General features: G+C 73.5%; 53 protein-coding genes, 1 pseudogene and 1 riboswitch (1 of these 55 cut by a window edge). Of the genes and pseudogenes, 19 read left to right on the top strand and 35 right to left on the bottom strand.

The features are described from left to right. Together ACIBTU_RS35700 and ACIBTU_RS35695 are read left to right on the top strand one after the other, a co-directional pair. Window positions 1-1,769: the 3' portion of an NADP-dependent isocitrate dehydrogenase gene (locus ACIBTU_RS35700; protein ID WP_399130857.1), read on the top strand. Its footprint begins 454 nt before the window's first position; the window shows 1,769 of its 2,223 coding nt (coding positions 455-2,223); its start codon lies beyond the left edge, outside the window; it ends in the stop codon at window positions 1,767-1,769. 110 nt (window positions 1,770-1,879) lie between these two features. Beyond that, window positions 1,880-3,841, top strand: coding sequence for a M13 family metallopeptidase (locus ACIBTU_RS35695; protein WP_399130856.1), 1,962 nt, complete (start codon window positions 1,880-1,882; stop codon window positions 3,839-3,841). 97 nt (window positions 3,842-3,938) lie between these two features. Here the strand turns inward: ACIBTU_RS35695 and ACIBTU_RS35690 are convergent, their stop codons facing one another. The 6 genes from ACIBTU_RS35690 to ACIBTU_RS35665 all read right to left on the bottom strand — a co-directional run bounded on the left by ACIBTU_RS35690 (window position 3,939) and on the right by ACIBTU_RS35665 (window position 10,046). After that, window positions 3,939-4,658 carry a dienelactone hydrolase family protein gene (locus ACIBTU_RS35690; protein WP_399130855.1) on the bottom strand — a complete coding sequence of 240 codons (720 nt, stop codon included), beginning with the start codon at window positions 4,656-4,658 and terminating at the stop codon, window positions 3,939-3,941. Between the two features lie 82 nt (window positions 4,659-4,740). Further along, complete coding sequence (locus tag ACIBTU_RS35685; RefSeq protein ID WP_399130854.1) at window positions 4,741-5,580, bottom strand: ABC transporter ATP-binding protein; 840 nt, start codon at window positions 5,578-5,580, stop codon at window positions 4,741-4,743. Next, window positions 5,577-6,602 (bottom strand): ABC transporter ATP-binding protein, encoded by a 1,026-nt coding sequence (locus ACIBTU_RS35680; RefSeq protein WP_399130853.1) that lies wholly within the window; start codon window positions 6,600-6,602, stop codon window positions 5,577-5,579. The genes ACIBTU_RS35685 and ACIBTU_RS35680 overlap by 4 nt, the downstream gene beginning before the upstream one ends. After that, window positions 6,599-7,465: an ABC transporter permease gene (locus tag ACIBTU_RS35675; RefSeq protein ID WP_399130852.1), complete on the bottom strand. Its 867-nt coding sequence runs from the start codon at window positions 7,463-7,465 to the stop codon at window positions 6,599-6,601. The genes ACIBTU_RS35680 and ACIBTU_RS35675 overlap by 4 nt, the downstream gene beginning before the upstream one ends. Then, a complete protein-coding gene (locus ACIBTU_RS35670) occupies window positions 7,462-8,415 on the bottom strand; it encodes an ABC transporter permease (protein WP_399130851.1) in 954 nt (317 codons plus the stop codon). The genes ACIBTU_RS35675 and ACIBTU_RS35670 overlap by 4 nt, the downstream gene beginning before the upstream one ends. Further along, on the bottom strand, window positions 8,412-10,046 hold the full coding sequence (locus tag ACIBTU_RS35665; protein ID WP_399130850.1) for an ABC transporter substrate-binding protein: 1,635 nt from the start codon (window positions 10,044-10,046) through the stop codon (window positions 8,412-8,414). The genes ACIBTU_RS35670 and ACIBTU_RS35665 overlap by 4 nt, the downstream gene beginning before the upstream one ends. Before the next feature lie 159 nt (window positions 10,047-10,205). Here ACIBTU_RS35665 and ACIBTU_RS35660 point away from each other — a divergent pair, with 159 nt between their 5' ends. Beyond that, entirely contained in the window at window positions 10,206-11,273 is a 1,068-nt protein-coding gene (locus ACIBTU_RS35660; protein ID WP_399130849.1) for a LacI family DNA-binding transcriptional regulator, read from the top strand. Window positions 11,274-11,523: 250 nt separating this feature from the next. Here the strand turns inward: ACIBTU_RS35660 and ACIBTU_RS35655 are convergent, their stop codons facing one another. The 6 genes from ACIBTU_RS35655 to rho all read right to left on the bottom strand — a co-directional run bounded on the left by ACIBTU_RS35655 (window position 11,524) and on the right by rho (window position 17,840). After that, the gene (locus ACIBTU_RS35655) at window positions 11,524-12,768 is read right to left on the bottom strand and encodes a hypothetical protein (protein WP_399130848.1); all 1,245 of its coding nucleotides are present in this window, start codon (window positions 12,766-12,768) and stop codon (window positions 11,524-11,526) included. A 46-nt stretch (window positions 12,769-12,814) separates the two neighbouring features. Beyond that, complete coding sequence (locus ACIBTU_RS35650) at window positions 12,815-14,011, bottom strand: CaiB/BaiF CoA transferase family protein (RefSeq protein ID WP_399130847.1); 1,197 nt, start codon at window positions 14,009-14,011, stop codon at window positions 12,815-12,817. Window positions 14,012-14,142: 131 nt separating this feature from the next. Next, window positions 14,143-15,276, bottom strand: coding sequence for a HoxN/HupN/NixA family nickel/cobalt transporter (locus ACIBTU_RS35645; protein WP_399130914.1), 1,134 nt, complete (start codon window positions 15,274-15,276; stop codon window positions 14,143-14,145). A 28-nt stretch (window positions 15,277-15,304) separates the two neighbouring features. Continuing rightward, window positions 15,305-15,527: riboswitch (cobalamin riboswitch) on the bottom strand. A gap of 67 nt (window positions 15,528-15,594) precedes the next feature. Beyond that, window positions 15,595-16,116, bottom strand: a complete 522-nt coding sequence (locus tag ACIBTU_RS35640; protein ID WP_399130846.1) for an inorganic diphosphatase — start codon at window positions 16,114-16,116, stop codon at window positions 15,595-15,597. 64 nt (window positions 16,117-16,180) lie between these two features. Continuing rightward, a complete protein-coding gene (locus tag ACIBTU_RS35635; protein WP_399130845.1) occupies window positions 16,181-16,672 on the bottom strand; it encodes a GNAT family N-acetyltransferase in 492 nt (163 codons plus the stop codon). 31 nt (window positions 16,673-16,703) lie between these two features. After that, the gene (gene rho, locus ACIBTU_RS35630) at window positions 16,704-17,840 is read right to left on the bottom strand and encodes a transcription termination factor Rho (protein ID WP_399130844.1); all 1,137 of its coding nucleotides are present in this window, start codon (window positions 17,838-17,840) and stop codon (window positions 16,704-16,706) included. A gap of 361 nt (window positions 17,841-18,201) precedes the next feature. Here rho and ACIBTU_RS35625 point away from each other — a divergent pair, with 361 nt between their 5' ends. Next, window positions 18,202-18,912 (top strand): class I SAM-dependent methyltransferase, encoded by a 711-nt coding sequence (locus tag ACIBTU_RS35625; RefSeq protein WP_399130843.1) that lies wholly within the window; start codon window positions 18,202-18,204, stop codon window positions 18,910-18,912. 7 nt (window positions 18,913-18,919) lie between these two features. On the opposite strand, the gene ACIBTU_RS35620 is transcribed toward ACIBTU_RS35625, so the two are convergent. Continuing rightward, window positions 18,920-19,576: an alpha/beta hydrolase gene (locus ACIBTU_RS35620; protein WP_399130842.1), complete on the bottom strand. Its 657-nt coding sequence runs from the start codon at window positions 19,574-19,576 to the stop codon at window positions 18,920-18,922. Between the two features lie 107 nt (window positions 19,577-19,683). Continuing rightward, on the bottom strand, window positions 19,684-20,670 hold the full coding sequence (locus tag ACIBTU_RS35615; RefSeq protein WP_399130841.1) for an oxidoreductase: 987 nt from the start codon (window positions 20,668-20,670) through the stop codon (window positions 19,684-19,686). 99 nt (window positions 20,671-20,769) lie between these two features. Between ACIBTU_RS35615 and ACIBTU_RS35610 the strand changes: the two genes are divergently transcribed. Both ACIBTU_RS35610 and ACIBTU_RS35605 read left to right on the top strand, forming a co-directional pair. Continuing rightward, window positions 20,770-21,393 (top strand): TetR family transcriptional regulator, encoded by a 624-nt coding sequence (locus tag ACIBTU_RS35610; protein ID WP_399130840.1) that lies wholly within the window; start codon window positions 20,770-20,772, stop codon window positions 21,391-21,393. Window positions 21,394-21,485: 92 nt separating this feature from the next. Beyond that, complete coding sequence (locus ACIBTU_RS35605; RefSeq protein WP_188340449.1) at window positions 21,486-22,283, top strand: VOC family protein; 798 nt, start codon at window positions 21,486-21,488, stop codon at window positions 22,281-22,283. Between the two features lie 19 nt (window positions 22,284-22,302). Here the strand turns inward: ACIBTU_RS35605 and def are convergent, their stop codons facing one another. Further along, window positions 22,303-22,953, bottom strand: coding sequence for a peptide deformylase (def, locus tag ACIBTU_RS35600; protein WP_399130839.1), 651 nt, complete (start codon window positions 22,951-22,953; stop codon window positions 22,303-22,305). Window positions 22,954-23,695: 742 nt separating this feature from the next. Between def and ACIBTU_RS35595 the strand changes: the two genes are divergently transcribed. Further along, window positions 23,696-24,376: a GNAT family N-acetyltransferase gene (locus ACIBTU_RS35595; protein WP_399130913.1), complete on the top strand. Its 681-nt coding sequence runs from the start codon at window positions 23,696-23,698 to the stop codon at window positions 24,374-24,376. A 4-nt stretch (window positions 24,377-24,380) separates the two neighbouring features. On the opposite strand, the gene ACIBTU_RS35590 is transcribed toward ACIBTU_RS35595, so the two are convergent. Next, entirely contained in the window at window positions 24,381-24,740 is a 360-nt protein-coding gene (locus ACIBTU_RS35590; protein ID WP_399130912.1) for a MarR family winged helix-turn-helix transcriptional regulator, read from the bottom strand. A gap of 206 nt (window positions 24,741-24,946) precedes the next feature. Between ACIBTU_RS35590 and ACIBTU_RS35585 the strand changes: the two genes are divergently transcribed. The 3 genes from ACIBTU_RS35585 to ACIBTU_RS35575 all read left to right on the top strand — a co-directional run bounded on the left by ACIBTU_RS35585 (window position 24,947) and on the right by ACIBTU_RS35575 (window position 27,988). Further along, on the top strand, window positions 24,947-25,222 hold the full coding sequence (locus tag ACIBTU_RS35585) for a hypothetical protein (RefSeq protein WP_399130838.1): 276 nt from the start codon (window positions 24,947-24,949) through the stop codon (window positions 25,220-25,222). Between the two features lie 97 nt (window positions 25,223-25,319). Next, window positions 25,320-27,335 (top strand): FAD-dependent oxidoreductase, encoded by a 2,016-nt coding sequence (locus ACIBTU_RS35580; protein ID WP_399130837.1) that lies wholly within the window; start codon window positions 25,320-25,322, stop codon window positions 27,333-27,335. Window positions 27,336-27,424: 89 nt separating this feature from the next. Further along, window positions 27,425-27,988: a PadR family transcriptional regulator gene (locus ACIBTU_RS35575; protein ID WP_399130836.1), complete on the top strand. Its 564-nt coding sequence runs from the start codon at window positions 27,425-27,427 to the stop codon at window positions 27,986-27,988. A gap of 75 nt (window positions 27,989-28,063) precedes the next feature. On the opposite strand, the gene ACIBTU_RS35570 is transcribed toward ACIBTU_RS35575, so the two are convergent. After that, window positions 28,064-28,579 (bottom strand): hypothetical protein, encoded by a 516-nt coding sequence (locus ACIBTU_RS35570; RefSeq protein ID WP_399130835.1) that lies wholly within the window; start codon window positions 28,577-28,579, stop codon window positions 28,064-28,066. Window positions 28,580-28,908: 329 nt separating this feature from the next. After that, entirely contained in the window at window positions 28,909-29,913 is a 1,005-nt protein-coding gene (locus ACIBTU_RS35565) for a fibronectin type III domain-containing protein (protein WP_399130834.1), read from the bottom strand. Window positions 29,914-30,166: 253 nt separating this feature from the next. Here ACIBTU_RS35565 and ACIBTU_RS35560 point away from each other — a divergent pair, with 253 nt between their 5' ends. Next, a complete protein-coding gene (locus ACIBTU_RS35560; protein WP_399130833.1) occupies window positions 30,167-30,937 on the top strand; it encodes a glycoside hydrolase family 75 protein in 771 nt (256 codons plus the stop codon). 10 nt (window positions 30,938-30,947) lie between these two features. Here the strand turns inward: ACIBTU_RS35560 and ACIBTU_RS35555 are convergent, their stop codons facing one another. Genes ACIBTU_RS35555 through dhaK form a run of 3 tightly spaced genes read right to left on the bottom strand, consistent with a single transcriptional unit; the run spans window position 30,948 to window position 33,019 of the window. Further along, entirely contained in the window at window positions 30,948-31,376 is a 429-nt protein-coding gene (locus ACIBTU_RS35555; RefSeq protein ID WP_399130832.1) for a PTS-dependent dihydroxyacetone kinase phosphotransferase subunit DhaM, read from the bottom strand. Then, window positions 31,373-31,981, bottom strand: a complete 609-nt coding sequence (gene dhaL, locus ACIBTU_RS35550; protein ID WP_399130831.1) for a dihydroxyacetone kinase subunit DhaL — start codon at window positions 31,979-31,981, stop codon at window positions 31,373-31,375. Before dhaL ends, ACIBTU_RS35555 begins: the two co-directional genes overlap by 4 nt. Before the next feature lie 45 nt (window positions 31,982-32,026). Further along, the gene (gene dhaK, locus ACIBTU_RS35545) at window positions 32,027-33,019 is read right to left on the bottom strand and encodes a dihydroxyacetone kinase subunit DhaK (protein ID WP_399130830.1); all 993 of its coding nucleotides are present in this window, start codon (window positions 33,017-33,019) and stop codon (window positions 32,027-32,029) included. Between the two features lie 265 nt (window positions 33,020-33,284). Between dhaK and ACIBTU_RS35540 the strand changes: the two genes are divergently transcribed. Continuing rightward, window positions 33,285-33,695 (top strand): SRPBCC domain-containing protein, encoded by a 411-nt coding sequence (locus tag ACIBTU_RS35540; protein ID WP_399130828.1) that lies wholly within the window; start codon window positions 33,285-33,287, stop codon window positions 33,693-33,695. 14 nt (window positions 33,696-33,709) lie between these two features. On the opposite strand, the gene ACIBTU_RS35535 is transcribed toward ACIBTU_RS35540, so the two are convergent. Together ACIBTU_RS35535 and ACIBTU_RS35530 are read right to left on the bottom strand one after the other, a co-directional pair. Continuing rightward, window positions 33,710-34,909 (bottom strand): MalY/PatB family protein, encoded by a 1,200-nt coding sequence (locus tag ACIBTU_RS35535; protein ID WP_399130827.1) that lies wholly within the window; start codon window positions 34,907-34,909, stop codon window positions 33,710-33,712. Between the two features lie 3 nt (window positions 34,910-34,912). Then, window positions 34,913-35,392 carry a GNAT family N-acetyltransferase gene (locus ACIBTU_RS35530; protein WP_399130826.1) on the bottom strand — a complete coding sequence of 160 codons (480 nt, stop codon included), beginning with the start codon at window positions 35,390-35,392 and terminating at the stop codon, window positions 34,913-34,915. A 127-nt stretch (window positions 35,393-35,519) separates the two neighbouring features. Here ACIBTU_RS35530 and ACIBTU_RS35525 point away from each other — a divergent pair, with 127 nt between their 5' ends. Continuing rightward, window positions 35,520-35,990 (top strand): hypothetical protein, encoded by a 471-nt coding sequence (locus ACIBTU_RS35525; protein ID WP_399130825.1) that lies wholly within the window; start codon window positions 35,520-35,522, stop codon window positions 35,988-35,990. Between the two features lie 30 nt (window positions 35,991-36,020). Here the strand turns inward: ACIBTU_RS35525 and ACIBTU_RS35520 are convergent, their stop codons facing one another. After that, window positions 36,021-37,610 (bottom strand): oxidoreductase, encoded by a 1,590-nt coding sequence (locus ACIBTU_RS35520; RefSeq protein ID WP_399130824.1) that lies wholly within the window; start codon window positions 37,608-37,610, stop codon window positions 36,021-36,023. 390 nt (window positions 37,611-38,000) lie between these two features. Here ACIBTU_RS35520 and ACIBTU_RS35515 point away from each other — a divergent pair, with 390 nt between their 5' ends. Beyond that, a complete protein-coding gene (locus tag ACIBTU_RS35515; protein ID WP_399130822.1) occupies window positions 38,001-39,377 on the top strand; it encodes an NAD-binding protein in 1,377 nt (458 codons plus the stop codon). A 36-nt stretch (window positions 39,378-39,413) separates the two neighbouring features. Here the strand turns inward: ACIBTU_RS35515 and menC are convergent, their stop codons facing one another. Together menC and ACIBTU_RS35505 are read right to left on the bottom strand one after the other, a co-directional pair. Further along, window positions 39,414-40,517, bottom strand: a complete 1,104-nt coding sequence (menC, locus tag ACIBTU_RS35510; protein ID WP_399130821.1) for an o-succinylbenzoate synthase — start codon at window positions 40,515-40,517, stop codon at window positions 39,414-39,416. 1 nt (window position 40,518) lies between these two features. After that, a complete protein-coding gene (locus ACIBTU_RS35505) occupies window positions 40,519-41,418 on the bottom strand; it encodes a chorismate synthase (RefSeq protein WP_399130820.1) in 900 nt (299 codons plus the stop codon). A 177-nt stretch (window positions 41,419-41,595) separates the two neighbouring features. Between ACIBTU_RS35505 and ACIBTU_RS35500 the strand changes: the two genes are divergently transcribed. Then, window positions 41,596-43,176, top strand: a complete 1,581-nt coding sequence (locus tag ACIBTU_RS35500; RefSeq protein WP_399130819.1) for a PucR family transcriptional regulator — start codon at window positions 41,596-41,598, stop codon at window positions 43,174-43,176. Between the two features lie 30 nt (window positions 43,177-43,206). On the opposite strand, the gene dapE is transcribed toward ACIBTU_RS35500, so the two are convergent. Both dapE and ACIBTU_RS35490 read right to left on the bottom strand, forming a co-directional pair. Further along, the gene (dapE, locus tag ACIBTU_RS35495) at window positions 43,207-44,289 is read right to left on the bottom strand and encodes a succinyl-diaminopimelate desuccinylase (protein WP_399130818.1); all 1,083 of its coding nucleotides are present in this window, start codon (window positions 44,287-44,289) and stop codon (window positions 43,207-43,209) included. After that, window positions 44,286-45,773 carry an APC family permease gene (locus ACIBTU_RS35490; RefSeq protein WP_399130817.1) on the bottom strand — a complete coding sequence of 496 codons (1,488 nt, stop codon included), beginning with the start codon at window positions 45,771-45,773 and terminating at the stop codon, window positions 44,286-44,288. Before ACIBTU_RS35490 ends, dapE begins: the two co-directional genes overlap by 4 nt. 227 nt (window positions 45,774-46,000) lie before the next feature. Here ACIBTU_RS35490 and ACIBTU_RS35485 point away from each other — a divergent pair, with 227 nt between their 5' ends. After that, the gene (locus tag ACIBTU_RS35485) at window positions 46,001-47,050 is read left to right on the top strand and encodes a substrate-binding domain-containing protein (RefSeq protein ID WP_399130816.1); all 1,050 of its coding nucleotides are present in this window, start codon (window positions 46,001-46,003) and stop codon (window positions 47,048-47,050) included. A gap of 336 nt (window positions 47,051-47,386) precedes the next feature. On the opposite strand, the gene ACIBTU_RS35480 is transcribed toward ACIBTU_RS35485, so the two are convergent. From ACIBTU_RS35480 to ACIBTU_RS35470, 3 genes are read right to left on the bottom strand one after another with little or no spacing between them, the layout of a single operon-like run. After that, window positions 47,387-48,097, bottom strand: a complete 711-nt coding sequence (locus tag ACIBTU_RS35480; protein ID WP_399130815.1) for a TSUP family transporter — start codon at window positions 48,095-48,097, stop codon at window positions 47,387-47,389. Continuing rightward, a complete protein-coding gene (locus ACIBTU_RS35475) occupies window positions 48,094-49,530 on the bottom strand; it encodes an amidohydrolase family protein (protein WP_399130814.1) in 1,437 nt (478 codons plus the stop codon). Before ACIBTU_RS35475 ends, ACIBTU_RS35480 begins: the two co-directional genes overlap by 4 nt. Continuing rightward, a complete protein-coding gene (locus ACIBTU_RS35470) occupies window positions 49,527-50,936 on the bottom strand; it encodes a uracil-xanthine permease family protein (RefSeq protein WP_399130813.1) in 1,410 nt (469 codons plus the stop codon). Before ACIBTU_RS35470 ends, ACIBTU_RS35475 begins: the two co-directional genes overlap by 4 nt. Before the next feature lie 253 nt (window positions 50,937-51,189). On the opposite strand from ACIBTU_RS35470, the gene ACIBTU_RS35465 reads away from it, so the two are divergent. Next, window positions 51,190-51,552: a hypothetical protein gene (locus ACIBTU_RS35465; protein ID WP_399130812.1), complete on the top strand. Its 363-nt coding sequence runs from the start codon at window positions 51,190-51,192 to the stop codon at window positions 51,550-51,552. Between the two features lie 24 nt (window positions 51,553-51,576). Here the strand turns inward: ACIBTU_RS35465 and ACIBTU_RS35460 are convergent, their stop codons facing one another. From ACIBTU_RS35460 to ACIBTU_RS35450, 3 genes are all read right to left on the bottom strand, one after another. Continuing rightward, on the bottom strand, window positions 51,577-52,212 hold the full coding sequence (locus tag ACIBTU_RS35460; protein WP_399130811.1) for a class F sortase: 636 nt from the start codon (window positions 52,210-52,212) through the stop codon (window positions 51,577-51,579). Window positions 52,213-52,230: 18 nt separating this feature from the next. Then, window positions 52,231-52,758: a hypothetical protein gene (locus tag ACIBTU_RS35455; RefSeq protein ID WP_399130809.1), complete on the bottom strand. Its 528-nt coding sequence runs from the start codon at window positions 52,756-52,758 to the stop codon at window positions 52,231-52,233. A gap of 123 nt (window positions 52,759-52,881) precedes the next feature. Then, a complete protein-coding gene (locus ACIBTU_RS35450) occupies window positions 52,882-53,982 on the bottom strand; it encodes a D-alanyl-D-alanine carboxypeptidase family protein (protein ID WP_399130808.1) in 1,101 nt (366 codons plus the stop codon). A 151-nt stretch (window positions 53,983-54,133) separates the two neighbouring features. On the opposite strand from ACIBTU_RS35450, the gene ACIBTU_RS35445 reads away from it, so the two are divergent. Then, window positions 54,134-54,601, top strand: a complete 468-nt coding sequence (locus tag ACIBTU_RS35445) for a cyclic nucleotide-binding domain-containing protein (protein WP_399130806.1) — start codon at window positions 54,134-54,136, stop codon at window positions 54,599-54,601. Window positions 54,602-54,788: 187 nt separating this feature from the next. Continuing rightward, window positions 54,789-55,469 carry a hypothetical protein gene (locus ACIBTU_RS35440; protein ID WP_399130805.1) on the top strand — a complete coding sequence of 227 codons (681 nt, stop codon included), beginning with the start codon at window positions 54,789-54,791 and terminating at the stop codon, window positions 55,467-55,469. A 38-nt stretch (window positions 55,470-55,507) separates the two neighbouring features. Here the strand turns inward: ACIBTU_RS35440 and ACIBTU_RS35435 are convergent. Next, window positions 55,508-55,639, bottom strand: a pseudogene (locus ACIBTU_RS35435) (electron transfer flavoprotein subunit alpha/FixB family protein); the annotation flags it as partial.

Raw genomic sequence — 55,639 nt, 5'->3', positions numbered from 1 at the left:
AGAACTACGCCAAGGCCCACCCGCACCGCATGGGCGCCTGGACCCCCGAGTCCAAGACCAACGTCGCGACCATGGGCGAGAACGACTTCCGCTCGACGGAGAAGTCCACCGTCATCGCCGAGGCCGGCTCCCTCAAGATCGAGCTGGTCGCCGACGACGGCACCGTCACGGTCCTGCGCGAGTCCGTACCAGTCCTCGCCGGTGAGGTCGTCGACGCCTCCGTGCTGCGCGTCGCCGCCCTGCGCGAGTTCCTCGCCGCCCAGATCGCCAAGGCCAAGGCCGAGGGCGTCCTGTTCTCCGTGCACCTCAAGGCCACGATGATGAAGGTCTCCGACCCGATCATCTTCGGCCACGTCGTGCGCGCCTTCTTCCCGAAGACGTTCGCGAAGTACGGCGAGGTCCTCGTCGCCGCCGGCCTGTCCCCGAACGACGGCCTCGGCACCATCCTCAAGGGCCTGGACTCCGTGCCGCACCTGGGCGAGGAGATCAAGGCCTCCTTCGAGGCCGAGATCGCCGAGGGCCCGGAGCTCGCCATGGTCGACTCCGACCGCGGCATCACCAACCTGCACGTGCCGTCCGACGTCATCGTCGACGCCTCGATGCCCGCCATGATCCGCACCTCGGGTCACATGTGGGGCCCCGACGGCCAGGAGGCCGACACCCTCGCCGTCCTCCCGGACAGCAGCTACGCCGGTGTCTACCAGGTCGTCATCGACGACTGCCGGGCCCACGGCGCCTACGACCCGTCGACCATGGGTTCCGTCGCCAACGTCGGCCTGATGGCGCAGAAGGCCGAGGAGTACGGCTCCCACGACAAGACCTTCGAGATCCAGACCGCCGGCACCGTCCGCCTGGTCGACACCGCGGGCAACGTGGTCCTGGAGCAGGAGGTCGCCGAGGGCGACATCTTCCGCGCCTGCCAGGCCAAGGACGCCCCGATCAAGGACTGGATCAAGCTCGCCGTCACGCGCGCCCGCGCCACCGGCGACCCGGCCGTCTTCTGGCTCGACGAGACCCGCGCCCACGACGCCCAGCTGATCAAGAAGGTCGAGCAGTACCTGCCGGAGTTCGACACCGAGGGCCTGGACATCCGCGTCCTCTCCCCGGAGGACGCCACCAAGCTCTCCGTCGAGCGCATCCGCCAGGGCCTGAACACCATCTCGGTCACCGGCAACGTGCTGCGCGACTACCTGACCGACCTCTTCCCCATCCTGGAGCTGGGCACCAGCGCCAAGATGCTGTCGGTCGTCCCGCTGATGAACGGCGGCGGCCTCTTCGAGACGGGCGCCGGCGGCTCCGCCCCGAAGCACGTCCAGCAGCTGGTCAAGGAGAACTACCTGCGCTGGGACTCCCTCGGTGAGTTCCTCGCGCTGGCCGTCTCCCTCGAGCACCTCGCCACCACCACGGGCAACGCCCGCGCCAAGGTCCTCGGCGAGACCCTCGACCGCGCCACCGGCACCTTCCTCAACGAGGACAAGTCGCCGACCCGTCGCCTCGGCGGCATCGACAACCGCGGCTCGCACTTCTACCTGGCCCTGTACTGGGCCCAGGAGCTCGCCGCGCAGACCGAGGACGCCGAGCTGGCGAAGGCCTTCGCCCCGCTCGCCGAGTCGCTCAAGGCCAACGAGCAGAAGATCGTCGACGAGCTCATCGCCGTCCAGGGCTCCCCGGCCGACATCGGCGGGTACTACCAGCCCTCGCCGGCCAAGGCCGCCCAGGTCATGCGCCCGTCGCAGACCCTGAACGAGGCCCTCGCCTCGCTCGCCTGATCCCTGCCGGACCTCCACCGCCCCGGTCGGCCCCGTGCCGCCGGGGCGGTGGCGCGTCCGCAGGGGCAGGGGACGCGCTTCCCCGCCCCTGACCTGGGTAGGCTGCGTCGATGAGCACTCTGGATGACGCACGTCCGGGCATGGACCCGGCGATCCGCCCGCAGGACGACCTCTTCGGTCATGTCAACGGCCACTGGCTGGCGACCGAGCCGATCCCCGACGACCGCTCCAGCTGGGGCCCCTTCGTGCAGCTCGTGGACGTCGCCGAGCAGCAGGTCAAGGAGATCATCCAGGAGATCGCCGAGGGCGGCCCGACCAGCCTCGACGACACCGAGGCACGCAAGATCGCCGACCTGTACGCGTCGTTCATGGACGAGGAGCGGGCCGACGCCCTCGGCCTCGACCCGGTCCGGCCGCTCCTCGACGAGGTGGCGCGGATCGGTGACGTCGCCCAGCTCGCCTCCTTCCTGGGCCGCTTCGAACGCACCGGCGGCTCCGGCCTGTTCGGCGCGTACATCGACACCGACGACCGCGACTCCGACCGCTACCTCTTCAACCTCCTGCAGGGCGGCCTCGGCCTGCCCGACGAGTCGTACTACCGCGACGAGAAGTTCGCCGAGACCCGCGAGAAGTACGAGGCGTACCTCACCGAACTGCTCACGCTCGCCGAGCACGCCGACCCGGCCGCCGCCGCGCGCACCGTCCTCGCCCTGGAGACCCGGCTCGCCGAGGGGCACTGGGAGCGCGCCGAGACGCGGGACGTGCAGAAGACGTACAACCTCACGACCTTCGACGAACTCACCGCGCTCGCCCCGGCGTTCGACTGGCGCGGCTACGTCACCGGGCTCGGCGGCAGCGACGACACGCTCGCCCAGTCCTGCGTGCGCCAGCCCTCGTACCTGGCCCACCTCTCGACCGTCCTCACCGAGGTCCCCGTCGAGCAGTGGCGCGACTGGCTGCTCGCGCGCGTGCTGCGCTCCAGCGCCCCGTACCTGTCCTCGCCGTTCGTCCGCGTCAACTTCGACTTCTACGGGCGCACCCTCAACGGCACCCCGGAGCTGCGGGCCCGCTGGAAGCGCGCCGTCGCGTTCGTCGAGGGCGCCATGGGCGAGGCCGTCGGCAAGGAGTACGTCGCCCGGCACTTCCCGCCGGCGTCCAAGGCCCTGATGGACGAGCTCGTCGCGAACCTGCTCGAGGCCTACCGGCAGTCCATCGGCGCCCTCGACTGGATGACGGACGAGACGAAGGAGCGGGCGTACGAGAAGCTCGCCACGTTCCGCCCGAAGATCGGCTACCCGGACCGCTTCCGCGACTACTCGGGCCTGACCGTCGTCCCCGGCGACCTGCTGGCCAACGCGCACGCGGCCGACGCCTTCGAGCACGACCGGCAGATGGCCAAGATCGGTGCCCCGGTCGACCGCGACGAGTGGTTCATGCTGCCGCAGACCGTCAACGCGTACTACAACCCGGGCACGAACGAGATCTGCTTCCCGGCCGGCATCCTGCAGAAGCCGTTCTTCTCGCCGGAGGCGGACGCGGCCGAGAACTACGGCGGCATCGGCGCCGTCATCGGCCACGAGATCGGCCACGGCTTCGACGACCAGGGCGCCCAGTACGACGGCCGGGGCAACCTCAACGACTGGTGGACCGCGGACGACAAGGCCGCGTTCGAGGGCAAGTCGAAGGCGCTCATCAAGCAGTACGACGGGTTCTCGCCGCGCAATCTGCCGGGCGAGTTCGTCAACGGTGCGCTGACCGTCGGCGAGAACATCGGCGACCTCGGCGGCCTCACCATCGGGCACACCGCCTACCTGATCGCCCTCGCCGGGGCGCCGGTTCCCGAGGCGGACGGACTGACCGGCTCCCAGCGGCTGTTCATGAACTGGTCGTTCTGCTGGCGCACCAAGCGGCGCAAGGAGCAGGAGCAGCAGTACCTGACGATCGACCCGCACTCGCCGCCGGAGTTCCGGGCGAACATCGTGCGGAACCTCGACGAGTTCCACGAGGCGTTCGGCACGGTCGCGGGGGACGGGCTGTGGCTCGACCCCGCGGATCGGGTGCGGATCTGGTGAGTTGTCGTTGAGCGGGGTCGGGGGGTTCAGGCCCCCCGGCCCCGCCGTCTCGGGGCTCCGCCCCGGACCCCGCTCCTCAATCGCCGGAGGGGCTCGGTCAACCGATCGTCGACTTCAGGAAGTCGAGTGTGGCCGTCCACGCCTGGCGCGACGACTGCGCGTCGTAGACCTCGGGGCGGCCGTCGTTGAAGAAGGCGTGGTCCGCCGGGTAGAGGCGGAAGTCGGGCACGATGCCGGACTGCTGCTCGATCGTCCGGCGCAGGCCGTCGAGCGTCGGCAGCGGGATCGTCTGGTCGTGCTCCCCGTAGTGGCCGAGGATCTGCGCCCTGAGCCCCGAGAAGTCGGGGACCTCGTGCTGGATGACCCCGTAGAACGGGACCGCCGCCGAGACCCGCGCGTCCCGTGCCGCCAGGTGCAGCACGAACCCGCCGCCCATGCAGAAGCCCACCACGCCGACCGTGCCGGACGTGACCTCGGGCCGCGCGAGGAGATGGCCCACCGCGCCCGAGAGCAGCTCCACGGCCCGCTGCTCCGGCAGCTCCCGCATCATGCGGAACGCCTCCTGCGCGTCGTGCGCCACGTTCCCGCCGTACAGGTCGGGCGCGAGCGCGACGAAGCCCTCGGCGGCCAGCCGGTCGGTGACGTCGGCGATGTGGTCGGTCAGGCCCCACCACTCCTGGATCACGATGACGCCCGGGCCGCTGCCCGAGGGCGGCAGCGCGAGGTAGCCGTGCGCGGGCGTGCCGTCGCTGTCGAACGTCACGTTCTGGCGGGCCGGGCGTCCGGTGGACCGGGGCGCGTCGGGGGTGTCCGTCACGAGGTGCCTCCTGTAACTGGATGATCGGATTCCACGATGCCAGTCCGGTCACCTCGTGAAGACGCGGGGCGCGCTCAGGTCGTCAGGCGGGTCCCCGATCCGGCCGGGCCGCCCCCGGCACCCAGCCCCGCCGCGGTACGGAGTCCAGGAGCAGCCGTGTGTACGGGTGCTCCGGCGCGTCCAGGACCCGGGCCGCCGGGCCCTGTTCCACGACCTGGCCCGACTTGAGCACCAGGACCTCGTCGGCGATGTGCCGGACGACGGCGAGATCGTGCGTGACGAACAGGTAGCCGATGCCCGCGTCCCGCCGGATCGCGGCGAGCAGTGCGAGGATCTGCGCCTGGATCGACACGTCCAGCGCGGCGACCGCCTCGTCGAGGACGAGGACCCGCGGCTCGACGGCCAGCGCGCGGGCGATCGCCACGCGTTGGCGCTGCCCGCCGGAGAGCCGGCGGGGGAGCGCGGCCGCCTCCCGTTCGCCGAGGCCGACCTGGTCGAGGAGTTCGGCGACCCGGGCCCGGCGCGCGGCGGCGTCCAGGTCCGTGTGCAGCCTCAGCCCCTCCTCGACGCACGCGCGCACGGTGATGCGCGGGTCGAGCGAGAGATACGGGTCCTGGAACACCATCTGGATCTCGCGGGCGCGGGCCAGCCGTTCGGCCCGGCCCCGGGCGCGGGCCGAACGGTCGCGGCCGTCCAGCCGCACGGTGCCGGAGTCCGGCCGCTCCAGGCCGACGAGCATGCGGACGGTCGTCGTCTTCCCGCTCCCCGACTCGCCGACGAGTGCGAGCGAGGCGCCGGGCGCCAGCTCGAAGGAGACGCCGTCGACGGCCGTGTGCCCGCCGAACGTCTTGCGCAGCCCCTCGACCACGAGGCCCTGCCGGGCGGCGTCGGTGGTGGTGGTCGTGCTCGTGGTCGTCGTCATGGTGCGATTCCTTCGTCGGCCCGGTGACAGGCGGCCAGTCCGTCGCCGTGCCGGGCGAGCACGGGCGTCTCCTCGGTGCAGCGCGGCAGTACGTGCCGGCAGCGCTCGGCGAAGGCGCAGCCCGGCGGTGCCTCGGCGAGCGACACCGGACGCCCCGGGATCGGCCGCGGCGGCGGCGCGTCCGGTTCCAGGCGCGGGGCGCAGCCGAGCAGGCCCGCCGTGTACGGATGCCGGGGCCGGTCGAACAGTTCGTCCGTGCCGCGCGTCTCGACGATGCGGCCCGCGTACATCACGTACACGCGATCGCAGACCGCCGAGGCGAGTTCGAGGTCGTGCGTGACGAACAGCAGTCCGGTGCCGCGCTCGGCCCGCAGCCGGGTCAGGATCGAGATGATCTCCGCCTGGGTCGTGACGTCCAGGGCGGTGGTCGGCTCGTCGGCGAGCAGCAGCGCGGGCTCGGCCGCGAGGGCCGCCGCGATGACGACCCGTTGCAGCATGCCGCCGGAGAACTGGTGCGGGTGCCGGCGCAGCGCCCCGCGCGGGTCGCGGATGCCGACCGCCGCGAGGAGTTCCTCCGCGCGGGCGGTGGCCTCGGCGGCCGGGGTGCCGGACGCGCGCAGTCCCTCGGTGAGGAAGTCGCCGACCCGGCGCAGCGGGTTCACGGAGGCGCGCGGGTCCTGGAAGACCATGGTGACCTGCCGGGTGCGCAGCGCGGTCAGCTCCGCCGGGCCCATGCCGAGGACGTCCCGGCCCCGGACCCGCACCTGCCCATCGGCCCGGGCGCCGCCGGGCAGCAGCCCGAGCACGCTGCGGCAGGCCACCGACTTGCCGGAGCCGGACTCGCCGACCAGGCCGACCGTCTCGCCGGGCAGCACATGCAGGCTGACACCGTCCAGGATCGGCCGGGCGGCGCCTGATCCGGCGCCGAGCGCGACGGTCAGATCCGTGATCTCCAGGACCGGACCCGGGCCGTCGGCGCGATCGGCCGGACGCCCCTCGGGGTTCTTCTCCAGCGTGCTCATCGCTCCCGCCTCGCAATCCGGTCGGCGAGCCCCTCGCCGACGATGCCGAAGGCCACCACGGCGAGCACGATGCACACCGAGGGCGCCAGCGTCGGCAGCATCGCGCCGAGCTGGACGGCCGACTGCCCCTCGTTGATCATGGCGCCCCAGTCGGCGGTCGGCGGCTGCACACCGAAGCCGAGGAAGGAGAGCGCCGCCAGGTCCATCAGCGCGTAGCCGAAGTTCATCGCCGACTGGGCGAACACCGTCGGCGCGATGTTCGGCAGCAGGTGCCGCAGCGAGATGGACCACCCGGACCAGCCCTGCACCCGGTACGACTCGATGTACGCCCGCGCCTTCTCCTGCCGGGCGATGCCCCGCACGAGCCGGCCCACGTACGGGGTGTACGCGACGGCCATGGCGGCCACCGGCGCCGTCATCCCGGAGCCGGCCACGGCCACGAGCAGGATCGCGAGCAGCAGTCCGGGGATCGCGAACACGAGGTCCATCGAGCGGGACAGCAGGGCGTCCACCCAGCCGCCCCGCCAGGCGGCGGCCACGCCGAGCACGGTGCCGAGCAGGGTGGACACGGCGACGACGAGCAGCGGTCCGAGCAGACCGGTGCGGGCACCGTACATCACCCGCGACAGGATGTCCCGGCCCGACTGGTCGGTGCCGAGCGGATGGTCGCCCGAGCTGCCGACCAGGCTGTTCGCCAGGTCGACGGCCTCGGGGTCGTGCGATGCGAGGACCGGGGCGAGCAGCGCGACCAGGACGAGGGCCGCGAGCACCGCGATCGACGCGGTGAACATCGGTCCCTGGCCGAGGAGTCGGAGCCGCCCGAAGCCGATCCGGCGGTGCGGCACAGCAGTTGTCGTCGTCATGCGGAACCTTCCCCGCGCAGCGACAGGCGCGGGTCGATGAGGGGAGCGAGGAGGTCGACGACGAGGTTCACCACGCCGAAGGCCGCCACGCTGAGGAGGGTGATCGCCTGCACGACCGCGAAGTCCTTGGCGGTCACCGACTGGACGAGCAGCGAGCCGAGCCCGGGCACGTCGAACGCGGTCTCGACGATGGACGTGCTGATCAGCAGGCCCGCCAGCATGGTGCCGCCGACCGTGACGACGGGCCCCAGCGCGTTGCGCAGCACGTGCCGGCGCACCACGTCGCGGTGGGCGACACCGCGGGCCCGGGCCACCTCGACGTGTTCGCGGCCCAGTTCGTCGAGCATCGCCGAGCGCGTCACGCGGGCCAGCAGCCCGGCGAAGGTGAGCGCGAGGGCGAACGCGGGCAGCGTCAGGTGGTACAGCCGCTCGGTGAGACCGCTCGGGGTGCCGCCGGGCCCGGGGAACCAGCCGAGCTGCACCGAGAACAGCGACACCAGCACCAGCGCGGTCACGAACGACGGGGTCGCCGTCGCCACGCCGGTACCGACGAGCACCGCCCGGTCGAACAGGCCGGGGCGCAGCGCCGCCGCGATCCCGGCCGCCGTGCCGAGGACGGCGACGAGCAGCGCCGCGTACCCGACGAGGACGGCGGTGCCCGGGAGACGGGAGCCGATCAGCCCCGAGATGTCCTGGTGGAACTGGGCGGAGCGGCCGAAGTCCCCGTGCAGCACACCGCCGAGCCACTTTCCGTACTGCAGCGCCAGCGGGTCGTCCAGGTGGTACTGGGCGCGCAGCGCCGCCACGGCGTCCGGGGTCGCCGGGCGCCCGTGCAGCAGGAACGTCACCGGGTCGCCCGGCGCGAGATGGATCGCGCCGAACACCACGAGGGAGGTCACGAACAGCACCGCCACGAGCCCGGCGAGCCGTCCTGCCAGGTAGCGCGTCATCGCTTCGCGGCCCCGATCATCGCGGCCCACGGGTAGTACAGCTGGGCGATGCCGGTGGGCGCGCCCGTGACGCGTGCCCCGAGGAACACCGAGTACGGGGCCTCGTACACCGGGATGATCGGCAGCTCGCGCACGGCGATCTTCTGCAGCTCACCGGTGAGTTCGGTGCGCTTCGCGGTGTCCGGCTCGGCGTTGGCCCGGTCGAAGGCGGCGTCGAACTCGGGGTTCGACCACTTCCCGTAGTTCCCGAAGTCGCCGGTGCGCAGGTACTGGTAGAACTCCAGCGGGTCCGGGGTGTTGTCGTAGCCGTTGGTGATCACCAGATCGAGGCCCTTGCGGGAGCTCGGGTCGACGAAGATGTTGCTGTACGCGTCCGGGGCGACGGCCTTGAGCCGCACGTCGAGGCCGATCTTGCGGCCCGCGTCCTGCACCGCGTTGGCGACGACACTGATCTCGGGAGCCAGGCTGCTGGTGACGATCGTGAGGCGCGCGCCCTTCGCGCCGGCCTCGGTGACGAGCTTCTTCGCGGCCTTGACGTCGAACGTGGGCTCGGGCAGGGCGTCGTGCAGCTTGTGGCCGCGCTCCGCGTCGAGCGCCCAGGCGCCGCGCGCGGCCGGGGCCTTGGCCGGTTCGCCGACGCCGCCGGCCGCGGCCTTGATGATGTTCTTGCGGTCCAGCGCCATCGACAGGGCCTTGCGGACCTTCAGATCGCCGAGCGGGCCCTTGAAGTCGAGCACGGCGAGGTCGGCCGCCGCCGTGTTCGGGCCGAACAGGAGCTTCCCCTTGCCGCTGGAGCGCAGCTGGGTGAAGGACGAGGACGGCACGAGGTAGCCGCCGTCGGCGGTGCCGGAGCGGAACGCGTTGGAGCGCGCGGCCGGATCCTCGATGAACGTGAACTTCACCGCCGCCGACTTGGGCGCCAGCCCCTTGTCCCAGTACCCGGCGAACCTCTTCAGCGTGATGCTGTCGCCCTGCTCCCAGCGGTCGAAGGCGTACGGGCCCGTGCAGTTGACCGTGCCCTTGGGGGTGCCGTAGTCCTTGCCCTCCTTCGCGAGGGTCGCGGCGGACTCGATGGTGCCCGGGGAGGCGGCGAGCAGCTCGTTGAAGAGGACGTCGGGCTTGGAGAGGCGCACCGTCACCTCCAGGTCGCCGGTCTTCGCTATGGACCTGACGTTCTTGAACGCCGAACCCCAGGGCGAGCCGGTCCTCGGGTCCATCTGCCGCTTCAGCGAGGCGACCACGTCGTCGGCGGTCATGGCCGAGCCGTCGTGGAACTTCACGCCGGAGCGCAGGGAGTAGACGTACGTCTTCGGGTCGGGCTGCGTGTACTTCGTCGCGAGCCCCGGCTCGATCTTCAGGTCGGGCGTCACGCGCAGGAGCTGCTCGCAGACGTTGGCGAGCACGGTGTTGGGCGGGTAGTCGTAGGCCAGCGCGTAGTCGAGCGTGTACGGCTCCGCGTACAGCGACCAGGTGAACGAGTCGAGCGGGCCCCTCGCGGCCGGGGAGGTCGCCTCGACGGAGTCGGTGGCGGACGGTCCCGCGGACTGATCGGTCCGGGCGCCGGAGCACGCGCTCGTGGCGGCGAGTGCGGCGACGCCGGCGAGGCACAGAGCGGTTCTGGGCATGCGCATGCGAAATCACCCCTATACGGGTTCGACGGATGCAGGTGGTGGTTTCCCGGAGTGGAGACCGGGCGGGGGGTGGACCGAAGTATTGATGCGGGAACGTTCCCGCACAAGGCTTTGCGGGAACGGTTTTGCTGAGGTCGTGGGGGTGGCAGCATCAGTGCCATGACCGAACCTTCACGGCGCCCCGGCCAGGCGCCGCCGCCCGCGCGCGTCCGGCTCGTGGACGTCGCCCGGGAGACGGGCCTGTCCAAGACGACCGTCTCCGCCGCGCTCAACGGCACCGGCCGCCTCTCGGACGCCGTGCGCGAGCGGGTCAGGGAAGCGGCCCGCGCCATGGGGTACCGGCCCAACGCCACCGCGCGCCAACTACGGGCGGGGCGCGCCCGGTTGATCGGCTACGTGGTCGGGGAGTACGCCCAGGAACCGTGGGCGTTCCTGGAGTCGCCGTACGTGGCCCGGCTGACCGGGTCCACCGCGGCGACCGCGCTCGACCGGGGCTACGCGATGGTGCTGCTGCCCTCCGGCACGCTGCAGAACGAGTGGGCCGACCTTCCCCTCGACGGCGTCGTCGTCGCCGACCCGCTGTCCGGGGACCGGATCGTCGACGACCTGCTCGCCGCCGGGATCCCGGTGTTCAGCGACCGCTCGGTGGCCGGGAGGGAGGGCGCGTACTGGGTGGACGTCGACGCACGGGCGGCCCTGCTCGAGGTCCTCGACCATCTCGGCGGGCAGGGGGCCCGGCGTCCCGCGCTCGTCGTGCCGGCGACCGACACCCGTTTCAACCGGGACGCGTTCGCCGGGTACGGCGCGTGGTGCGCGGAGCGGGGTGTGCCCGAGCGGGTGGCGCGGGCCGAGGAGGCGGGGAACGGGCCGGTCATCGCGGCGGTGGAGGCGGTGCTCGGACGGCCCGGCGCCGACGCGCCCGACGCGCTGGTCCTCGTCGCCGAGGTGAGCCCGCCGCTCCTGCTGGAGGCGGTGCGGCGCGCCGGCTTCGACGTGCCCGCCGACCTGCTGGTCGTCTGCGTCAGCGAGGACGTGACGGCGCTGCACACCGACCCGCCGATGACCACACTGAGCCTGAACCCGCGCGCCGTCGCGGAGGCCGGTGTCGAGCACATGGTGGCAGTCCTGGAACACGGCCACCTCGATCCGGCCGGAACGCTGGTGCCCACGCGGCTGGAGGTACGGGGATCGTCGGTGCGGAGGCCTCCGGCGGGGGAGGCGGGCTAGCTCCTGGAGCGCGCCGGCTGCTTGATGGCGAGGCTGAGTTCTCGGTCGCGGGGTGCGGGCGAGGGCGGGTGGTGCCGGAGCCGGCCGGGATGTCGGTGCGCACGTGGTGGGGTGCGGAGGTATCCGGCCGGGGACGCGGGCGGGGCGTGCCGGGCACCGCGTGGCGTTACGGGAGCCGGATCCTGGCCGTCGGGCGGGTCGCGGCGACGGACCTGCCGAGCCCGCGGGCTCGGCAGGGTCCCTGGCCGGGTCAGGAGGCGGGGTGGGCCTTCTGGAGCGCCGTGAGGCACGCGGCGATCGCCTGCTGGAGTTCCTCCAGGCGCCGCACCATGTCGTCCTCCACGATGTCGTCGATCTCCGCGACGTCGTCGAAGGTCAGCTCCTCGAAGGCCTTCGTCGCCTTGGAGATGCTGCTGTAGAACTTGGCGCGGCGCTCCTGCACGCGCAGCTCCGGGTCCTTCTCGACGGTCTCGGCGACGAGGTTGCGCACGGTGTCGTACGCCTCGCGGGCCCACTCGCCCGCCTCCTCGTCCTCCTCCAGCTCGTCGATCAGCGACAGGTGCCGCTCGGCCTCCTCGCGCAGCGCGGGCGACGCCTCGATCTTCTGGCCTGCAGCCGTCTTGACCTGGCCCTCCTCGGCGATCTTCCGCACGTACTCGAGCTGGCCGCCGGTCTTGGCCTCCTCGGCGACGGCCTTCTTCAGCTCGTCGGCGCGCACGATGTCGCGGGCCAGGCCCGAGCGCAGCACCGGGTCCTCGCCGAGGCGGTCCATCAGCGCCTTGCGGGCCGCCTCCGCGGTGCCCGGGTCGGCGAGGATCGCGGCGCGCAGCGCGGTCGGGTTCTCCGCGACCTCCAGCGCCTTCGTCGGACGGATGCCCTCCGCCTCGGCCGCCTCCGTGATCGCCTGACCGCGCACGGACGTCGCGCTGGAGCGCGACACGTAGTACGACAGCCAGACGTCGGCGTCCGGCAGCTCGACCTCGACGCCCGGGGCGAGCGCCTCGAACTGCGGGACCAGGCCGTCGTCGGCCGCCCGGTCCCACGTCTTGTAGAAGCGCATGACGCGGTCGGCCGAGCACTCGGCGAGCGCGGCGAACCGGCGTGCGGAGACCTTCTCCGTCTCGCCCGCGGCCTGCCCGCCGGGGCGCACGCTGCGCGCCACCTTGAGGGCGAAGGTCCAGCCGCCGGTGCGGGCGTAGCCGCCGAATTCGCGGGCGTCCCGGACGATGGCCTCCGGCACCTCACCGGGGACGTCCTCGGCCTCCTCACCGACCTCCACCTCCGCGCCGGAGGCGTCGGCGGCCGGAGCCGCGGCGGGCGCCTCGGGCTGCCAGAAGTTCTCCTCCCCGGCGGCGGGCGCCGCAGGCGCGGGCACGGGCGGCACGGCAGGCCCGGCCTCGACGGCCCCAGCGGTCTCAGCAGCCTCAGCGGCCGCAGGGACGTTGTCCTCGCCGGACGGGACGGCTGCCGCGGACGAGTCGATGGCTACGGTCACGTAGGTACTCCTGGGTGATCGGGCGCGTGTGGGTTGACGGGATACTTTATCGCTCCGATTGGGGTGTTTTGTGCGCGAGTTGTGTTCCCTCGCCGTCGAGCCCCAGTTCGGCCAGTACCGCGGCGGTGTGCTCGCCCGCCGCGGGCACCGGCGCCATCCGGGGCTCCAGGCCGCGCGGCGTCGCCGGCGGGAGCAGCGCGCGGACCGGCCCGCCCGGGGTGTCCACGTCGCGCCAGCGATCGCGGCCGGACAGCACCGGGTGTGCGAGGAAGTCCTCGACCGTGTTGAGCCGGGCGCTCGCGATCCCGGCCCGGTCCAGCAGCGTCACGACCTCGTCCGCGTCCAGCTCGGCGAAGCGCGCCGTCACGATGGCGTCGAGCTCGGCGCGGCGCGCGACCCGGGAGGAGTTGCGGTGGAAGCGCGGGTCGTCGGTGAGCGCCGCGTCGTCCAGGACGTGCGCGCAGAACGCGGCCCACTCCCGCTCGTTCTGGATCGCCAGCAGCACCGTCCGCCCGTCGGACGCCGGGTAGGGCCCGTACGGGGCGATCGTCGCGTGCGCCGCGCCGACCCGCGGCGGCTGGGCGCCGGAGTACGCCGTGTAGTACGCGGGGTACCCCATCCATTCGGCCAGCGCCTCGAACAGCGACACCTCGACCGAGCGCGTCACCCCCGTGTCCCGGCGTTCGTACAGCGCCGTGAGGATCCCGGAGAAGGCGTACATGCCGGCCGCGATGTCGGCGATCGCGATGCCGACCTTCGCCGGTTCCTCCGGGCTGCCGGTCACCGACACGACCCCGGTCTCGCACTGCACCAGCAGGTCGTACGCCTTCCGGTCCGCCCACGGCCCGTCGGATCCGTAGCCGGAGATGTCGCACACGACGAGCGAGGGGTGCCGCTCGGCGAGCGCGGCGGCGGACAGGCCGAGGCGGGCCGCGGCGCCCGGCGCCAGGTTCTGCACGAAGACGTCCGCCCGGGCCAGGAGCCGCTCCAGCGCCTCGCGGCCCTCCGGCGTCTTCACGTCGAGCGTGACGGACTCCTTGGACCGGTTCAGCCACACGAAGTGGCTCGACTGGCCGTGCACCGTCTCGTCGTAGCGGCGCGCGAAGTCGCCGCCGCCCGGCCGCTCCACCTTGATCACCCGCGCGCCCAGATCGGCGAGCTGGCGGGTGGCGAACGGGGCGGCCACCGCCTGTTCGAGGCTGACGACGGTGATGCCGTCGAGGGGCAGGCGGGCCGTGCTCATGGGGCTTCCTCCGTGCAGGGGCGGGGGCGACGGACGCAGGGGCGCGGCGTCCGTCGGGCTCTCCCGCCGGACGGTACGCGACGCGCGCGCGGCCCCGGCCGGAGACCTCCCGTTCAGCCCGTTCCGCCCGCTCAACCGGTTCCGCCGCTGTCGGCCAGCCGCGCCGACCAGCGCTGCTCGACCTTCGCCAGCCGCCAGTACGCGACCGCCGCCACCCACACCACGACGAACAGGCCGACGATCACATAGCCCACGTTGTCGAGGTCGAGGCCGGCGATCCAGCCCGTGACCGCGTCCGTCAGGTCGAGCTTCTCGTGGAGCACGCCCACGAGTTCGATCGTGCCGATGAAGAAGGCCACGGCGATCGACAGCCCGGTGATCGTGAGGTTGTAGAACACCTTGCGCACCGGGTTCGAGAACGCCCACTGGTAGGCGAAGTTCATGAACGTGCCGTCGAGCGTGTCGAACAGGCTCATGCCCGCGGCGAACAGCAGCGGCAGGCACAGCACCGCGTACCAGGGCAGTCCGGCCGCGGCGCCGCTGCCCGCCATCACCATCAGGGTGACCTCGGTCGCCGTGTCGAAGCCGAGCCCGAACAGGAAGCCCAGCGGGAACATCTGGCCGGGCCGGGTGATGGAGCGGGTGAAGCGGCCGAGGATCCGGTTCATGAACCCCCGTGAGTCCAGGTGCGCTTCGAGTTTCTGCTCGTCGTACGAGCCGGCGCGCATCGCCCGGAACACCTTCATGATGCCGATCAGGGCCACCAGGTTCAGCGCGGCGATCAGGTAGAGGAACGTGCCGGACACCGTCGTGCCGACAACCCCGAGGACCTGATGGGTACGGGAGTCGTCGCTGGTCAGGGTGGTCGCGAGCGCCGTGCCGCCGGCCACCAGCGCCGCGAGGACCACGACCACGCTGGAGTGGCCGAGCGCGAACCAGAAGCCCACGGACACCGGACGCTTGCCGTCCGCCATCAGCTTGCGGGTCGTGTTGTCGATCGCGGCGATGTGGTCGGCGTCGAAGGCGTGCCGCATGCCCAGCGTGTACGCCGTGATGCCGAGCCCGATGCCGAACGCCTTGTGGTCCACCCGGTAGTGACCGGGGACGACGAGCAGGAAGAGCACGCCGAACGCGACGACGTGCAGGGCCAGGATCACCGCCATCAGGCCCGCCGTGCGCAGGGTGTCCTCGCGCCGCCATCGGTAGGCGGACGGCGGACTCGTCGGGGAGTGCGCGGGCAGGGGGGAGTTCGCGGGCAGGGTCAAACCGATCACGCTCCAGCACCTCGTGGATCACTTCGTGAGATGCCGTGGCCGGTCTCCTGGCTTACGGGCGAGCGACACCGCTCCGGCCTTCCCAGCGGCACGGGGCCGCCAGTGGCGTGATGGCGCGGTGCGCCTCGTGCCGCCCGAGGACGGGGGCACGAGACCCGATCACAGTGGCGAGGGCCGCTCCGGACTTGGCCCCTGAGGGCTTGTCACCGGTCTTCCCGAACACCACGGCCCGCCCACCCTAGAGGGGCCGGAGCGTGACTGCATAGACGCACTCCGCGCACGTAGGAAAGATCACATACGGCCGCGCCCTCAGCCGGCGGTGCGGCGCAGACGGGCCCGCGCGATCTCCTCGTACGCCTTCACGCGCCCCTCCCAGTGCGAACCCTCGACGGACTTGCCGGGCTCCAGGTCCTTGTAGACCTCGAAGAAGTGGGTGATCTCCAGACGGTCGAACTCGGGGATGTCGTCGATGTCGCGGACCGTGCTGTGCCGCGGGTCGTGGGCGGGGACGCAGAGGATCTTCTCGTCCGGGCCCTTCTCGTCGCTCATCACGAACATGCCGATGGCCCGGCACTCCACGGCGCAGCCCGGGAACGTGGCGTCGCCGCCGGTCAGCACGAGCGCGTCCAGCGGGTCGCCGTCGCCGCCGAGCGTGCCTTCGACGTAGCCGTAGTCCGCGGGGTACTGGGTCGAGGTGAAGAGCATCCGGTCGAGCCGGATCCGGCCCAGCTCGTGGTCCATCTCGTACTTGTTCCGGGAGCCCTGCGGGATCTCCACGATCACGTCGAACGCCTCGTCGGCGCCCGCCTGTCCGCTGTCCAGCGTGCCCAATGTGGCCTCCTTGCCCCATTCCGACGTCCCGAGTGTGCGCCGGGCGCGGCGGATCGGGAACCCCTCAGACGCCGTCCGGAACGGCGAATTCGAGTTCGGGCCGCTCCCAGCCGACCGCGGGCGGCTGTGCGGGGACGGTCCCGGTGCGCAGCGCGCCCATCCCACGGTAGAAGCCCTCGGCGGGCGGATGCGCGACGACACGGACCCGATCGAGGCCCGCGGCGCGCGCCTCGGACCGCATGTGGTCGACGAGGAGCCGGCCGATGCCCAGTCCCTGCGCCTCGTCCGCGACGAACATCAGGTCCAGCTCGGCCGCGTCGACGAGCAGCGCGTAGAAGCCGAGAACGCGGTCCTCGGCGCGGTCCACGGCGGCGAAGACCCGGTGCGCCTCGACGTAGCCGGAGGTGACGCGGTAATCGGCGACCATCGCCGCGTAGTGGCCCTCGTAGGCACGCGAGCCCCGGACGATGCGGGTGAGGCGCCGGGCGTCGCGTGCGACCGCTCGCCGGACCGTGACATCGGGCCGGGCACCGGGCCGGGTAATCCTCGCGTTCATGCTTCGAGTATTACCCATCCTCGGGGCGCGCTCAGGCGCCGGGCACGGTGGAGCGGACCTGGCGCAGGAACGCCGCGTTGTCCGGCGTCTGCCGCATGCGCTCGAGCAGCGTCTCGTACGAGGACCGGTCGTCCCGCCGGCCGAGGGCGCGGCGCAGGGCGTGCGCGGCGGCCGTCTCCTCGGCGGTGAGCAGGAGCTCCTCGCGGCGGGTGCCGGACGGGTCGAGGTCCACAGCGGGGTGGATCCGGTGGTCGGCGAGGGCGCGGTCGAGCCGCAGCTCCATGTTCCCGGTGCTCTTGAGCTCCTCGAAGAAGAAGTCGTCGGCGCGGGAGCCGGTCTCGACGAGCGCCGTCGCGAGGATGGTCAGGGAGCCCGCCTCCTCGGTGTTACGGGCCGCGCCGAACAGCCGCTTCGGCCCCTGGAGGGCCCCGGCGTCGACACCGCCCGACAGGGTGCGGCCACCGGCGGCCGCCGCGTTGTTGTGGGCCCGGCACAGCCGGGTCAGCGAGTCGAGCAGGATCACGACGTCACGGCCCCGCTCGACCATCCGCTGCGCGCGGGCGACGGCGAGCTCGGCGAGCGCGATGTGCGCCTTCGCGGGACGGTCGAAGGTCGAGGCGAACACCTCGCCGCGCACCGAGCGCCGCATGTCGGTGACCTCCTCGGGCCGCTCGTCGACGAGCACGACCATGAGGTGGGCCTCGGGGTGGTTGGCGGCGACGGCCGCGGCGAGCTGCTGGAGCAGCACGGTCTTGCCGGTGCGCGGCGGCGCGACGACGAGGCCGCGCTGCCCCTTGCCGACCGGTGCGAACAGGTCGACGACCCGGCCCGCGAGCCCGCCGGCCGGGCACTCCATGCGCAGCCGCTCGGCGGGGTGCAGGGGGGTGAGGTCGGCGAAGCGCGGGCGGTGCCGGGCGGCGTCGGCGGGCAGAGCGTCGACGGTGTCCACGGCCGTCAGGGTGTGCGGCCTGGCGCAGGTGCCGTCGACGAAGTCGCCCTTGCGCAGGGCGAGTCGGCGCACGAGCGCGGCCGGGACCTGGACGTCGTGGGAGGTGGGAAGCAGATCGGGGGCGCGCAGGAACCCGGCCCCGTTCGGGCCGATGTCGAGGACGCCGCGGGCCCGCACGGGGGTCGTCGTGGCGGGCTTCTCGGGTGCGATGGTGGTCATGGTCGATCAGGGTCCTTTCGAGGACGGACGACGTGCGGGGAACGCGGGTGGGGATGGCTCCGGCGGACGGCGGGGCGGAAACGAACACGCCCCCGGCCGGGAGAGACCTGGCGCAGGGCCGGGCGAAGCCCGACAGAAACCCGTGACCAGGGAGAACGCGCAGAATGAGCGCGGTGAGAACCCGTGCGTGAAGCACAGATGATGCAGTGGTGAAACAGAAGGTGAAACAGAAAGAAGAGAAGAGGAAATCGGTACCGGCGATCCGACGGACCTGCACACGTACCACAGGAACCGTACCACCCCGACCCCGTCGTGCGGCAAGTCCCTTGTCCGGCGGGCGGCCCGCCTATGCTGAGCCGCGATGTTCACCTCCCAGGGCCCCACCCTCCGCGAACTGGCCGTTCAGGCGCTCTCCTCGGTCGAGCACGGCTATGACCTGCTCGCGCCGAAATTCGACCGGACCCCCTTCCGTACGCCCGACGCCGTGCTCGCCCCCGTCACCCGCGCCCTGCGTGAGCTCGGCCCGTACGGCAGTGGGCTCGACCTGTGCTGCGGCACCGGCGCGGGACTCGGTGTGCTGCGCGAGGTGTGCACGGAGCGCGCCGTCGGCGTCGACTTCAGCGCGGGCATGCTCCAGGTCGCGCGCGAGGCCGAACCCGCCGCCTCGTACGTCCGCGCGGACGCGCAGGCGCTGCCGTTCGGGCCTGTCTTCGACCTGGTCGTGAGCTTCGGCGCGTTCGGGCACTTCCTGCCGGAGCGGCAGCCGGAACTCTTCGCCCAGGTCTGCCAAGTCCTGCGCCCCGGCGGGCAGTTCGCCTTCCCTCTGCCCGCGCCCGCGCGGCCCGGATCCTGGGGCTACTGGGCGATGCTCGGCTTCGACGGAGCCATGCGGGTGCGCAACGCGCTGTGGCGCCCGCCGTTCGTCATGTACTACCGCACCTTCCGCCTCGGCGACGTCCGGCGGGAACTGGACCGGGCCGGCTTCGACGTGGCGCTCCACGCGCTGCCCGAACTGGGGGAGCGGCCCGACGGCAGCCCCCGCGCCCGGCTCGTCGTCGCCACCCGCCGCTGAACCATCCCTAGGACGCGGCCAGTTCGATGATGATCCGAGCCGTCGCGTCCGGGTCGACGAGCTGGTGGAGGTGCTCGCCGGTCAGCCGCGCCGTGCGCCAGCCCCGGGCCCGCGCCTCGGCCTCCTGCTCGCTGTAGGGCGGGCCGAACAGCAGGTACGCGCACGGGTGGTCGTCCCAGCCGGCGGGGACCGGGATCTCCTGCTCGTAGTACGACAGGGGGAGTCTCGGCTGCTCCTCGACGACCGTGCGCCGCGTCACCGGGTCGGGGAGCATCGGCGCCACATCGGCCTCGTCCCACCAGTCGGTCCAGCGCGGCAGCCGTCCCTCCACCGCCAACGGGCGCAGGAAACGCAGGAGTTCGGGCGGCGCCACCGGGGTCGGTCCGCTCCGCGCGGGAAGCGCGGCGTCCACGAACACCGAGCCCGCCACCGGGTGGTCGAGGCCCGCGCGGATCGCCGGCAGGAACAGGCCCGCGTTGCTGTGCCCCACCAGCACGACCGGGCTGCCCGCCGGAAGGCGCCGCAGGTCCTCGCGGACGGCCTCGACGACCGCGGGCCAGAACGGTGGCGCGCCGTCCGCCACGTGCAGCAGCGAAGGCAGCCGCACCGGATGGCCCGCCGCGGCGAGCCGCTCGGCCACCGGACGCCAGGTGGAGGGACCCACGGACGGACTGTGCACGAGAACGAAGGCCGGTCGCATACGACGATCCTGCCGTCCGCCGGCCGCGCGGCGCGAGCGACTCGGCCGACAGCAGAGCGGCGCGTGCCTCTTCAGGACGTCCGGGGGGCGGGGAGCGGGTAGCGGACCTCGGTGAGCCGCTCGGACAGCTCCCACAGCAGGCGTCCGGTGTGCTCGTCCGTGGCGCGCGGCGCGAGCGCGACCCGCGTCGGGGCGCCGCGCAGCTCGCCCGCGCCGCCCGGGCCGATGAACTCGCCGCCGGACACGCCCGGTTCGGTCGCCGCGTACAGCTGGGAGCGTGCTCCGGCCTCCGGTGACTGCGCCAGCGGCGACAGCAGGCGGCCGTACAGGAGTCGTACGGCCCGCACCGGTGTGCCGTGCTGGAGGCCGGTCGCCGTGTAGCCGGGATGCGCGAGCACGCTGCGCACCTTGCTGCCCGCCGCCGTCAGGCGCAGGTGCAGCTGGTGGCCGAAGACGGCGTTCGCCAGCTTGGACCGGTTGTAGTGCCCCATCGGGGAGTAGCCGCCCGGGCCGTCCGCGCTCTTTGGGCCGTCGAGGTCGAGCCGGCCCTGACGGTGGTTCGGGGAGCTGACCGTGACCACACGCGGGTCGGTGCCCGCGGTCAGCAGGTCCAGGAGCAGGCCGGTGAGGGCGAAGTGGCCGAGGTGGTTGGTGGCGAACTGTAGCTCGTGGCCCTGGGGGCTGGTCCCGTGTGGCGGGGCCATGATGCCCGCGTTGTTCACGAGGACGTCGATGTGCGTGTGGTCCGCGCGCAGGGCGTCGGCGAACGCGCGGACCGAGGCGAGGTCGGCCAGGTCGAGCGGGCGCACTTCGAGGTGGGCGCCGGGTGTCTCGGTGGTGATCGATGCGGCGGCCCGGCGGCCCTTCTCGGGGTCCCGTACGGCGAGGACCACCCGGGCCCCGCGCCGGGCGAGCGCCCGGCAGGTCGCGAGCCCGAGCCCGCCGGAGGCGCCCGTCACGACGTACACACGGCCCGTCTGGTCGGCGATCGGCTCGGCGGTCGGTCCGGCGTCCCGGTGGTCCTGACGCTTCTGCTTCTGCTCCTGCTTCCGTGTCATGTGGCACAGGTTGACTCTGATGGCACTTGGTGTCAAGACGCCTCTGAGTGTCAGAACGCCCCCAGGTGTCGCCACCGGCACGGCATGTACGATGCCCGGGTGAGTACGCGACCTGATCCGAGCCTGAGCCTCGCCGAGCGCAAGCGTCAGCTCGTCTCGGACGAACTGACCGAGGCGGCCCTGCAGTTGCTCGCCCTCAAGGGCTTCGACGGCGTCACCGTCGACGAGATCGTGGCGGCCGCCGGCGTCTCCAAGCGGACCTTCTTCCGCTACTTCGCGTCCAAGGAGGACGTGGTCGTCCAGTTCCTCGCCGACATGGGCACCGACATGCGGGACGCGCTCGCGGGGCGGCCCGCCGGCGAACCGCCGGCCGAGGCGCTCCGGCACGCCGTACGGGTCCCCGTCACCACCTGCGCCGCCCACTCCGAGCGGGCCCTGCGCGTCGTGCGGCTCATCCTCGGCACACCCGCGCTGCTCGCCCGCTTCCTGGAGCGCCAGGCCCGCTGGCGCGACGAACTCGCCGAGGAGCTCGCCCGCCGCACCGGCCGCGACGCCGCCACCGATCTCTATCCGCGCCTGGCCGCCGGCACCGCCCTGACCGCCTTCCACGTGGTCCTCCAGCGCTGGAGCGCGAGCGGGACGGCGCCGGACCCGGTCGCCCTCCTCGACGAGGCCTTCGACCTCGTCGCCCCGGCACTCGACGCGGGAGCGCCGCACGCCTGAGCCACGGATCGCGGACCGCGGCGGGCGCGCCTAGCGTGGATCCGAAGCCGCCGGGCCACCCCGGGTCCGGCCCGCACGGAAGGCTCCGCGACATGCCCGCACAACCCGAAGGGGCCCCGGTCTGGGCCGACGCCATGTTCGCCGACCTGGAGGCCGCCAAGGCCTTCTACGCCGAGCTGTTCGGCTGGTCCTACGATCCGGGCGCCGAGGAGTTCGGCAACTACACGCAGGCGAAGACCGCGGACGGCAAGCATGTCGCCGCCCTCGCCCCGCAGATGCCCGGCACCCCGGCGGGCGTGCCGGCCGCCTGGAACCTGTACCTCGCCTCCCCGGACGTCGCGGCCGCCGCCGAACGGATCAAGAGCGCGGGCGGCACGCTCATGATGGACCCGATGCAGGTCGGCGAGTTCGGGACGATGGTCACCGCGCAGGACCCCGGCGGCGTCATGTTCAGCGTCTGGCAGCCCGACACGCACGCGGGCTTCGAGAAGGTCAACGAGCCGGGGGCCTTCTGCTGGGCCGAGGTCACCGTCCGCGACGCCGACAAGACCGACGCGTTCTTCACCACCGTGTTCCCGTACGACGCGAAGACGATGGCCGACGAGCACGTCGACTTCCAGGTGTGGCAGCTCGGCGGACAGCCGGTCCTCGGCCGGATGAAGATGACGAAGGACTTCCCTGCGGAGGTGCCCTCGTACATCAACGTGTACTTCGTCGTGGAGGACTGCGACGCGGCCGTCGCCACCGTCCAGCGCCTGGGCGGGCAGCTGCACTTCGGGCCGATGGACAGCCCGTTCGGGCGGTTCGCCGCCGTGGGCGACCCGCAGGGCGCCGCGTTCTCCGTCATCGACGTCACCCGGACGACCGGCGAGATGCCCAAGCTGGACTGAGCCGCGGCCGCGACTGCGGTCAGCCGCTCGTCGGCAGGGTGAAGCCCAGTTCGCGCGCGGCGTGTTCGGGCGTGGGCTGGGCCCAGCGCTCCACCGCCGCCTGCGTGCTGGTCAGCGAGCGGGGCTCGGCACGGTCCAGGTACAGAGTGCCGTCGAGATGGTCCGTCTCGTGCTGCACGATCCGGGCCGGCCAGCCCGCGAGCTCCTCGTCCAGGGCCTGCCCGTGCTCGTCCAGCCCGCGCAGCCGCACCCGCTCGTGCCGGGCGACCACCGCCTGGTAGCCCGGCACGCTCAGGCAGCCCTCGTAGAAGGCGGCCCGGCGCCCGCCCACCGCCTCGTACGACGGATTCACCAGGACACGGAACGCGAGCGACACCCGCCCGCGCGCCAGCCGCACCTCGTCCGGCACGGTCGCCGCGTCCTCGAGTACGGCGAGCCGCAGCGGCACACCGACCTGCGGCGCGGCGAGTCCGACGCCGGGCGCCGCGTGCATGGTCACGCGCATGGCCTCGATCAGCCGCGCGAGCAGCTCGTCGGACAGCTGCCCGTCGAAGGGATCGGCGGGGCGGCGCAGCACGGGGTCGCCCGCGGCGACGATCGGCAGCGGCGATCCGGCGTCGAGCAGGGACTCGACGTGAGCGATGAGGGCCTGGGACGGCATCGGCGACATCGCGCCAGCATGTCAAGCCCGCTCCCCGCACGACAAAGCGCCCCGTGGCCGCGGGCGTACGGGGGTGTTGCGGCGCCGTGAACGCGTTGCGACCCCGTGAACAGTGGGGCGCGAGGGAATGCGGATCTCCCCGGACACGGTTCGATCAGGTGCCGGCCATGGCGGTCGTGGCCGGCGCACGGTCGCGCGGCGGTGCGCGGGAGAAGGGGTCCGAATGACGCAGACGCACGAGGAGCGCGGCGCCACGCCCATCCGGGACACGGCCGAGCCCAAGGGTGCCGGGGGCGCCGAGGCGGACCGGTCGCCCGGCACCCGTGCGGGCGCCGCGGTCGACCAGGTGCCGAGGGGGCTCGCACGCGTCGACGAGGGCCGGGTGCTCGGCACCTCCGCGTATGCGGAGGCCGAACCGGGGCCCGGCGACGCCGGGGACGCGGAGGCCGACCGGGGGCCTGTGGGCGGCAAGGGTGCCGCGGTGGGGAGGGTGGTCGTGGCCTCTCGGGTGTCCGGTGGTCCTGCGGGTGCCGCGCAGGGACGGGTGCTCGGCGCCGCCAGTGACGCCGAGGTCGAACCGGAGACCGCCGACGCCGAGACGGGGCCGGTGAGCGGTGCCCTTTCGGCTGTCGCTGCCGGCCGGGTGCCCGGCGGCGCCGGCCGCGTCGCGGGCGGCCGGAAGACCGGCGACCTCGGGCGCGGCACGGGCGCCCCGGAGGCCGGCGGCCTCGGGCGCACCGCGGACGACGCGGTGCTCGACAATCCCGCCTACGCCGCGCTGACCGGGCCGCACGCTCACCTCGCCGAGCGGAGTGGGCGGGTGCTGCGGTATCCGGGGGATGTCTCGCCGTGGCTGGGGCTGCCGGACGAGCCGGGGCCCGCCGACTGGGCCGATCTCGCCGCCTTCGCCGGGGCCGACGGCACCGTGCCGCTGCCCGGGGTGCGCCTCGACCTGCCGGAGGGCTGGGAGCTGACCATGGACTTCGCGGGGGTGCAGATGGTCGGGGATCGCGTCGACGCGGCCCACGACCCCGAGGCCGTCCGGCTCACCGCCGCCGATGTGCCCGAGATGCTGGACCTCGTGGCCCGTACCCGGCCGGGCCCCTTCCTGCCGCGCACCATCGAGCTGGGCACCTACCTCGGCATACGGCGCGGCGGAGCGCTCGTCGCCATGGCGGGGGAGCGGCTGCGCCCGCCGGGCTGGACCGAGATCAGCGCCGTCTGCACCGACCCGGAGCAGCGCGGTCAGGGGCTCGCCGGGCGGCTCGTGCGGGCGGTCGCGGCGGGCGTCCTGGAGCGCGGCGAGACCCCGTTCCTGCACACCGGCGCGGGCAACACGAACGCCATCCGGCTCTACGAGACCCTCGGCTTCCGGCTGCGCCGCACCACCCGGTTCCGTACGGCGCGGGTGCCCGGCGCCCGGGCCGCCTGAGGGCTCAGATGCCCTGCGACGCCTCGTTGTAGCGCGTCAGATACGCGGCGAACTGCTCCAGGTCCTCCTCCGGCCAGTCGCCGAGCCGCTCCAGGAGGGCCTGCCGGCGGCTGACCGTCACCTGCGCCAGGATCTCGGCGCCCGCCTCGGTGGGGTGCAGCACCTGCACCCGGTGGTCGTCCGGGTCCACCCGGCGGGCCACGAGCCCCGCCCGCTCCAGGGCGGCGACCTGCCGGCTGACCGTGGACTTGTCCAGCGCGTAGTGCGCCGCGAGGTCGGTGGCGCGGCAGCCGCCCCGCTCGTCGAGATGGCCGAGCAGGGTGAAGGAGACCAGCGACAGCTCGGGGTGCATGCGCGCGGCCATCGCCCGGGCGCGGCGGGCGAAGACCGTCAGCTCGCGCTGGATGTCCGACACGGCCGCCGCGCGGGCCGGTTCTGACACGGGTTGCGACTCGGGTGCTGACTCAGGTGCGGCCACGGCAGGGTCCTTTCCGGTGCTGGTTGCATTCTACAACTGCATGGCCCGCGGCTGGAGGGGCGGGGCGCGGTGTCCCGGCTTAGCCTCCTGGCATGAACGAATCGCGCGAGTTGTCCGAGGTGCCCGAGCGGCTCACCCTCGAGATCAAACCCCGCCTCACCGACGCCGCGGGCCACACGGATCACGGCAACCCCCTACGTTCTGTGCGCGTCACCGCGACCGGACGCGTGGGGGAGTCGGGCTACCCCCGGTACGAGGGCGAGGGCGTGCAGGCCGACGTCGATCCGCGCGGCCGCGCCGTCGAGGCGGTGACCGTCGACGGGCGCGAGCTGCCGTACGGATGGGTCGCCGAGGTCGCCCCCGAGTAGTCCCCGGGCGTGGTGCAGCTCTCTTTTGCAACTTGTTGCAAAAGGGGGCGGGTGTCGTCTACAACTGTGACGACGTTCGCCGCCACGGAGGGCCCCCATGAGTCGTTACCCGCACCTGCTCGCCCCGCTCGACCTGGGCTTCACCACGCTGCCCAACCGCGTCCTGATGGGCTCGATGCACGTGGGCCTCGAAGAGGCGGAGAACGGCTTCACGCGCATGGCCGCGTTCTACGCGGAGCGCGCCCGCGGCGGCGTCGGCCTCATGGTCACCGGCGGCATCGCCCCGAACGAGGCCGGCCGCCCCTGGGCCGGCGGCGCCAAGCTCACCACCGAGGCCGAGGCCGAGCAGCACCGCGAGGTCACCGACGCCGTGCACGCCGCCGGTGGCAAGATCGCGATGCAGATCCTGCACTTCGGCCGGTACGCGTACCACGAGGACCTCGTCGCGCCGAGCCCCGTCCAGGCGCCGATCAGCCCCTTCCCGCCGCACGAGCTCACCGACGCCGAGATCGAGCAGACCGTCGAGGACTTCGCGCGCACCGCCGAGCTCGCCAAGGCGGCCGGCTACGACGGCGTCGAGATCATGGGCTCCGAGGGCTACCTCGTCAACGAGTTCATCGTCGCCGCCACCAACCACCGCACCGACCGCTGGGGCGGCTCCTACGAGAACCGCGTCCGCTTCCCGCTGGAGATCGTGCGCCGCGTCCGCGAGCGCGTCGGCAGCGACTTCATCGTCATCTACCGTCTCTCGATGCTGGACCTGGTGCCCGGCGGCTCCACCCTCGAGGAGGTCGTCCAGCTGGCCAAGGAGATCGAGGCGGCCGGCGCCACGATCATCAACACCGGCATCGGCTGGCACGAGGCCCGCATCCCCACCATCGCCACCTCCGTGCCCCGCGGCGCCTACTCCTGGGTCACCAAGAAGCTCATGGGCGAGGTCTCGATCCCGCTCGTCGTGGTCAACCGCATCAACACCCCCGAGGTCGCCGAGGAGCTGCTCGCCGACGGGGTCGCCGACATGGTCTCCCTGGCCCGCCCGATGCTCGCCGACCCGGACTTCGTGAAGAAGGCCGCCGAGGGCCGCTCCGACACCATCAACACCTGCATCGGCTGCAACCAGGCCTGCCTCGACCACACCTTCAGCAGCAAGATCACCTCCTGCCTGGTCAACCCGCGCGCCTGCCACGAGACCGAGCTCGTCCTCGCGCCCACCCGCCTGAAGAAGACCGTCGCCGTCGTCGGCGCCGGCCCCGCCGGGCTCGCCTGCGCCGTCTCCGCCGCCGAGCGCGGCCACGACGTGACCCTCCTCGACGGCTCCGCCGAGATCGGCGGCCAGCTCAACGTCGCCCGCAAGGTCCCCGGCAAGGAGGAGTTCGACGAGACGCTGCGCTATTTCCGCACCCAGCTCGAACTGCGCGGCGTCACCGTCAAGTTGAACACCCGCGTCGGCGCGGACGACCTCGCGGCCTACGACGAGGTCGTCGTCGCCACCGGCGTCAGCCCGCGCACCCCTGCCATCGACGGCGTCGACCACCCCAGCGTCGTCGGCTACCTCGACGTGCTCCGCGACGGCGCCCCCGTCGGCGACCGCGTCGCGATCATCGGTGCCGGCGGCATCGGCTTCGACGTCGCCGAGTACCTCACCGACGGCGGCGAGAAGGCCAGCCAGGACCCGGCCACGTACTTCCGCCAGTGGGGCGTGGACATGGACTACACCGACCGCGGCGGCCTCAAGAAGGCCGAGCGGCCCACGCCGCCGCGCGAGGTCCACCTCATCCAGCGCAAGACGTCCAAGGTCGGCGCCGGACTCGGCAAGACCACCGGCTGGATCCACCGCACCGAGCTGCGCCACCGCGGCGTCACCATGGTCGCGGGCGCCACGTACGACCGGATCGACGACGCGGGCCTGCACATCACCGTCGACGGCGAGCAGACCCTCGTACCCGTCGACACCGTCGTCCTGTGCGCCGGCCAGGAGCCGCAGCGCTCCCTCTACGACGACCTCGTCGCCGCCGGCCGCACCCCGCACCTGATCGGCGGCGCCGACGTGGCCGCCGAGCTCGACGCCAAGCGCGCCATCAAGCAGGGCACCGAGGTCGCCGCGGGCCTGTGAGACCGGGTGGTCACGTGGCCGGGCCCGCCGGCCGCGTGACCACCCCTCACCCCGGCTCACGCCGGGGGACTCTCACCTACCCTTACGCCATGTCACTGCCGCACGCGATCCTCACGGCCCTCCTGGAGAAGCCGTCGTCGGGCCTCGAACTGACCCGCAGGTTCGACCGGTCCATCGGCTACTTCTGGTCGGCGACCCACCAGCAGATCTACCGCGAGCTGGGAAGACTGGAACGCGACGGCCTGATCCGCGCCCTGCCCGCCCAGGGCCCGGCCCGCGGTCAGAAGAAACAGTACGAGGTCCTGCCCGAGGGGCGCGGCGAACTCGCCCGCTGGACCGCGGCCTCCCACGACCCCAAACCGCTGCGGGACACGATGCTGCTGCGGCTGCGCTCCGCCGCGGTCGTCGGCACGGACGGCATCGACACGGACCTGCGCCGCCATCTCGCCCTGCACCGGGAGACCCTCGCGAACTACCTGGAGATCCAGGAGCGCGACTTCCCGCCGGAGAAGGACTCGATGCCCGACCGGCTGCAACACGCGGTCCTGCGCGCCGGCATCGACCTGGAGACCTTCTGGGTCGGCTGGATCGAGGAGACCCTGGACCGGCTCGACCTGCCGGAGACGGACGAGGAGCCGGAGCCGGCCTCTTAGGCGTCACGGGCCCGGAACGCACGATCGCCGCCGCCCGGAGAGACCGGACGACAGCGATCGCGGGAACGAACCGGCCTAGGTGCGCTGACCCGTGCCGCGCCGCCGCAGGTACCACGCGCCGCCCACGACGGCCGCGGCCACCAGGGTGCCGCCCGCCGCCAGCGTCAGCGTGCCGTAGTCCTGGACCGCGCCGCCGAGGCCGCCCCGGACGGCGCCGAGCGGGCTCGACGTCGCCGAGATGGTCGGACTCGCCGTCACGGTCACCGAACGGGTCCCGGCCGTGGAGCCGTCGTTGCAGACGACGACCACGGTGTACGTCCCGGAACTCACGCTCGTCCAGGTCGCGCTGCCGCCGACCAGCGGCTGTTGCCTGCCCTGGGCGAAGTCGGCCTGGCCCGCCGAGAGCAGCGAACCGTTGCCCCCGTTCGGGCAGGCCTGGGTCCGGGCCGTGACCGTGGACCCGCTGGTGCTCACGACGAGCCCGCCGCCTCCACTCGGTCCGCCGGCGTGGGCCGCAGGTGCGGCCAGCGTCAGCGGGAGCGCGGCCGCCACGGTCAGACCCGAGCGAGCGAGTATCGAAGTGATGCGCATGACTGCCTGCTCTCCGGCGCCCGCGGGAGGCGGTACGTCCGATGCCCCGCCCGAGTCGGCAAAAGCCCGCGCCGCCTGACGCCCAGCCAAACCGCGGGCGGCGCACGCCGCATGCGGGCCGCATCCGGGCAGGTGACGGGTTCCATCGCACGGCCTAGGCCGTGTCTTCAAACTCCCGCCTGCTCCACGGCGCCCGGCACGCACTCTGGCCGCACCGGGCGAAGACCCGAGTAGCTCCGCTACGAGGGCCTGCGCCCGGCACGCCCAGAGCACGCACCAGACGCCGCGAAGCCGCCCTCCGGGCGACGACGGGAGTTTGAAGACACGGCCTAGCCGGTCGTGACGGTCCGTTCGGCGGAGAAGGCGCCCCACGTGCCGTCGGGGAGCTGCGCCCGGATCCGCACCCGGTGGCGCTCGCCCGGCTTCTCGCCGATGTAGAAGCTGTACTTCGCCGCGTCGGCGGTGCCCTCGCCCCACATGACGGTCGTGGCCTGGGAGCCGTCCACGAACACCTGGTACGCCGGGACCTCGCCGCCGGTGTCCGGGGGAGTCCACGTCAGGTCGAGGTAGTACCCGCCGTCGGCGGCGCGGCTGCTCGCCCGGAAACCGGAGGGCGCGGTGCCGGTGCCGGCGCTCTCCCCGCCCTTGCCGCGCCGCGTCGTGAGCCGGACCGTCGGGCTCGCGGGCGAGGTGTTGTCGGCGGCGTCACGCGCCCGCACGCTGAACGCGTAGGCGGTGCCCGGCCGCAGCCCCGTCACCAGCGCCCTCGTCTCCCGCCCGCCGACACTGTGGATCTTCGTGGTGCCCTGGTAGACGTCGTACGAGGCGACGGCCCGGTCGTCGCGGGAGGGCTGCCAGGACAGGGAGACCGACGTGCCGCCGGCCACGCTGCCGCGCAGCCCCGCCGGACGGGTCGGCGCGGCGCGGTCCGCGGCGACCGCCGCCGGTGTCGTGACGGTGACGCGCCGGCTTGCCGGGCCCAGCGCGCCGTCCGTGCCCCGGGCCCGCACGGTGAACACGTAACGGGAGCGCGGGCGCAGGCCGGTGACGTCGACCATGTGCCGGTCGGCGGGCAGGCGCCTGACCCGCTCCGCTCCCCGGTACACCTCGTACTGGCCGACGTCGGCGGTGCTCGCGGGCCGGTTCCACATGACGTGCACGGAGGTGGCGCTGCCGGCCTGCGCCGTGACGCCGGCCGGGGCGGTGAGCGCGGGGCCGTCCTCCTCGGGGCCGGTGAACAGGCCGCAGGAGGCGAGGCCCAGGACGAGCGCGGCGACGGCTGTCGCGCGGGCGAGCGGGGTGAGGTGCCGGGTGCGTGGGGGGAGGTGTCGCACGAGGTGGGTGCCTTCCGCTCGGGCGGGCCGGTGGTGGCGCGGGCGTGAAATTGGTACAGACCTGTATGGCATGACTGACGGGTCCTCATCAAGCCCCTGGGGAGCGCCCGTCCGGGCCCACCCCCGAACCCGTCCGGCCGTCTGACGCCCCGTCCGGCCCCCGTGCGGTGGACGCCACCGGGCGCCTCGCTCAGATTGGGGTGTTATGTCCGCCGGTCCCAGGGCCGGGCGTCCCCGACCGAAGGCCTCGTCCGTGCGTCCTCGCCTCCTGCCGCTCACCGCAGTCTGCGGTGTCGCCCTCCTCGCCCCCGCCTCCCTCTCCGCCTCGGCCGCGCCGCCACCCGCCGAGAGCGCGCACGCCCCCGGCACCGCCCCGCGGGTGCGCCCCGTCGCCGCACCCGCGCCGGCCGCGCCTTTCATGCGCGAGGGCGGGGTCCGCGCCGCCGCCCTGCGGGACGCCGTGCGCGGCTGCCGGCAGATCTCGAACGGCCGCTACCGCACCGACGACGGCACCCGCGCCGACATCCCCGTGTGCCGCACCGCCCAGGGCGCCGTCCACTGGAAGGCCGACCTGGACGTCGACTGCGACGGCCGCGCCGGCCGCTTCTGCAACAGCCGCACGGACCCCGTGTTCCAGAACATGACGGCCTACCCACAGTCCGACGGGCGGCCGCTGGACGCCGAGACGCTGCCCTACGTGGTCGTACCGGCGGCGAGCGACCTCTGGAAACCCGCGCGCTCCGGCATCCGCCCCGGCACGGTCGCGGCCCTCGTCCACAAGGACCGCGTGGTCTACGCGGTCGTCGGCGACGTCGGCCCCGCCGACCTGATCGGCGAGGCCTCCTACGCAGCCGCCCGCGCCCTCGGCCTCGACCCGCACCCCGTGCGCGGCGGCGTCGCCGCCTCGGACGTCACGTACATCCTCTTCCCGGGAAAGACCGTGCGCCCCCTCGAGAGCCACCGCGCCGCCGTACGGGCCGGACACGCGGCGGCGCGCGAACTGGTGAGCGCCGCCGCCCGGTGACCGTCTGACCTCACACCTTCCGGTACGCGTACGCCTCCGACGCCGCTGCCACCACCGCGTCCAGGTCCGCGCCCGCCGACGCCGACACCACGGCCGCCACCGCGCCCTCCACGAACGGGGCGTCCACCAGGCGGGTGGCCTCGGGGAGTTCGTCGCCCTCGGCGAGCAGCGCCTTCACTGTGAGGACCGCGCTGCCGAGGTCGACCAGGACCGCGATGCCCGCGCCGCCGTCGACCCGCGCCGCGGCCGCCGCGATCAGCTCCGAGCTGGTCCCGAGGCCGCCGTCCTCCGTACCGCCCGCCGCGGCCACCGGCGCCGTCCCACCGCCGCCCGCCAGGCCCTCCGCGAGCCGCGCCACCGACTCCGCGACCTCCTTGCTGTGCGAGACGAGGACGATCCCGACCGGCTTCCCGACCTCCTTGCCGGGCGCCGTGCTCACGCCGTACCCGCCGCGGTCTCGGCCAGCGCCGCGATGAGCAGCGCCGAGGACGTCGCCCCCGGATCCTGGTGCCCGATGCTGCGCTCGCCCAGATAACTGGCCCGCCCCTTGCGCGCCTGCAACGGGGTCGTCGCCTCGGCGCCGTGCTCGGCCGCCGCCCGCGCCGCCGCGAAGCCGCCGTCCTCCAGCGCGTCGACCGCCGGGACCAGCGCGTCCAGCATCGTCTTGTCGCCCGGCGCGGCCCCGCCGAGCGCGGCCACCGCGTCCACCCCGGTGCGCAGCGCCGCCGCCAGCTCGGCCTCGCTCACCTCGGGCGCGTCGCCGAGCGCCTTTCCGGCGCGCCGCAGCAAGGTCCCGTACAGCGGTCCGGACGCGCCGCCCACCGTCGAGATCAACTGCCGCCCGGCGAGGGTGAGTACGGCGCCGGGGGACGCCGGCGCCTCCTTGTCGAGCACCGCCTGCACGGCCGTGAAGCCGCGCCGAAGATTGCTGCCGTGGTCGGCGTCGCCGATCGGCGAGTCGAGTTCGGTGAGCCGGTCGGCCTCGCGGTCCACCGCCGCGGTGGCCGCGGCCATCCAGCGCCGGAAGAAGTCGGCGTCGAGCACATGATCTCCTTCAGAGAGAGGTTCGGACATCGGCCGGGGTGCCGGTCAACGGCCCCAGCGCAGACCCGCCGTGGCCACCGGCGCGTCCCACAGCCGCAGCATCTCCTCGTCGACCTGGCAGAGGGTGACCGAGGCGCCGGCCATGTCGAGGGACGTGACGTAGTTGCCGACGAGCGTGCGGGCGACGGGCACCCCGCGCTCGGCCAGCACCCGCTGCACCTCCGCGTTGAACCCGTACAGCTCCAGGAGCGGCGTCGCGCCCATCCCGTTCACCAGCGCCAGCACCGGACCCGTCGGGTTCAGGTCCTCGAGCACCGCGTGCACCGCGAAGTCGGCGATCTCCCCGGACGTCATCATGCCGCGCCGCTCACGCCCCGGCTCGCCGTGGATGCCGATCCCCAACTCCAGCTCGCCTTCCGGGAGGTCGAAGGTGGGGGAGCCCTTGGCCGGGGTGCTGCACGCGCTCAGCGCGACGCCGAAGCTGCGCGCCGACTCGTTGACCTGCCGGGCGAGCGCCTCGACCCGCTCCAGCGGCTGCCCCTCCTCGGCCGCCGCCCCGGCGATCTTCTCCACGAACAGGGTGGCGCCGGTACCGCGCCGCCCCGCCGTGTACAGGCTGTCGGTCACCGCCACGTCGTCGTTCACGAGCACCTTGGCGACCTGGATGCCCTCGTCCTCGGCGAGCTCGGCCGCCATGTCGAAGTTGAGCACGTCGCCGGTGTAGTTCTTCACGATGAACAGCACCCCGGCCCCGCTGTCCACGGCGGCCGCCGCCCGCACCATCTGATCCGGCACCGGCGACGTGAACACCTCGCCCGGGCAGGCCGCGCTCAGCATCCCCGGACCGACGAAGCCGCCGTGCAGCGGCTCGTGCCCCGACCCGCCGCCCGACACCAGCGCCACCTTCCCGGCCACGGGCGCGTCCTTCCGCAGGATCACCCGGTTCTCCACGTCCACGGTGAGCTCGGGGTGCGCGGCCGCCATACCGCGCAGGGCGTCGGCGACAACGGTCTCGGGGACATTGATCAACATCCGCATGGGTACCTCCGGACGAGGGCTGGAGTGCTGCTGTCGGCAGTATCGACCTTGCAGGAAACAGGGCCCCGCGCGCTACCGCACCGGGCGGTCTCGTCGTCACGGGGAAGCGCTCCCTGCGGTGGGCACGGCCCGCGGCGGGGCGGCGTGCCGGGCCGTCCCGCACGTTGCAGACTGCTCGCAAGCCGGGCCGGCGGTCCGCGAGCACCCGGAAGCGGTACGCGGACGCGCTCTCCGGCCTCCTCGACGAGCACGAAGGAAGCGAGCCATGACCGAGCACGCCACGATCACCTGCGAGAAGCCCCTGGAGCACGCCCCCGCGAGGGTCTGGGAGGCCCTGACCGAGCCGGACCTGCACGCCCGCTGGTGGGCCGCCGGTGACGTCAAGCCGGTCGTCGGGCACCGCTTCACCCTCGACATGGGCAACTTCGGCAGCCGGCCCTGCGAGGTGACCGAGGTCGAGGACGAGCGGGTCCTCGCCTATCGATTCGCGGAGGACACCCTCGACACCCTCGTCACCTGGACGCTGCGCCCGGAGGGAGACGGCACCCGGCTCGTGCTCACCCACGCGGGCTTCGACCTCGACTCTCCCCTGGGCGGACAGGCGTACGAGGGCATGGGCAAGGGCTGGCCCCACGTCCTGGAGCGACTGGACGCCGTGCTGAAGGAGACCGGCTGACTCCCCTCCCCGGGTCAGAGTCCGGCGAGGGCCGTGGTGAGGCGGGAGATCGCCTCGTCGACCGTGGAGCGGGGGCAGCCCAGGTTCACGCGCAGGTAGCCGTGGCCCTCGGTCCCGAACTTCTGCCCCGGGTCGCACCACAGCCGGGCCGTGAGCAGCATGAACCGTTCGAGTTCCGCCGCGTCCATCCCGAGGCCCCGGCAGTCCGTCCAGGCCAGGTAGAGGGAGTCGGCGGGCAGGACCCGCACCTTCGAGGTGGCGGCGTGGACGGACGCGGCGAAGTGCGCGTGATTGCCGCGCAGGTAGGTGAGCAGTTCCTCCAGCCACGGCTCGCCGTGGGTGTAGGCGGCCTCGGCGGCCACCATGCCGAGCACGTTGACCAGCGGCATGAGATTGCGCTCGTAGCGGCGGGAGAACTCCTCGCGCAGCCGGCGATCGGGGATGAAGACGTTGGCGCACTGGAGTCCCGGCAGGTTGAACGTCTTGCTCGGAGCCGTGCACGTGATGCTGTTGCGGGCGAATTCCGGGCCGAGCGACGCGAACGGGACGTGCCGCTTGGCCGGATTGATGATCAGGTCCTGGTGGATCTCGTCCGCCATGACGAGAACGCCGTGCCGGGCGCAGATCTCGCCCATGGTCCGCAGCTCGTCCTCGGACCACACGTTCCCGGTCGGATTGTGCGGGTGGCTCAGGACGAAGATCTTGGTGTCGGGACGGATCGCCGCCTCGAAGACGCGCGCGTCGAAGGCGTAGCCGTCCTCGGTCCGCACCAGCGGCGCGTAGGCGAGGTCGCGTCCGTTGAGGCGGACGTCGTCGTGGAAGTGGCCGTAGACCGGAGGCTGGATGAGGACGGAGTCGCCCGGCGCGGAGAACGCCTGGACGGCCGTCTTGAGGCTGGTGAGGATGCCGGAGGTGGGCACGATCCACGTCGGGTCCACGTCCCGGCCGAAGCGCTTCGCCTGCCAGCCCGTCACGGCGGCCAGATAGCTGTCGGTCGCGCCGCCCGGGTAGCCGAAGACACCGTGGTCGACCGCCGCGTGGAGCGCGTCGAGAACGACAGGCGGCGCCTTGAAGTCGGTGTCGGCCACCCACAGCGGCAGCGGGTCGGCCGCCACCTCGTCCGGAGCGAGGAACTGTCCGGCGGAGGCCCACTTCATGGAGTTGGACTTCTTCCGGTCGACCGGCTCGTCGAAGAGCGAGAACTCATCCTTCACGCTTCACCTCAGCGACTCCATCAGCAGGTGACTCCCACGCGGGCCGACCGGGCGGAAGCCCGCCTTGGCCCAGGCCCTGACGGCCCGGTGGTTGGACGCCTCGGGATCGACCGTCACCCGGTCCCACCCGAGGACGGTGTGCAGGTGCCGGACCAGGGCGCGGGCGGCGTCAGGGCCCAAGCCGCGGCCCTGAGCGCGCGGCAGGAGGACCATGTCGATGCCCCCTTCGCGCGGGCCGGCCGGGACGTACTGGGCGTAGCCCACGGGGTCCGCGCCCTGGAGGACGATCAGCGACTCCACCGCGGGGCGCCGTCGCCCCGTGTACTTGGCGGACACTTCCGCGCGGCTGAGGGGCCGCCCGCCCCACTCCCGGACGAACGCGGGGTCGGCGAACCAGCCGGCGAGCAGCGGCAGGTGCGCCTCGGTGGCGGGAACGAGCACCGTCGCCTCCCCCGCGATCCCGCCCTCCGGTGTCTCCCGCATGAATCTCCTTTACCGCGGTGCGTGACGGGGTGGATGCTGGCATGCCGAAGGGGTCGGGTCCAGGGATGCGCCAGGGCGCCCGTCATGAAGTGCGAAGAGCGTGAAGCGTGAAGAGGGGGAGCGCCGCGTGGCGACAGAAGTGTGGGCACCGTTGTTCTCCCTCGCCGGAGTCCTCCTGGGCGGCACCCTGACCGCTCTCTCCCAACGGGCCACGCAGCGCTCCGCCGAGCGGCTGGAGGTACGCCGGCAGGCCGTCGCCGACCGGGAGGCCCGCCGGGCCGAGCAGTTGCAGGCGATCAAGGACTTCCTCGCCTGCGTGCAGGAGGCCGAAGGGGTGGCCTATCGCCGGCCCGAGGAATGGGGGGAGGACGAGGGATGGCTCGGCGCGGCCTCGGCGGCGATGGGCCGGCTCTGGGTCGCCGAGCGGCACCTCGTGCTCGTCGGCCACGCCGGTCTGCACGATCCGGTGCGTGCCTATGCCCGCGCGCTGAACCAGGCGGTCTGGCGCGAGATCGGCGACGTCGAGGTCAACGAGCACGTCGAGGAGCACAAGAGCGTCTTCATGGAAACGGCGCGGGCGAGTCTCGCCGCCTTCTGAGCCGCGGCGCGGCCGGTCGGTCGGGCGGGATCACTGGCGGTTGAGGGCCCGGGACACTCCCGCGGTCACGGTGGTCGCCAGGACCCAGCCGGCGGTGGTCAGCGCGTAGGCGAGCCACTGACCGGCGCCGTGGGGTGCGTAGGCCGCCTTCTGGCCGAAGCCGAAGAGGGGGAGCAGGAGGTCCAGCGCATAGAACACCGGGTTGAACGGAGGGGCCTTGGCCGCTTCGAGCGGGGCCGGGTGATGTGCCGAGAAGAAGGTCGCGCCCACGGCGAGGAGGGCGATGATCCACAGGGCGGCGCGGCCGGGCCGGTAGCCGTAGCCGACCGTGGCGTCCTGGACGTATCCCCAGACGCGCGCGTGCAGGGGGAGCGCGGAGCGGCGGTGGCGTTGCTTCGCGAGCAGGACGGTGCGGGCCTCGTCCTCGTGACCCAGGCGCCGGTAGGCGGCCGCGAGCTGTTCGTAGGGCTGCGGGAGGTATCCCTCGGTGCCGCGGCGGATCCAGGCGAGCCGTTCGCCGGCGGTGAGCGGGGTGGCGAGCGCGTCGTACGCCGTGTCGGACAGCCGCAGCCGGCGGGGCCAGGTGGCGGGCGCGTCGTAGAGGACGCCGAGTCGGGCGTTGCCCGCGTCCACGGTGCCGTCGACGGGTACCCGCGTGCGCAGATCGGTCTCGCGGGCCTGGGTCAGGCGCAGCGACAGCGCGGTGCCGCCGGGCCGGGACAGGGTGGCGTCCTCGAAGCTGAGCCGGGTGCCGATCTGGCTGCCGTCGAGCGTGATGCCGCCGGTCACGTTGAGGCCCGCTCCGAGGTCGAAGTTGCGGTTCACGGTGACGTCGACGGCTTCGAGGGCGATGTCGCCGGGATGGTGCAGGCGGGCGCCGCAGAAGCCGATGGCCGCGCCCACATCGGCGCCCGACAGAATGATGCGTCCCTCGGCGCTGAATCCCGGGTGGAAGGTGAGGTCCTCGCCGACCTGGACGTGATAGGCGTCCAGAACGGTGCCGCCGGGACGGCTCAGGTGGGCGCCTTCCAGGTCGAACTCGCCGGTGATCGAGGCACCCGAGAGCCGCATGCCCCCGTTCACCTTCATGTGGGCGCACAACAGGTTCCCGCCCGTGCGCAGGCGTACGGCCGACACCGCCTCGGCGTCCGGGGCGCAGATCACGGTGTGCGTCAGGTCCAGGTCGCCGTGGGTCTCGGTGCCGGTGAGGACGAGCGGGCCGGACAGCCGGCAGTGGGAGAGCACGAGCCGTCCGTGGATCTGGACCGCGTCGGCGACCAGGCCGGGCAACACGCAGTCGGCGAGGGTGAGGTCACGCAGCTGCGCGCCCCGTAGAAGGGGCGTCTCGGTGAAGCGGCAGTCCGTGAGGGCGATCGGTGCGGCGATGTCGGCGAACCGCAGGTCCAGCGTGCCCGTGACGGACGCGCCGCCGAGCCGGAGCGCGGGGCGATCGCCCGGCGCGGCCTCGGGCCCGGCGCCGAGCAGCAGGGCCATGAGGAACTCGGCGCGGACGGTGGGGCGGGCGGCCCGAGGAGCCCCGGGGCGACCTTCGACGGTCCGGCCCTGAGCGTAGGCGTGCCACAACTGGCGTTCCAGAGGGCCCAGTTCATCGATGCGCATGATCGTCGATCATGGCACCGCACAGGACTCCCGTACAGCGCACCGAGCCCCACCGGCGACCGGGTGCGCACCGTCCCGGCGGCGCCCGCCCATACGAGACCGGCCCGGTCCCGCGCATTCGACAGATGTACGGAGTCGGCGGCCTGTATTTGTACACGGTGACGAATCCGGGCATCCGAGGCGGCTGTTAGAAAGGGAACCGCTTCGCACCGGTCCCGGCCCGGCCGCGCTCCTCACCCCGTGAGCGCCGGCGGGAGGGCCCGCGCCCCGGGCCGACCGGGCGGCGCCGAAGCGTACGCGCCGGCCTCGATCAGGCACTGCCGCGCCTTCCGGATGACAGGGCACCGGGGACGCCGTCCCCGGACCCGTATCGGTAGAGAGGCCGACAGCTTGAGCCCGCAGACCACCCGAGACCCGCGCGGCGACGCCCGCTCGCACGTCCCCGCCACCGGCCGCCAGGTCGTGATCATCGAGGACGACGAGGCCCTCGGCCGCTCCGCCGCGGACTGCATCGAACGCTGGGGGAGCACGGCGCACCGCCTGCCCCGCCCCGACGACGACACCCTGCGGCGACAGCTGGCCGGGCCCGTCGACAGCGTCGCCATCGTGTCCCGCGACGACATGGTCGCCCTGCGCTACGCGCTGCTTGCCGAGCACCTCAGGCCCGGCGTGCGGCTCGTCGTGACGATCTTCGACCGCACGGTCGCCGAGGAGGTGTCCCGCACCGTCCCCAACTGCACCGCCCTGTCCATGACCGACGCGATCCTGCCCAGCCTCCTGGCGAGCTGTCTCGCACCGCAGTACGCGATGCTCCAGCCCGTCGGCGACGACCTCGTGGGCGTCCGGCGCGAGGGCGTGACCACGCGCGTCGAGCATCTGCCCCGGCGGGCCCTGGCCACCGCCCCGCAGCCGCACCCGCGCAGCCCCGCCGGCACCTGGTTCCGCTCCCTCGGAACCTCCGCGAAGGCGCTCGTGTGCAGCCTGGTCGCGCTGCTCCTCGCCTACTCCACGGACGTCGCCCTCGGCGTCCTCGTCCTGCACGAGCACTGGACCGACTCCGTGTGGAACGCGGCCCGCACGCTCACCACGGTCGGCTCCTCGCACGCCGCCGAGCACGGACCCGGCTGGTACAAGGTGTTCTCCGCCGCGTCGATGATCGGCGTACTGGTCCTCGCGGCCGTGTTCACCGCCGGTGTCGTCGACCGCTTCACCGGGCACCGCATGACCAGCATCCTCGGGGCCCGCTCCATACCGCGCCGCAACCACGTCATCGTCGTCGGCCTCGGCCAGGTCGGCCTGCGGCTCTCCGCGTGGCTGCGCGACCTCGGCGTGAAGGTCGTCGCCGTCGAGCGCGACCGGCGGGCCGGCTGTCTCCCACTGGCCCGCTCGCTGAACATCCCCGTCGTCATAGGCCGCGGCGGCGACCGGTTCCTGCTGGAGCGCCTCTCGGTGCGGCGGGCCCGCGCGCTGGCCGCCGTCGCCTCGGACGGACTGGGGAACATCTCCGTCGCGGTCGCCGCGCGCGCGGTGGCCCGGGACCAGCGGATCGTGCTGCGCGCGGGCGGCGACCCGGTCACCACGGAGTCCCAGTCCCTCTTCCGCATCGGCGCGGTGTGCGACTTCCCGCTGATCGTCAGCACGTTCGTCGCCGCGACCGTCCTGGACGCCGAACTGCGCAGCGTCTTCGTGGCGGAGGGCCGCACATGTGCACTGTTCGCCGACGACCGGGTGGTGGACCTGCGGACCTGGGACGCAGCCCAGGACTGAGCGGGCCGGACGCCCCGGCCCGCCCGGCCCCGCCGGCTACCCCACCGCCCGGCGCGCCACGGTGAACCTCCGCAGCACCTCCGGGATCGGGTCGACCCCGATCCCGGGCCCCTGCGGCACGTCCAGATGCCCGTCCCGCAGGACGAACGGCTCGGTCAGGTCCTCCGCGAAGTACCGCGACGACGCCGACGTGTCACCGGGCAGCGTGAACCCGGGCAGCGCCGCAAGAGCCAGGTTCGGGGCCCGGCCGATGCCCGTCTCCAGCATCCCGCCGCACCACACCGGGACCCCCGCCGCCCGCGCCAGGTCGTGGATGCGGCGGGCCTCCAGGTAGCCGCCCACCCGCGCCGGCTTGATGTTGACGACCCGGCAGGCCTCCATCGCGATGGCCGCCGACGCGTCCCGCGCCGAGTGGATCGACTCGTCCAGACAGACCGGCGTCGCGATCCGCCGCTGCAACTGCGCGTGCTGGTACAGGTTGTCCTCGTCCAGCGGCTCCTCGATCAGCAGCAGCCCGAACGCGTCCAGCTTCCGCAGATGCTCGGCGTCCGACAGGCCGTACGCGGTGTTGGCGTCGACCTGCAGCGGCAGCTCGTCGCCGAACCGCTCCCGCACCGCGCGCACCGGCTCCAGGTCCCAGCCGGGCTCGATCTTCAGCTTGATCCGCACGTACCCCTCGTCCAGGTACTGCCGCACGTCGTCGAGAAGTTCGGGGATGGACGGCTTGATGCCCACCGAGACGCCCGCCGGCACCCGGTCGTGGACCGAGCCGAGGAACGTCGCGAACGACATCCCGGCCGCCCGCAGCTCGGCGTCGAGCAGCGCCGTCTCCAGGGCGGCCTTCGCCATGTAGTGCCCCTTGACCGCGGCCATCGCCGGACCGGCCTTCGCCGAGGTCAGCTCCCGTACGGCGGCCACCCGCGGCACCAGGAAGTCACGCAGCACGAGCTCCGCGCCCGACGTGAACTCCGAGCTGTACAGCGGGTCCGGATCGCCGCCGAACTCCGCCCAGCCCTCGGCCGCGTCCGTCTCCACCCGCAGCAGGAACGTGTCCTTGCTGGTCTGCGTACCGAACGAGGTACGGAACGGCTTCACCAACGGCACCGCGATGTGCAGCAGTTCGACACGCTCGATCTTCATCTCAGCCCTCCTGGGCGGACGTCGGGGCGCCGCTCGCGGCGGCGCGGGTCAGCAGGTACCAGCCGTCACGCGACAGGGCGGACGCCGTGTACCCGTCGGCGAAGGCGCCGGTGAACACCTCGCGGACCGCGTGCCGCCAGCGCAGCGCGGCCGGCAGATCCTCGGCGCGCAGCGCGAGCACGTCCTCGGGCACCCGGCACCACAGCCGCTCCCCGGAGCGCAGCGCGAGCGGCCCGCCGTCCGGGGCCGGGCACAGCGTCTCGGCGCCGGCCCGGGCGGACGCCCCGTCGTCGACGGCGCGGCGCGGGTCGCGCAGGTCCCAGGTCACGGTGAGGCGGTCGCTCTCGTCGCCGCCGTTGAACCCGTCGTCGAGCGGCCCGTAGAAGTCGACGACGTACTCCGTGCCGAGCCCGCCCAGCTTGACCAGGTTGAAGCGGGCGTTGCGGCCGAGCAGCGGGTCGTACGTCCACTGCATGCGCTCGGCGCCCCGCTCCAGGGACCAGAGCCGCTGCGCCTGCTTCACGGCGAGGCCCACCCCCCGGTCGGACGTCGCCGCGGCTGCGACGAGCGAGTACACGGCCCGCTCCGCCGGCGGCTGGAACACCAGGACCGCCGCCCCCACCAGCTCCCGCCCGGCGTACGCGGCGTGCACCGCGCCGCCCGCGTGCACCGCGCTCGTCATGACGTCGGTGGGCAGCGGCGGCGCTCCCGGCGGGGTGCCCCAGGTCGCGGCGAGGAAGTCCGTCACGGCGCGCAGCCCGGACAGGTCGTCGACGGTCCGCACCGTGACACCGGCGGCCGCCGCGGACCCGGCCGCCGATCGCGCCGCCCGCTCCAGGGCGCCGTCGCCGTCCGGCGCCCCGGGCGGCGCCGCGGCACTTGCTGTCGTAGCACTGATCATGGCTGCCAGTCTGGGCACTCGCCGGGCGGCCGTCTTTGCGCGTTCGTGCAGGGCTCGGCCGGTCTCATGATGCGATCCGACAATCCGCGGCCCTCCCGCCGGACGCGACAATCGGGCGTCGACGAAGCCGAGGAGCCGACAAGGCAGAGGAGTCGACGAGGCCGAGGAGGAGCCCCCATGCAAGCCGACTGCACGCTCGACGCGCTGCTCGACACCCTCGGACAGCCGGCCCTGCGCCTGGTCGCCGCACCCGCCGGCACCGCCGTCCCGGTCACCGAGGTGCTCCTCCACGACCCCGGGGTGCCTGTCCCCTACACCCCGGGCGGACTCCTGCTCGCGGTCGGCGTCACCGCCGCCGCGGCCGCGGACCTCGTCCCGGCCGTGGCCGCCGCGGGCCTGACCGGGCTCGTCGTGCGCGGCGGGGGAGGGCCCGAGCAGGCCGCCCGCGCCCACGGGGTGGCGCTGCTCGCCGTCGACGAGGACGCGTCCTGGCACCGGGTCCACCTGCTGATCGCCTCGGCCGTCCAGGCCGGACCGGCCCCTGTCGCGCAGGGCGCCGGCGCCTCCGCGCTCGGCGACCTGTTCGCCCTCGCCAACGCGATCGCCGCGGCCGCCGGCGGCGCCACCACCGTCGAGGACCCGCGCCGGCGCATCCTCGCCTACTCGACCGTCGACGGTCAGGTCATCGACGACGTCCGCCGCCAGGGCATCCTCGGCCGCCAGGTCCCGGACAGCCCCGAGAACACCGAGCAGTACCGCCGGCTCCACGCCGCGGCCCGCCCGTTGCGGCTGCCCGGCACCGAGCCGGGCGAGATCGAGCGGCTCGCCGTCACCATCCGCGCGGGCGGCGAGATCCTCGGCTCGCTCTGGGTCATCGACAGCGGCCGGCTCGCGCCCGACGCCGAGGAGATCCTCGCCCAGGGCGCCTCCACCGCCGCCTTCCACCTGCTGCGCGCCCGCGCCGCCGAGGACCTCACCCGCCACCAGTACGGGGACCTGCTGCGGCGCCTCCTCGACGGCACGGCGGCGCCCGCGACCGCCGCCCGCAGACTCGGCTTCGCCGAGGACGCCAAGGTCCGCGTCGTCGCGTTCGTCCTCGACGATCCGGCCGTCGCCCCCGCCGACAGCGCCCAGGCCACCCTGCGCCTCCTCGACCACGTCCGGCTCCAGTGCGAGGCCCGCTACGGCCGGCACGCCTGCGTGGTCGTCGACGACACCGTGTACGCGCTGCTGCCCGAGGCGGGCCCGGACGGCGGCCGCCAGCGCCGGCTCATCGAGGACCTCACCCGGCAGGCCGCGCTCGCGCTGCGCAGCCCCGTGCGCGCCGGACTCGGCGGCGCCGTCACCGGCCTCGCCGAGGTGGCCCGTTCCCGCGACGACGCCGACCGGGTCCTCACCGTCCTGGAGGAGGACCGCAGCGTCGCCGCCATCGAGGACGTCCGCCCCCGCGTCACCCTGCTGCGCCTCGGCGAGCTGCTGGACCGGCGCGCCGACCTCACCACCGGTCCCTGGCAGCAGGTCCTCGACCACGACGAGCGGCACGGCACCGACTACGCGGGCACCCTCATCGCGTACTTCGACGCGGGCTGCGACATGGCCGGGGCCGCCCGGCTCCTCGCCGTGCACGCCAACACCTGCCGCTACCGCCTGAAGCAGATCAGGGAGCACCTGGCCATCGACCTCGACGACCCCGACGAGCGGCTGGTCCTCTGGCTCCACTTGCGGCTCCTCGCGCGGCTGCGGGCCGGCCGCGCCTGAGCACGGCCGGCCCGCAGCCGCGGAGCCGGTTCAGCCGGTGAGCCAGTCCGCCAACGCCTCCCGCACCGCGTGCAGTTCGGCCACCGGCACGTACTCGTCCGGGGTGTGCGCGAGCGACGGGTCGCCGGGCCCGAAGTTCAGCGCCGGAACACCCGCGGCGGCGAAACGGGCCACGTCCGTCCAGCCGAGCTTCGCCCGGGGCTCGGTGCCGAGGCGGGCAAGGAGCGACGCGGCGGCGGGCCGGCCGAGCCCCGGCAGCGCGCCCGCGACCACCTCCGTCACGTCCACCTCGTACTCCGGGAACAACGCGCGCACCCGCGCCTCCGCCTCCTGCGGCGAACAGCTGGGCGCGAAGCGGAGGTTGACGGTGACGACACAGGTGTCCGGTACGACATTGCTCGCCACCCCCGACCGCACGGCCACCGCGTTCAGCCCCTCCCGGTACACCAGCCCGTCGACGACCACCTCGCGCACCCCGTGTTCGTCGAGGCGGCGCAGGACCTCGGCCGCGCGGTGGGCCGCGTTCACGCCCTGCCAGGCGCGCGCGGTGTGCGCCCGCCGGCCCCGGACGGTCACGTCCGCGGTGAGGAAGCCCTGACAGCCGCCCTCCACCAGGCCGCCCGACGGCTCCAGGAGGATCGCCAGATCGCCCGCGAGCAGCTCGGGCCGCGCGGCGGCGATGACACCGAGCCCGTTGCGCGCCGCGTCCGCCTCCTCGCACTCGTAGAACACGTACGTCACGTCCCGCGTCGGCGCCGTGACCGTCACGGCGGTCTGAAGTGCCACGGCCACACCGCCCTTCATGTCGCAGGCCCCCAGCCCGTACACCCGGTCGTCCACCAGGCGCGAGGGCAGGTTGTCGCAGGCCGGGACGGTGTCCAGGTGCCCGGCGAGGACGACCCGCTCGGCGCGGCCCAGGGAGGTGCGGGCGACCACGGAGTGCCCGATCCGCTCGACCGTCAGATGCGGCGCGGCCCGCAGCGCCTGCTCGACCGCGTCGGCGATCGCGGCCTCGGAGCCGCTCACCGACTCCACGTCGACCAGCGCGCGGGTCAACTCCACCAGATCGCCGGCCGGCCGGAGCCCGACCCGCTCGGGAAGCGTGTGCGTCATGCGCCCGCCTCCACGTCCACCGTGACGCCGGCCGGCTCGCGCCCGGCCACGGCGTCGCCGTCCTCCGGGTCCCGCAGCGCCGAGTGCCGGCGCCCGAAGCACAGGTAGAGAACCGCCGCGAGCAGCAGCCAGCACCCGAACAGCGTCCACGTCACGCCCGGCAGCAGCCAGGCGAGGTACAGGCAGGACAGCGCGGCGAGCACCGGCACGACCGGGTACAGCGGCACCCGGTACGAGCGTGGCGCGTCCGGCGCGATCCGCCGCAGCACGATCACGGCGGCCGCCACCGCCACGAACGCGATGAGCGTGCCCATGCTGGTCAGGTCCGCCAGGTACTGCAGCGGCACGAACGCGGCGAGGCCGCCGACAAGCGCCCCCACGACCCACGTGTTGTGCACCGGCGTGTGCCGCTTGCGGTCGACCCGGCGGAACACCTGCGGCAGCAGCCCGTCCCGCGCCATCGAGAACACGATGCGCGTCTGCCCGTACAGGGTGACGAGCACGACGCTGAAGATGGAGACGACGACGCCCGCCGAGAGCACCAGCGCGGGCCAGCTCGTGCCGGTCACGTCCCGCAGGATCTGCGCGAGGACGGCCTCGCCCGCGTCCGCCTGAGCGCCGAAGCGCGCGGCCGGCTGGGCGCCGAGCGCCGCCAGCGACACGAGGATGTAGAGCGCGGTGACCGCCGCGAGCGTCAGCAGCAGCGCCAGCGGGATCGTGCGCCGCGGATCGCGCACCTCCTCGCTCGCGGTCGCGACCGTGTCGAAGCCCACGTACGTGAAGAACACCCCCGAGGCCGCGAGGCCCACGCCCGTCATGCCGTGCGGCGCGAAGTCCGCGAAGTTGCCGCTGTCGAAGGCGGTGAACGCCACCGCGGAGAAGAACAGCAGCACACCGATCTTCACGGCCACCATCACCGCGTTCGCCGCCGCCGACTCGCGCGTGCCCCGGGCCAGGAGCAGCGAGCACAGCAGCACCACGACGAGGGCCGGCACGTTCACCAGGCCGCCCGCGCCCGGCGGTTGGCTGATCGCGTCCGGCAGCGTGAACCCGAACAGCGTGCCCGTGACCTCGTTCAGGTACTGCCCCCAGCTCACCGCGACCGTCGACGCGGCCACCCCGTACTCCAGCACCAGGCACCAGGCGACCAGATAGGCGGCCCCCTCGCCGAGGGACGCGTACGCGTACGAGTACGTGCTCCCCGCCACCGGCACCGCACCGGCCAACTCGACGTAGCAGAGCGCCCCGAGCCCCGCGACGACCGCCGCGACGACGAACGACAGGATCACCGCGGGCCCGGCCTTCGGGACGCCCGTGCCGAGCACGAAGAAGATGCCGGTGCCGATGACGGAGCTGATGCCGATCAGCGTCAACTGCCCGAGCCCCATGGTCCGTCGCAGGCCGCCGGGCTCCTCGGCGTCGGCCTCCTCGATCATCGAGCCGAGCGGTTTACGGCGACACAGCTGGCTGGCCCATCGGCCCATGGTTCCTCCTGGGAATGCCTCGCGTCCCCGGCCGTCACCAGGGATGCGGGGGATCCTCCGGGAACGCCGGGGGCCGGACAACGGTGGATCCGCACAAGCGGAGCGCCCGCCGTTGGCCGATGCGACAGCGTGCCGGGCCCCGCGGCGACCCGGTCCCGGCCGCGCCCGCCCCGATCGGCGAAGATGGTCGTGTCCACCCCTCCCGCCAGCGAGGAGCACGCGCGCAGATGGCCAGTTCCGCCTCCACCCCGAGGCCGCCGACGATCGCCGATGTCGCGCGCGTCGCCGGGGTCTCGCGCACGACCGTCTCGCACGCGCTCAACGGTCTCGGCAAGGTCGACCCGCGCACCCGGGAGCGGATCAAGAAGGTCGCCGCCGAGCTCGGCTACCGGCCCAACCTGCGGGCCCAGCGTCTGCGGCGCGGACAGGCGAAGGCCATCGCGCTCGCCTCCTCCATGCCGTTCGCCGTCGCGGGCGGCCCCTCCCGGCTCGGGTTCTACATGGAGGTCGCGGCCGCCGCCGCCGAGAGCGCGCTCCTGCACGACTACGCCCTCGTGCTCGTCCCGCCCGTCCAGTCCGGCTCCGCGCTGTACTCCGTGGACATCGACGGCGCCATCGTCGTCGAGCCCGACGTCCAGGACGCCGCGGCCGCGCAACTGCGCGAGCGCGGCCTGCCGTACGTGGCGCTCGGCCGCCCCGTCTCGCCCGACGAGGACGCCCCGTACGTCGACCTGCACGGCGGCCGCGTCGCCGAACTGCTCCTGGACCACCTGCGCGAACAGGGCGCGCGGCACCCGGCGTTGATCGTCGGCGCCGGCTCCCGGCACTCCACCGTCGACGCGCTCGCCGCGTACGAGCGCCGCGCCGCCGAGCACGGCTGGGAGCCGCTCGTCGCGCAGGTCCCCGAGCCCGGGGGCGAGCAGGCCGGGTACGAGGGGTGCGCCGCGCTGCTCGCCGAGCACCCCGAGACCGACGCGGTCTGCGCCCTCGTCGACGCGTTCGCCGTCGGCGCGGTCCGGGCGATCCGGGACAGCGGGCGCACCGTCCCCGACGACGTCATGGTCGTCACCCGGTACGACGGCCTGCGCGCCCGCACCTGCGAACCGCCCCTGACCGCCGTCGACCTGCACCTCGACCAGGTGGCGGCCGACGCGGTCGAGCTGCTCCTCGGCCGGCTGCGCGGAGACGCCGGCACTCCCGCCACGGCCGCCGCCCCCGAACCCCGGCTGATCGCCCGGGCGTCGTCGGTGCGCGGGGGCACGGCACGGACCGTCTGAGGGCGCGGGCTGTCTGACGGTGCCTGGGTCGTGGGTGCGCCGGGGCACGGCACAGCCGTCTGACGGCACGGCCCGTCTGAACGGCACGGCCCGTCTGACGGCACGGCCCGTCTGAACGGCACGGGCTGTCCGCGGCGCGGACTGTCCACGACGCGGGCCGTCTGACGGCGCCCGGGCGCCGTCGGTGCGCGGCGGCACGGACGGACCGTCTGAGGGCGCCCGGATCATGGGTGCGCGGGGGCACGGCGCGGACCGCCTGATGGCAGGGGCCGTCTGACGACGCGGACCGTCTGACGACCCGCCCGTCTGACGGTCCGCCCGTCTGACAGCGCGCGCTCAGACGCCGACCACCAGCACCAGCCCCGACACCAGCGCGAAGACCAGCACGAACAGCCGCATCCGGCGCGCGTCGAGCCGGTCGTGGACCAGCCGGCTCAGCCACGCGCCCACCGCGATCGCGGGCAGCAGCAGCGCCGACGCCCCGAGCTGCCCGGCCTGCGCCTTGCCCGTCGCGAACAGCAGGACCAGCGAGGCGACCTCGCCGACCAGGAAGCACGCGGCCACCGTCGCCCGCAGCTCGGCCGGCGGCCGGTGCTGGTACACCAGGGCCAGCGGCGGCCCGCCCACACCGGTCGCCGTCTCCGTCAGCCCGGTCACCGCGCCCGCGCCGACGTACGCGGCCCGGCCGGGCGTGAACGCCGGAGCGGCCAGGCTCACCACCGCCGCGAGGAGCGTCGCCACCCCCACGAACAGGCCGAGGCTGCGCTCCGGGATCAGCCACAGCAGCGCGAGACCGGCCGGCGTCGCGGCGAGCCGGGCCCCGGTGATCCAGCCCGCGCCGCGCAGATCGAGCGAGGCCCGCTCGCGCCAGGCCACGTACAGGTTGAGCGGGATCATCGAGGCGAGCACGAACACCGGGACCAGGCCCGGGTCGACGATCCCGGCCACGGGCGCCACGATCAGCGCGAAGCCGAGCCCGCTGCTGCCCTGGACGAACGCGGCGACCGCCACCGTCAGGGCCAGCACGACCAAGGTCACGACACTCACCGCCGCGCCTCCCGCTCCCGCACCGCCCCTGCCCGCACCGCGGCCTCGCGGGCCGCCATGGACGTGGGATGGGCCCGCGTGATGTCCGCCCGGCCCACGGCCGACCGCGCCAGTTCCGCGGCCTGCCGCACGAGCGCGTCGCCGTCCCAGTCCGTCGGCCGACCGTGCCACATCCTCAGGCGGCCGTCCACGAACACGGCGGAGATCTGGTCCCGGTTGCCGCGCCGCACCAGCTCCCACGGCAGGTCCCAGGAGAAGGCCAGCTCCGGCGTCTCCACGTCGACGAGCAGGAAGTCGGCCGCGAGACCCGCCGCGACCGAGCCCGTACGGGCACCGAGGCCGAGGGCGTCCGCGCCGCCCCGGCTCGCCGCGTCCAGCCACGTCCAGCCCGCTCCGCACGAGGAATCGCCGGTGGTCAGCCCGTACGCGAGCCGCTGCGCGAACTCGGCGGCCTCCGCGAGCCGGAAGCCGTCGCCGCGCGTGCCGTCCGTGCCGAGGCCGAAGCGGATGCCGCGCTCGGCCATGGCGGTGGCCGGCGCGACGGCGTTGCCCTTCCACGCGCTGGCGACCGGGTTGTAGCTGATCGCCGTGCCGGTGTCGGCGAGCAGTGTCAGCTCGCGCGGCGTGAGCAACGTGGCGTGCGCGCCGAGCAGTTGGGGCCCGAGCGCACCGATGCCGTGCAAGTACTCCAGGGGGCGCAGCCCGTGCCGGACGAGGGAACGCTCGACCCCGGCGAGATGCTCGTTCACATGGATCTGCACGACGGCCCCGGCCTCCGCCGCGAGGCGTGCCGTGCCGCGCAGGGTCGCCTCGGTGGCGGCCTCGGGGATGGAGACGGCCAGGGAGGCGTGCACGAGCGGATCGTCGGCGTAGCGCGCGAGATGCTTCCCGGCGGCGTCCAGCGCCGTCGCGCTCGCCCCCTCCGGGGCGTCCGCGTCGTTGCAGACCAGACCGAGCACGCAGCGGATCCCCGCGTCGCGCGCGGCCGAGGCGACGACCTCGACGTCCACACCGGCCCGCGTCCCGGCGTCCGCGACGGTCGTGAACCCGCCGCGCAGCGCCTCGTATGCGGCCAACTTCGCCGCGACGTACGCCGATTCCTCGTCCAGGGCGCCTTCCAGGGGAACCCACACCCGGCGGAAGATCTCCGAGGGCTCCCCGAAGGCGAGCGCGGAGCCGAAGGACTGCGTGAGGTGGTGGTGCGCGTCCACGAAGCCGGGCATCAGGAGATGCCCCGGCATCCGTACGGCACCCAGCCGCGGATGCGCCCGCTCCAGCTCCTCGGCGGGGCCGACGGCCAGGAAACGTCCGCCGTCGACCACCACCGCCCAGCCGTCCACGGGTCCCTCGGGAAGGAGCACCGCGCCGGGGACGAGGAGGAGCGGGCCGGGGGCGGAGAGGAGGCTGCGGTCGGGCCGTGAGGGCGTGTTCATCGGTCGCTTTCTGTGCGGACGGTGCTCAGGCGGGCGGCGATGCCCGGCCTGACGTGGTGGAAGAGGACGTTGAGGACGGCGGCGGTGAACGCGCCGACGGCGACACCGCTCTCGAGCAGGATGCGGACGTTCGGCGGGAAGCCCCCGTAGACGCCGGGCACGAGGATCGGCAGCAGGCCGAGAGCGAGCGCGACGGCGCACACGAACGTGGAGGTGTGCCGGTCGAGGTCGGAGCGGCCGAGCATCTGGATGCCGAGCACGGTGATCACGGCGAACACGACCATCGCGGTGCCGCCGACGACCGCCGAGGGGATGACGCTGATGGCGCGGGTCACGGGGGCGAGGAACCCGATGACGATGAGCACCGCTCCGGCGGCCGCCGTGACGAAGCGGCTGCGGACGCCCGTGACCCGGACGATGCCGATGTTCTCGCCGCTGGTGACGATCAGCGGCAGCCCGAAGAAGCCACCGACGAGCGAGGTCAGCGCGTCGCCGCGGACGGTCTTCGGGACGTCGGTCCGTTGGTCGATCTCCTTGCCGACCGCCTCCGCGTTGATGACGGTCTGCCCGGTCGCCTCGGCCATCGACGCCAGGCTGTAGAGCATCAGCGGCAGCGCGGCGACCAGGTTGAACTGCGGTGAGCCGAAGGGCATCAGCTGCGGCACGTTCACCAGACCGCCCCCGGCGGCCTGCCCGAAGTCGATCGCGCCGGTCGCGGCGGCCAGCGCTGCACCCGCCAACAGGCCCAGCATCACGGCAAGTTGGCGTACGACACCGGTGAAGAACAGATAGAAGGCGACGGTGAAGCCGATCGTCGCCATACCGAGCCCGAGGTTGACCGGGTCGGCGAAGCCCGGGGTGCCGGGGCGCCCGGCGACGAGGACCGCGCCCACCTTCACCAGGTTCACGCCGACGATCACGATCATCGTGCCGATGACCAGGGGAGGGAAGAACCTGAGCAGTCGCGAGAACACCGGCAGCACGACGAAGTAGAACAGCGCCGTGAGCACGACCGCGCCGGTGGCCGTCGGCAGCCCGTGCTGCTCGGCGATGGCGAGGAAGAGGATGAGCGGCGCCCCGCCCGGCAGCATCACGAACGGCAGCCGGGGCCCGAACTTCCAGGGCCCGAGCGACTGGATCAGCGACCCGACGCCGGACAGGACGAAGGCCGCCGAGAGCAGGTCGACGGTGAGACCGGCGTCGAGCCGGAGCGTGGCGCTCATCAGGAAGATCGCCGAGATGGGTGTGGCCGCCATGACGAGCACGTGCTGGACCCCGAAGAGCAGGATCCGCCCGAGGGGGCGCCGCTCGTCGACGGGGTGGACCTCGGGGTGGTCCTGTTCGGTGCGGTCGGGCTCGGGCTCGGGCTCGGGCCCCGGGTGGGGCGTCCGGTCGGTTGCGGGCACGGGTGGTTGCGCGGGGACTGGCCCGCTCTGCTGGGGACTGAACACGTTCGGGCTCCGTTCGGGAGACGGCACGCTCGGGTTCTTCAGCCGCGATCCGGCCCTGGACGGAGAGCCAAATCGATTTGGCCAAATCGATTTGGGTGACAGTATGAGGGGGTGGGGTGGGGGAGCGTCAAGGTCAGGAGCCAGGCCGGTCGAGCCGTGTGGCAGAGTTCCCGGGGCGATCGCAGTCGAGCGGAACGGGGGACGGGCCGTGGAGGACCAGGTACGGGGCACGTGGGGCCTGATGATGACGTGCCTGCACGGTGGCGCGGGCGGGCTGCGCAAGCAGACCCGGGCGGAGGGGCACGTCACCGGCACCAGGGCCGAGGCCCGGGAGGCGCTGCACCGTCACGTGCTCGCCTTCGACCCGGCCCGCCCGGCGATGCCCGTGCGCCGCGTGGTCTACGAGGAGGGCGAGGGCTACCTCGTGATCATCGAGGGGCAGACGATGACCTACCAGTACGCCTTCAAGCTGTGCCGGGTCGTCCTCGACACGAATCCGGACGCGGCGCCGCCCGCCGCCCCGCCGCAGTACGCCCCGCCCCCGCCGGCCGCACCGCCGTACGGAGGCTGACCGGCACCGGAGCGGGGCCGGGCTTCAGGAGCGGCCGCGCACCTCGGTCAGCAGCCCGTACAGGACCACGTTGCCGCTGTACCCGGTGCGCTTGTCGTAGTGGCCGCCGCAGGTGATGACGCGGAGCTCGGGCAGTCCCGTGCCGCCGTAGACCTTGCGGTCGGGGAAGTCGTTCTTGTCGACCACGTCGATGCCGTGGACCTCGAACACGGCGGTCGAGCCGTCGGACCGGTCGACCTCGATGTGCTCGCCCTTCTTGAGCGAGCCGAGGCCGTAGAACACCGCCGGACCCCGAGCGTTGTCGACATGCCCGTCGATGACGGCGGTGCCGCGCTCACCGGGCGTGACGGCCTTCGTGTACCAGCCCGCCAGATTGGCGTCGTCCGGGGGCGGCGCGTCCAGCCAGCCCTCGGCGTCCCGGCCCACCCGGGTCAGCGGCGCGTCCACTCCGATCTCCGGGATGCGCACCCGCAGCGGGGTGGACGCGGGCAGCGGATCGGCGGGCGGGGTCGTCGTGCCGAGGCTGGCCGCGCCCGGATCGGGCTGGGGCGGGCCGTCGGCGCGGGAGACGCCGTGGTGCACGAGCAGGACGCCGATCAGGAGCACCACGGCGAGGAAGGACCACGAGGGCCTGCGGGCGCCGGGCGCGGCCGAGGGCACGGTCGCCGCTCCCGGCCGTCAGGCGGCGTCGGTGCGGCGCTTGCGCAGCCGCACGTAGCCGGCGCCGAGCGCACCCGCGATGAGGAGACCGCCCGCGGCCAGCAGGGCCGGGTCGGTGCCGCCGACGCTGCCGCCGACTCCGGCGCGCACCCCGCGGTCCACCGGGGCCGGGGTCGGGGTCGGGCGGCCGGTGGCGATGGTCAGCGTGGTGGTGCCCGTCTCGCCGTTGCACTGGAAGGTGACCGCGTACTGGGCGCCCGGCTTGGCGTCGGGGTAGACCTGCCGGGTCACGGAGCGACCCTCGTTGAGCTGCGCCTTGTCGAAGACCGGCGCGTCGACGTTCACCGTCGGCACCTCGCAGCCGGTGGCGCTGAGCGTGACGGTGCCGCCGGCGGCCACCGTGCTCGGTGTGACCGAGAAGCCGAACGACGTCACGTCGGGCTGGGTGCCACCGTCGTCGTCACCGGCGAAGGCGGCCGGGGCGGCGGGGCCGAGCGCGAGGAGCGAGGCCAGCGCCACCGACGACAGCACGGATATGGAACGCATACGGATCCTCCTGGGAAGGGGCGGATGCACGCGACGCTAGGAAGCCGCGCCCCGGCCCACCATCCGGCGGGGGCCAATGGAGTGGTGCCGCCCCCGCCGCCCTGCCCTCTTCGGTGGCCCTGCTCAGCGCCCCTTCCGCAGCCGCCTGCGCAGCAGCAGCGGCACCCCGGCCAGTGCGAGCAGCGCCGCGGCCGCGCCCAGGTGGCGGCCGAGCCCCGACGGCTGGTGCGCTTCCTCGGCGGGCACCGCCGCCGTCGGGGCGGCGGCCGCCGCGCGGTGGTGCGTCGAGGGGTGCTGCGGACCGGCCACCGCGGCGCGGGCCCGCAGCGGCGCCGCCACGAAGCCCCAGTCGAGCAGTTCCCGGGTCTCCTCGTAGACCTGGTTCGAGTCACCGTCCTGCGGGTTCATCACCGTGACGAGGACGGTGCGGCCCTTGCGGGTGGCGGCGGAGACCAGGGTGTTGCCCGCCTGCGAGGTGTAGCCGTTCTTGACGCCGATCATGCCCCGGTACGGCTCGACCCCGTGCGAGCCGACCAGGAGCCGGTTGGTGTTCTGGATGCCGAACGCGTGCGGGCCGCCCGCCGCCGGGAACTGCGCCCACTTCGTGCCCATGTAGCGGCGGAAGTCGGGGTTCTTGAAGCCCTCGCGGGCGATCAGCGCCAGGTCGTGGGCGGACGAGTACTGGCCCGGGGTGTCGAAGCCGTCGGCGGAGCGCACGCGGGTGTCGCGGGCGCCGATCCGGCGGGCGGTGTCCTGCATCTGCGTGAGGGTGCGCGGCAGCCCGCCGTTGAGCCGGGCCAGCGTGTTCACCGCGTCGTTGCCCGAGCTGAGGAACACCCCGCGCCACAGGTCCGCGACCGTGTACCGGGTGCCTTCGTCGACACCGACCATGCTGCTGCCCTCCGCGATGTCCGACAGGTCCGCGTACGAGGCCCGGTGCACCAGGTCCTGGCGCAGCCGCGGCAGCACGGTCAGCGCGAACAGCGTCTTGAGCGTGCTGGCCGGCGGCAGCCTGCGGTGCGGCGCCTTCGCGGCGAGCACCTCTCCGGTGCCCGCGTCCATGACCTCCCAGGACAGGGCCGACAGGGAGGGGGCGGCGGGCGGCCTGGGAGGGGAGCCCGCGGCCAGTGCGGGGGCGACGGCGCCCAGGGTGAGCGCCGTGCACAGGCCGGACACCGCGACGGTCTTGGCCGTACGGGGATGAGAGCGGAGGAATGTCGCCATGCCGGAAACGTAGGGTCGCCCCCGCCGACCCGCCCGGCACGTCAGCCATCCGGCCGCCGCCGACCGGGGAGGGGGCCCCGGAACGCTCGCCCGGTGCACTCGGCCGGTCGTACGTACGCTGGAGTGACACGAGGGTGGAGGTGGTTCCGCCATGACGGCTCAGACACGCCTGCTCAACAGGCTTCCGCGTGAGTACCGCGACCGGCTGATGACCCTGGCCAAGGAGGTCTCGTTCCCCCAGGACACCCGGATCTTCGACGAGGGGGAACCGGCCCGGTGCTTCTGGATCATCCGCACCGGGATGGTCACGCTGGACGTCCGCGTCTCGGACCGCACCCTGCTGCCCATCGATCCGCTGGGCCCCGGCGATCTCCTCGGCTGGTCCTGGCTCTTCCCACCCTATGAATGGGACTTCGGCGCCGAGGCGTTCAGCCCCGTGCGGGCCTACGAGTTCGACGGCGCGGCGGTGCGGAACCTGTGCGATCTCGAGCCCGCGCTCGGCGTGAGCCTGCTGCACGCGGTCGCCGAGGTCATGGCCCATCGACTGGTCTCCGCGCGGGTCAAGCTGGTCGAGGCCCACCGGACGCACGGGCGCATCCAGACCCGGCACTCCGCCTGATCCCCGCCGACACCTACTGAGAGCTCCGCGACCGAGAGCTCCGCGACGCTCCGGGGTCACCCACACGTGCCCCTTCGCTCACCCGACTCGCCTCCTCGACGCGCGGGCCGCGTACCCACGGGTTTGGCTCGGCCGGTAAGCCGAACCGAACCCGGGGCCGTACGCGGCCCGCTCAGAGAGGATCAGCATGCGTCGCACCGCGTCCTGGCCGGCCACCGCACTGACGGCTGCCGTGCTCGCCCTAGCGACCCCGGTGTGCGCCGACGCCCGGGCCGACGGCGACGACACCCCGTGGGAGAGCGAGTCCTCCTGGAGCGAGCCCGCCGCGCCCGTCGATCCGGCCGACTCCGCCGAGCCCGCCGATCCGCTCGTCCCCGAGGGCGACGCGGGTCTGGAGGACCCCGCCGAGGACCCCGCCGAGGTCCCGAGCACGCGCAGCACCGGCAAGGCGCCCGGCGCCCTCGAACTGTCGCCGGCCGACGCCCGCCCCGGCGCCACGGTCACGGCGAACACCAGCGCCTGCCGCAAGGACCGCCGGGCCACCGGCGACGCGAACAGCCTCGGCGCCGGCGACTTCCCCCTGCAGACCACCACCCAGCGCGGCGACCTCGTCGGTCAGTTCCAGGTGCCGTCCGGCGCCCGCCCCGGCACTTATCCCGTCTCCGTGACCTGCGAGAGCGGCAGCGTCGTCCGGCAGACCCTGACCGTGTCGGGGAGCGGCGGCGGCCAGATGCACGGGGTGCACGCCGGTGACGGCGGTTCCCTGGGGCAGATCGGCCCGGTGCAGCTGGGGCTCGGCGGGCTGCTGATCACGGGGGCGCTCGGCGCCGCCGGGTACTACACATGGCGCCGCGCCCTCGACCGGTAGAGGTCGAGAGCGCGGCGCGGGATGCTGCGGGAAGGCGATCAGCCCTTGCGGGACTTCACGTCCTCCGTGAGGGCGGGGACGACGTCGAAGAGGTCGCCGACGACGCCGTAGTCGACGAGGTCGAAGATCGGGGCCTCGGGGTCCTTGTTGATCGCGACGATCGTCTTCGA

The sequence above is a fragment of the Streptomyces sp. NPDC050145 genome, assembly GCF_044460245.1.
Taxonomy (GTDB): domain Bacteria; phylum Actinomycetota; class Actinomycetes; order Streptomycetales; family Streptomycetaceae; genus Streptomyces.
This window is presented reverse-complemented; position numbering and strand designations above follow the sequence as displayed.

Coding starts and splice junctions, on each gene's coding strand:
- ACIBTU_RS35625 (WP_399130843.1), top strand. CDS start 18,202: ATGTTCACCTCCCAGGGCCCCACCCTCCGCGAACTGGCCGTTCAGGCG.
- ACIBTU_RS35665 (WP_399130850.1), bottom strand. CDS start 10,046: ATGCGCATGCCCAGAACCGCTCTGTGCCTCGCCGGCGTCGCCGCACTC.
- ACIBTU_RS35520 (WP_399130824.1), bottom strand. CDS start 37,610: ATGCGCATCGATGAACTGGGCCCTCTGGAACGCCAGTTGTGGCACGCC.
- ACIBTU_RS35605 (WP_188340449.1), top strand. CDS start 21,486: ATGCCCGCACAACCCGAAGGGGCCCCGGTCTGGGCCGACGCCATGTTC.
- ACIBTU_RS35670 (WP_399130851.1), bottom strand. CDS start 8,415: ATGACGCGCTACCTGGCAGGACGGCTCGCCGGGCTCGTGGCGGTGCTG.
- ACIBTU_RS35490 (WP_399130817.1), bottom strand. CDS start 45,773: ATGGGCCGATGGGCCAGCCAGCTGTGTCGCCGTAAACCGCTCGGCTCG.
- ACIBTU_RS35500 (WP_399130819.1), top strand. CDS start 41,596: ATGCAAGCCGACTGCACGCTCGACGCGCTGCTCGACACCCTCGGACAG.
- ACIBTU_RS35585 (WP_399130838.1), top strand. CDS start 24,947: ATGAACGAATCGCGCGAGTTGTCCGAGGTGCCCGAGCGGCTCACCCTC.
- def (WP_399130839.1), bottom strand. CDS start 22,953: ATGTCGCCGATGCCGTCCCAGGCCCTCATCGCTCACGTCGAGTCCCTG.
- ACIBTU_RS35660 (WP_399130849.1), top strand. CDS start 10,206: ATGACCGAACCTTCACGGCGCCCCGGCCAGGCGCCGCCGCCCGCGCGC.
- ACIBTU_RS35650 (WP_399130847.1), bottom strand. CDS start 14,011: ATGAGCACGGCCCGCCTGCCCCTCGACGGCATCACCGTCGTCAGCCTC.
- ACIBTU_RS35675 (WP_399130852.1), bottom strand. CDS start 7,465: ATGACGACGACAACTGCTGTGCCGCACCGCCGGATCGGCTTCGGGCGG.
- ACIBTU_RS35695 (WP_399130856.1), top strand. CDS start 1,880: ATGAGCACTCTGGATGACGCACGTCCGGGCATGGACCCGGCGATCCGC.
- ACIBTU_RS35635 (WP_399130845.1), bottom strand. CDS start 16,672: ATGAACGCGAGGATTACCCGGCCCGGTGCCCGGCCCGATGTCACGGTC.
- rho (WP_399130844.1), bottom strand. CDS start 17,840: ATGACCACCATCGCACCCGAGAAGCCCGCCACGACGACCCCCGTGCGG.
- ACIBTU_RS35485 (WP_399130816.1), top strand. CDS start 46,001: ATGGCCAGTTCCGCCTCCACCCCGAGGCCGCCGACGATCGCCGATGTC.
- ACIBTU_RS35580 (WP_399130837.1), top strand. CDS start 25,320: ATGAGTCGTTACCCGCACCTGCTCGCCCCGCTCGACCTGGGCTTCACC.
- ACIBTU_RS35540 (WP_399130828.1), top strand. CDS start 33,285: ATGACCGAGCACGCCACGATCACCTGCGAGAAGCCCCTGGAGCACGCC.
- ACIBTU_RS35680 (WP_399130853.1), bottom strand. CDS start 6,602: ATGAGCACGCTGGAGAAGAACCCCGAGGGGCGTCCGGCCGATCGCGCC.
- ACIBTU_RS35445 (WP_399130806.1), top strand. CDS start 54,134: ATGACGGCTCAGACACGCCTGCTCAACAGGCTTCCGCGTGAGTACCGC.
- ACIBTU_RS35455 (WP_399130809.1), bottom strand. CDS start 52,758: ATGCGTTCCATATCCGTGCTGTCGTCGGTGGCGCTGGCCTCGCTCCTC.
- ACIBTU_RS35685 (WP_399130854.1), bottom strand. CDS start 5,580: ATGACGACGACCACGAGCACGACCACCACCACCGACGCCGCCCGGCAG.
- menC (WP_399130821.1), bottom strand. CDS start 40,517: ATGAAGATCGAGCGTGTCGAACTGCTGCACATCGCGGTGCCGTTGGTG.
- ACIBTU_RS35475 (WP_399130814.1), bottom strand. CDS start 49,530: ATGAACACGCCCTCACGGCCCGACCGCAGCCTCCTCTCCGCCCCCGGC.
- dhaK (WP_399130830.1), bottom strand. CDS start 33,019: ATGCGGATGTTGATCAATGTCCCCGAGACCGTTGTCGCCGACGCCCTG.
- ACIBTU_RS35590 (WP_399130912.1), bottom strand. CDS start 24,740: ATGGCCGCGCGCATGCACCCCGAGCTGTCGCTGGTCTCCTTCACCCTG.
- dapE (WP_399130818.1), bottom strand. CDS start 44,289: ATGACGCACACGCTTCCCGAGCGGGTCGGGCTCCGGCCGGCCGGCGAT.
- ACIBTU_RS35615 (WP_399130841.1), bottom strand. CDS start 20,670: ATGACACGGAAGCAGGAGCAGAAGCAGAAGCGTCAGGACCACCGGGAC.
- ACIBTU_RS35450 (WP_399130808.1), bottom strand. CDS start 53,982: ATGGCGACATTCCTCCGCTCTCATCCCCGTACGGCCAAGACCGTCGCG.
- ACIBTU_RS35575 (WP_399130836.1), top strand. CDS start 27,425: ATGTCACTGCCGCACGCGATCCTCACGGCCCTCCTGGAGAAGCCGTCG.
- ACIBTU_RS35530 (WP_399130826.1), bottom strand. CDS start 35,392: ATGCGGGAGACACCGGAGGGCGGGATCGCGGGGGAGGCGACGGTGCTC.
- ACIBTU_RS35440 (WP_399130805.1), top strand. CDS start 54,789: ATGCGTCGCACCGCGTCCTGGCCGGCCACCGCACTGACGGCTGCCGTG.
- ACIBTU_RS35570 (WP_399130835.1), bottom strand. CDS start 28,579: ATGCGCATCACTTCGATACTCGCTCGCTCGGGTCTGACCGTGGCGGCC.
- ACIBTU_RS35505 (WP_399130820.1), bottom strand. CDS start 41,418: ATGATCAGTGCTACGACAGCAAGTGCCGCGGCGCCGCCCGGGGCGCCG.